Annotated in this window: 41 protein-coding genes and 4 tRNA genes (1 of these 45 running past the window's edge); 30 read left to right on the top strand and 15 right to left on the bottom strand. The window is 41.4% G+C overall.

Annotated features, from left to right (window positions below):
• Both AAW12_RS05895 and AAW12_RS05890 read right to left on the bottom strand, forming a co-directional pair.
• A protein-coding gene (locus AAW12_RS05895; protein ID WP_046672681.1) for a HEPN domain-containing protein crosses the window boundary here: on the bottom strand, positions 1-45 show its 5' portion. It extends 1,647 nt beyond the left edge of the window; only the first 45 of its 1,692 coding nucleotides appear in the window; it begins with the start codon at positions 43-45; its stop codon lies beyond the left edge, outside the window.
• A 45-nt stretch (positions 46-90) separates the two neighbouring features.
• Positions 91-1,374: a hypothetical protein gene (locus tag AAW12_RS05890; protein ID WP_046672680.1), complete on the bottom strand. Its 1,284-nt coding sequence runs from the start codon at positions 1,372-1,374 to the stop codon at positions 91-93.
• 186 nt (positions 1,375-1,560) lie between these two features.
• On the opposite strand from AAW12_RS05890, the gene AAW12_RS25345 reads away from it, so the two are divergent.
• The 3 genes from AAW12_RS25345 (at position 1,561) to AAW12_RS05875 (ending at position 3,823) form a co-directional block, all read left to right on the top strand.
• Positions 1,561-1,977 (top strand): hypothetical protein, encoded by a 417-nt coding sequence (locus AAW12_RS25345; protein WP_053003538.1) that lies wholly within the window; start codon positions 1,561-1,563, stop codon positions 1,975-1,977.
• A 26-nt stretch (positions 1,978-2,003) separates the two neighbouring features.
• The gene (locus tag AAW12_RS05880) at positions 2,004-2,384 is read left to right on the top strand and encodes a hypothetical protein (RefSeq protein WP_046672679.1); all 381 of its coding nucleotides are present in this window, start codon (positions 2,004-2,006) and stop codon (positions 2,382-2,384) included.
• A 218-nt stretch (positions 2,385-2,602) separates the two neighbouring features.
• The gene (locus AAW12_RS05875) at positions 2,603-3,823 is read left to right on the top strand and encodes a hypothetical protein (protein ID WP_046672678.1); all 1,221 of its coding nucleotides are present in this window, start codon (positions 2,603-2,605) and stop codon (positions 3,821-3,823) included.
• 179 nt (positions 3,824-4,002) lie between these two features.
• On the opposite strand, the gene lipB is transcribed toward AAW12_RS05875, so the two are convergent.
• From lipB to AAW12_RS26770, 8 genes are all read right to left on the bottom strand, one after another.
• Positions 4,003-4,698, bottom strand: a complete 696-nt coding sequence (lipB, locus tag AAW12_RS05870) for a lipoyl(octanoyl) transferase LipB (RefSeq protein ID WP_046672677.1) — start codon at positions 4,696-4,698, stop codon at positions 4,003-4,005.
• Positions 4,699-4,758: 60 nt separating this feature from the next.
• Positions 4,759-5,949, bottom strand: a complete 1,191-nt coding sequence (gene hflX / locus AAW12_RS05865; protein ID WP_046672676.1) for a GTPase HflX — start codon at positions 5,947-5,949, stop codon at positions 4,759-4,761.
• A 511-nt stretch (positions 5,950-6,460) separates the two neighbouring features.
• Complete coding sequence (recG, locus tag AAW12_RS05860; RefSeq protein ID WP_046672675.1) at positions 6,461-8,566, bottom strand: ATP-dependent DNA helicase RecG; 2,106 nt, start codon at positions 8,564-8,566, stop codon at positions 6,461-6,463.
• Between the two features lie 768 nt (positions 8,567-9,334).
• Positions 9,335-11,005, bottom strand: coding sequence for a RagB/SusD family nutrient uptake outer membrane protein (locus tag AAW12_RS05850; RefSeq protein WP_046672673.1), 1,671 nt, complete (start codon positions 11,003-11,005; stop codon positions 9,335-9,337).
• Positions 11,006-11,101: 96 nt separating this feature from the next.
• Positions 11,102-14,161 carry a SusC/RagA family TonB-linked outer membrane protein gene (locus AAW12_RS05845; RefSeq protein ID WP_046672672.1) on the bottom strand — a complete coding sequence of 1,020 codons (3,060 nt, stop codon included), beginning with the start codon at positions 14,159-14,161 and terminating at the stop codon, positions 11,102-11,104.
• A gap of 436 nt (positions 14,162-14,597) precedes the next feature.
• A complete protein-coding gene (locus AAW12_RS05840; RefSeq protein ID WP_046672671.1) occupies positions 14,598-15,521 on the bottom strand; it encodes an EamA family transporter in 924 nt (307 codons plus the stop codon).
• 3 nt (positions 15,522-15,524) lie between these two features.
• Positions 15,525-15,911 carry a RidA family protein gene (locus tag AAW12_RS05835; RefSeq protein ID WP_046672670.1) on the bottom strand — a complete coding sequence of 129 codons (387 nt, stop codon included), beginning with the start codon at positions 15,909-15,911 and terminating at the stop codon, positions 15,525-15,527.
• A 12-nt stretch (positions 15,912-15,923) separates the two neighbouring features.
• Positions 15,924-16,055 carry a DUF6728 family protein gene (locus AAW12_RS26770; protein ID WP_312128511.1) on the bottom strand — a complete coding sequence of 44 codons (132 nt, stop codon included), beginning with the start codon at positions 16,053-16,055 and terminating at the stop codon, positions 15,924-15,926.
• Positions 16,056-16,202: 147 nt separating this feature from the next.
• On the opposite strand from AAW12_RS26770, the gene nagA reads away from it, so the two are divergent.
• The 3 genes from nagA (at position 16,203) to AAW12_RS05820 (ending at position 19,764) form a co-directional block, all read left to right on the top strand.
• Entirely contained in the window at positions 16,203-17,309 is a 1,107-nt protein-coding gene (gene nagA, locus AAW12_RS05830; RefSeq protein WP_046672669.1) for an N-acetylglucosamine-6-phosphate deacetylase, read from the top strand.
• Between the two features lie 94 nt (positions 17,310-17,403).
• Positions 17,404-19,029 carry a glycoside hydrolase family 10 protein gene (locus AAW12_RS05825; RefSeq protein ID WP_046672668.1) on the top strand — a complete coding sequence of 542 codons (1,626 nt, stop codon included), beginning with the start codon at positions 17,404-17,406 and terminating at the stop codon, positions 19,027-19,029.
• Positions 19,030-19,209: 180 nt separating this feature from the next.
• A complete protein-coding gene (locus tag AAW12_RS05820) occupies positions 19,210-19,764 on the top strand; it encodes an acyl-CoA thioesterase (RefSeq protein WP_046672667.1) in 555 nt (184 codons plus the stop codon).
• 15 nt (positions 19,765-19,779) lie between these two features.
• Here the strand turns inward: AAW12_RS05820 and AAW12_RS05815 are convergent, their stop codons facing one another.
• Positions 19,780-20,427: a DUF6266 family protein gene (locus tag AAW12_RS05815; protein WP_046672666.1), complete on the bottom strand. Its 648-nt coding sequence runs from the start codon at positions 20,425-20,427 to the stop codon at positions 19,780-19,782.
• 595 nt (positions 20,428-21,022) lie between these two features.
• On the opposite strand from AAW12_RS05815, the gene AAW12_RS05810 reads away from it, so the two are divergent.
• The 17 genes from AAW12_RS05810 (at position 21,023) to AAW12_RS05735 (ending at position 44,295) form a co-directional block, all read left to right on the top strand.
• The gene (locus tag AAW12_RS05810; RefSeq protein ID WP_046672665.1) at positions 21,023-24,184 is read left to right on the top strand and encodes a SusC/RagA family TonB-linked outer membrane protein; all 3,162 of its coding nucleotides are present in this window, start codon (positions 21,023-21,025) and stop codon (positions 24,182-24,184) included.
• 12 nt (positions 24,185-24,196) lie between these two features.
• Positions 24,197-25,969: a SusD/RagB family nutrient-binding outer membrane lipoprotein gene (locus tag AAW12_RS05805; protein WP_046672664.1), complete on the top strand. Its 1,773-nt coding sequence runs from the start codon at positions 24,197-24,199 to the stop codon at positions 25,967-25,969.
• A 54-nt stretch (positions 25,970-26,023) separates the two neighbouring features.
• Positions 26,024-26,671 (top strand): N-acetylmuramoyl-L-alanine amidase, encoded by a 648-nt coding sequence (locus tag AAW12_RS05800; protein WP_046672663.1) that lies wholly within the window; start codon positions 26,024-26,026, stop codon positions 26,669-26,671.
• Positions 26,672-27,115: 444 nt separating this feature from the next.
• On the top strand, positions 27,116-28,360 hold the full coding sequence (locus AAW12_RS05795; protein ID WP_231585213.1) for an exo-beta-N-acetylmuramidase NamZ domain-containing protein: 1,245 nt from the start codon (positions 27,116-27,118) through the stop codon (positions 28,358-28,360).
• A 51-nt stretch (positions 28,361-28,411) separates the two neighbouring features.
• Positions 28,412-31,903, top strand: coding sequence for a SusC/RagA family TonB-linked outer membrane protein (locus tag AAW12_RS05790; protein WP_046672662.1), 3,492 nt, complete (start codon positions 28,412-28,414; stop codon positions 31,901-31,903).
• 13 nt (positions 31,904-31,916) lie between these two features.
• Positions 31,917-33,758: a RagB/SusD family nutrient uptake outer membrane protein gene (locus AAW12_RS05785; protein ID WP_046672661.1), complete on the top strand. Its 1,842-nt coding sequence runs from the start codon at positions 31,917-31,919 to the stop codon at positions 33,756-33,758.
• Positions 33,759-33,901: 143 nt separating this feature from the next.
• Positions 33,902-35,761, top strand: a complete 1,860-nt coding sequence (locus AAW12_RS05780) for a PQQ-binding-like beta-propeller repeat protein (RefSeq protein ID WP_046672660.1) — start codon at positions 33,902-33,904, stop codon at positions 35,759-35,761.
• A gap of 42 nt (positions 35,762-35,803) precedes the next feature.
• The gene (locus tag AAW12_RS05775) at positions 35,804-37,630 is read left to right on the top strand and encodes a glycoside hydrolase family 9 protein (protein ID WP_231585212.1); all 1,827 of its coding nucleotides are present in this window, start codon (positions 35,804-35,806) and stop codon (positions 37,628-37,630) included.
• Between the two features lie 50 nt (positions 37,631-37,680).
• Positions 37,681-38,325, top strand: coding sequence for a polysaccharide deacetylase family protein (locus AAW12_RS26615; protein WP_231585211.1), 645 nt, complete (start codon positions 37,681-37,683; stop codon positions 38,323-38,325).
• 22 nt (positions 38,326-38,347) lie between these two features.
• Positions 38,348-39,160 (top strand): N-acetylmuramic acid 6-phosphate etherase, encoded by an 813-nt coding sequence (gene murQ, locus AAW12_RS05770; protein WP_046672659.1) that lies wholly within the window; start codon positions 38,348-38,350, stop codon positions 39,158-39,160.
• 38 nt (positions 39,161-39,198) lie between these two features.
• On the top strand, positions 39,199-40,689 hold the full coding sequence (locus tag AAW12_RS05765; protein WP_046672658.1) for a sodium:solute symporter: 1,491 nt from the start codon (positions 39,199-39,201) through the stop codon (positions 40,687-40,689).
• Positions 40,690-40,807: 118 nt separating this feature from the next.
• Positions 40,808-41,623: a purine-nucleoside phosphorylase gene (locus tag AAW12_RS05760; RefSeq protein ID WP_046672657.1), complete on the top strand. Its 816-nt coding sequence runs from the start codon at positions 40,808-40,810 to the stop codon at positions 41,621-41,623.
• A 113-nt stretch (positions 41,624-41,736) separates the two neighbouring features.
• Positions 41,737-43,806, top strand: coding sequence for a putative porin (locus AAW12_RS05755; RefSeq protein ID WP_046672656.1), 2,070 nt, complete (start codon positions 41,737-41,739; stop codon positions 43,804-43,806).
• Between the two features lie 130 nt (positions 43,807-43,936).
• Positions 43,937-44,014: transfer RNA gene (locus tag AAW12_RS05750), tRNA-Val, on the top strand.
• Positions 44,015-44,023: 9 nt separating this feature from the next.
• A tRNA-Val gene (locus AAW12_RS05745) sits at positions 44,024-44,101 on the top strand.
• Positions 44,102-44,110: 9 nt separating this feature from the next.
• Positions 44,111-44,185 (top strand) — tRNA-Val (locus AAW12_RS05740).
• 35 nt (positions 44,186-44,220) lie between these two features.
• Positions 44,221-44,295 (top strand) — tRNA-Val (locus AAW12_RS05735).
• 117 nt (positions 44,296-44,412) lie between these two features.
• On the opposite strand, the gene AAW12_RS05730 is transcribed toward AAW12_RS05735, so the two are convergent.
• Complete coding sequence (locus AAW12_RS05730; protein ID WP_084823093.1) at positions 44,413-45,594, bottom strand: acyloxyacyl hydrolase; 1,182 nt, start codon at positions 45,592-45,594, stop codon at positions 44,413-44,415.
• Positions 45,595-45,853: 259 nt separating this feature from the next.
• Here AAW12_RS05730 and AAW12_RS05725 point away from each other — a divergent pair, with 259 nt between their 5' ends.
• Complete coding sequence (locus AAW12_RS05725) at positions 45,854-48,799, top strand: M16 family metallopeptidase (RefSeq protein WP_046672655.1); 2,946 nt, start codon at positions 45,854-45,856, stop codon at positions 48,797-48,799.
• Positions 48,800-49,004: 205 nt separating this feature from the next.
• On the opposite strand, the gene AAW12_RS05720 is transcribed toward AAW12_RS05725, so the two are convergent.
• Positions 49,005-49,526, bottom strand: coding sequence for an NADPH-dependent FMN reductase (locus AAW12_RS05720; protein WP_046672654.1), 522 nt, complete (start codon positions 49,524-49,526; stop codon positions 49,005-49,007).
• A gap of 227 nt (positions 49,527-49,753) precedes the next feature.
• Here AAW12_RS05720 and AAW12_RS05715 point away from each other — a divergent pair, with 227 nt between their 5' ends.
• The 5 genes from AAW12_RS05715 (at position 49,754) to lepB (ending at position 54,746) form a co-directional block, all read left to right on the top strand.
• Positions 49,754-50,551 (top strand): ParA family protein, encoded by a 798-nt coding sequence (locus tag AAW12_RS05715; protein ID WP_046672653.1) that lies wholly within the window; start codon positions 49,754-49,756, stop codon positions 50,549-50,551.
• A 1-nt stretch (position 50,552) separates the two neighbouring features.
• Complete coding sequence (locus tag AAW12_RS05710; protein WP_046672652.1) at positions 50,553-51,488, top strand: ParB/RepB/Spo0J family partition protein; 936 nt, start codon at positions 50,553-50,555, stop codon at positions 51,486-51,488.
• 1 nt (position 51,489) lies between these two features.
• Positions 51,490-52,212 carry a DUF5683 domain-containing protein gene (locus tag AAW12_RS05705; RefSeq protein WP_046672651.1) on the top strand — a complete coding sequence of 241 codons (723 nt, stop codon included), beginning with the start codon at positions 51,490-51,492 and terminating at the stop codon, positions 52,210-52,212.
• Positions 52,213-52,417: 205 nt separating this feature from the next.
• Positions 52,418-53,161: a 4-hydroxy-tetrahydrodipicolinate reductase gene (gene dapB, locus AAW12_RS05700; protein ID WP_046672650.1), complete on the top strand. Its 744-nt coding sequence runs from the start codon at positions 52,418-52,420 to the stop codon at positions 53,159-53,161.
• 16 nt (positions 53,162-53,177) lie between these two features.
• Positions 53,178-54,746 (top strand): signal peptidase I, encoded by a 1,569-nt coding sequence (gene lepB / locus AAW12_RS05695; RefSeq protein WP_084823092.1) that lies wholly within the window; start codon positions 53,178-53,180, stop codon positions 54,744-54,746.
• Between the two features lie 228 nt (positions 54,747-54,974).
• Here the strand turns inward: lepB and AAW12_RS05690 are convergent, their stop codons facing one another.
• Positions 54,975-55,691 carry a pyridoxine 5'-phosphate synthase gene (locus AAW12_RS05690; protein ID WP_046672649.1) on the bottom strand — a complete coding sequence of 239 codons (717 nt, stop codon included), beginning with the start codon at positions 55,689-55,691 and terminating at the stop codon, positions 54,975-54,977.
• A 60-nt stretch (positions 55,692-55,751) separates the two neighbouring features.
• On the opposite strand from AAW12_RS05690, the gene cdaA reads away from it, so the two are divergent.
• The gene (gene cdaA, locus AAW12_RS05685) at positions 55,752-56,546 is read left to right on the top strand and encodes a diadenylate cyclase CdaA (protein ID WP_046672648.1); all 795 of its coding nucleotides are present in this window, start codon (positions 55,752-55,754) and stop codon (positions 56,544-56,546) included.
• Positions 56,547-56,635: 89 nt separating this feature from the next.
• On the opposite strand, the gene AAW12_RS05680 is transcribed toward cdaA, so the two are convergent.
• Entirely contained in the window at positions 56,636-57,481 is an 846-nt protein-coding gene (locus AAW12_RS05680) for a DUF2911 domain-containing protein (protein WP_046672647.1), read from the bottom strand.
• Positions 57,482-57,671: the final 190 nt, after the last annotated feature.

Below are 57,671 nucleotides of genomic sequence, written 5' to 3'. Positions count from 1 at the left end.
AGCACGAAGGATTGCCTCGACAATAGGGTTAATATCGGTGTTCATAATAGGGGTTATTGATGTAAAATTGGTTTTTAGTTTCTCGTGTTTTTAGTGCTGGAAAGCAGTATCAAGTATTTCAATTTCATCTTTATAAGCAAGTAGGTACGCAAGTTCAATGATATTAATTAATCGATCATGGATACATAGTGTTTGATTCGAAAACTCTGCATTGGAGTAAGCTTCTTTAGACAATCCATATTCTAGCCAGTCGTATAAAATCTCATTCCATTCGATCTCTGCATGCTGATTGATCAGATTGGCAATAGAAAGAAACGAGTCCTCGAGTTGTTCAGTGCTTGTATAGTTTAAAGTGTATTTTTCCTCCTTATGTTTGATAAGGATAGAATGAGGGTAACGGAGGATTATTTGCTGTTTTGGATCTTGGACGGTACATGTTATTTTTCGAAGATCAGCTTCATTGCGAAACATCTCCAATAGAGAATATATGCAGGAATAAGTGAATAGCAACGTTGAACTACTATAATTACTGCCCGCAGACCAGGAGCAATTTTCTGTGATTGCTGCCCTGTGCCAATATTTAATGTATTCTCTCCAACCGTCAAGACAATTATGGATAAAGAACGACTGAATAGCTTCCATTGAAAAGGCTTGTGGAGCTAACCACAAAGGGATTTTAACTTGCTTTTTAGGATAAAAATCAGGGTTTTTCTTATGCTCTGTTATGGTGATATCGCTATCTTTTGAATCTCCGATTTGTTCAATGCGTTGATTCTTGGATTTAACTTTAAGATTCTCTTTGGAATCCTTTGTGCCTGGAAGAGTTCCACTTTCCCTGATTTTGTCAAGTGAAACTGCTAGTCTCTGAATGAGCTCCAAAATAGCTAATATTTCATCGGCCTGGTTACTCATGAATTCGTCGTCAGCATTACCGGTTTTTATCCATAGATCGTCCAATACCTCGTACCATTGGCGCAGGGTTTTATAAGAGAAAAAGCGAGCAATACTATCTGTTGAAGACTCAATTCCATTGTTTGTGTAAATGCCGTCAATAGTATACTTCCAATAATCTGCTTTTTTAGAAAAAAAGAATAGCGGATTCTCTATAATTTGGATGTTGCATTTTTTGAAAATGATGTAAGCAATTTCGACCTGTTGTATGAGTTCCTTGATGTAATAATTGTTGATACATGTGGGACTTGCCATTTGGTGATTCGTGGCGATATTGATCAAGAGGTTTACATCCCTGAGCCAATAGTCGATTCTTGTACCATTTACGAAAAAATCCTCGAGATATTTCATCGGATCGTCGATGTATTCTTGGCTTAAATAGCGAAAATGTTTCGCTTTTAGTTTCTTTTGCGTATTTTTCATCAGATTATATGTTTTAAAGTTGATGAAACTGCTGCTAGGGCTCATTACGATCTGTGCACTGATCTATAGCCTTGTTGGTTTCATTTGTTAGTTTTTGGTGAATGATGTGTTTATAATTATCAATAGTTAAGCTAATTTAAACACTAATTTTCAATTAATCAAATTTTATATTGATAATTATTGATTATGAGTTCTTTTTTAACGAGAATTAAAGTTATTGCAGATAGAGAAGGACTGAGCGTGACAGCCTTTGAAACTGCCGTTGGAGCGAGTAGAGGCGTATTTACACGTGCCTTAACCAACAATACAGATGTACAGGCGAAATGGTTAGTTAGTATTGTTGAAAAATATCCTGCATATTCTTCCGAATGGTTGTTAAAAGGCGAAGGTGAGATGCTAAAGCCCGTTCTTGCTCAGGAAGAAGAAAAGGAGGGTTATGTGACAAATGAAATTGAGGGCGTTAGTAATGCCGTTGTCAACTCCTTAAGACAGGTTATATCGTCACAAAATATCACAATTAAATCTCAGGAGAAGACAATTATTTCGTTGGAGCGATTATTGTCGATTCAAGAGCAAGAAATAAAATCGTTAAGAAATAAATAAACAGCCAACATTTAAAAAAGCTATAAGTGAATGTAAAGGAACGTGTGCTGCTGATCGCTGAAACCAAAGGCATCAGTAAAACCGAATTTTTCAAAGATGTGCAACTTTCCTATGCAAACTTTAAGGGAGGGCAGAAAAATACTGCACTCAGTTCAGATGCTATGGTGGCTATACTGTCCAAACATCCTGACATTAGTCCAGCCTGGTTGCTCATGGGTGAAGGGACTATGATGCGAAAGGATGAGAAGGGGACGCTCGGTGCGCAACCAGCCGAAACAGCTCCTGCCACTGCCGAAGGCCTCGGAATTTATAAGCAGCTGGTTAATGCCTTAGAGCAAACGGTCAAGGCACAGGAAAAAACAATCCTCTCATTGGAAGGACAGGTGAGTTTACTGCAGCGCAAATAGCCACACTGCGTAGTTTAGAAACCAAACAATCTCCTGCCCAAAAAAATACCTGATTCCGGTGATTTCATTGGCCTCCTTTTTGTTTTAATTTCGTTATTGCAACGGTGCGTGTTTGACCGGTAGCCAGGAAAAGTTTCTATTGCATTTATAGATGTCTCGTGCCCTGCTTTTGATCGCAATGGAGCGACCAATAGTCATGTATTCAAAGAATTAATTTTATGCCAAAAAAAGGATTACTCATACTCTGCTTTTTTGTTAGTTGGTTTGTGCATCACGCAGTAGCACAGCCAGCGGGTCAACGGCCACTTTATACCTCAACATGGGGGCACCTTTTCCGTGAAGCAGGAAATAATAAAGACCTCTTGGGAGTTTTTCCGACAGAGGCACCAGTGTATCTGTTGGACTCCACCAATACGCAGTACAAAGTGCAGGTGAGTAATGGGGATATCGGTTTTATCGACCGTCAGCCGTTGAAAAGTGCTATGGATGGGAAAAGGTCTGCCGGAGAACCGCAACAATATTTCTATCGCGGAACCGAAGGCGCTCAATGCCCACATTTCTATGTACAGGTCTCGCAATTGCGCGTGCGTAAGGCACCCAATACCACAAGTACCGCTGTGCGTAGGACGGGGCTCAATGAAATGGTATGTATCGATTATGTGCCGCTCTACACAGATGGATGGGTCTACATCGGAGACCACTTCCATGAAAATCCGGAGTACATTCAGATGAAATTTTTGGGTGCTGAGTTAAGCTATGACAAGGTCCTTAAAGAATATTTGGCTGTCAAAGGGAAGAACCAGGAGGAAGAACTGATACAGGCAGGCCGTCTACGTGAAATCGGCTGGACGAAGTATTCTAAGTTAAAACAGGCGCTTACCTATTGGAAGGAATCTTACGACAAAGCGGGAAAAGTGGACCCCAAGGTTGATATCGATTTTGAACTGTTATTGGCCGATAAATTTCAACATGAGTTCCAGTCCGAGGTGTACGCAAAGAAACTGAAGGCCTTAAACTTCCATTTCGAATGGAAAGGAGTGTCTTTATTTGATGGTAAAATCACAGATGGACAAATGAAGCAACTGGCGCTGCAGCGGGTTACCGAAATCCCCGATATGCCCGAATGTGGCTGGGAGCCGCGGTATTATTATAAAACACCGAATATGATCGTTGCCTTTGAAGAAAATTATAAAGGCAAAGTGGTCGGAACCTTGTATAAGCTATTTTTTAGTGCGGGTGAAGCTATTGTGTTGGGTAACCAGCGGATGGATGCCAATTATGCAGAAAGAGACTTTGTAAACCACTTTGGTGAACTGCTTTCGGCAGACTGGATTTCAACGCCACATACTTTCTATATTCAAAATGGCGATGCAGGATTATTTATTTTCAGATTTGTTGATGGAAGACTGGCCAGCTATGAGTGTATGTATTATTGTTGATATTCGGAAATAGCGTCGGGGTCGCGTAAAGACCTCCAAGTGCCTGAAAATGTCCCTCGTTTGTGTCTTTAGTAGGGGGATTAACCAGGAGGAACAGGGATGCTCAAAAAAGTAAGGCCCTTTGAAAGGAGATTAAATTCCGCTTTCAAAGGGCCTTTGTATGTTATTGAAAACTTAAATTACACTATTTGCATTTCAAAGAGTTGGGCAATATGGCCTTTAAGTTTCCCTTTCACGTCTTCCATATCAACTTCTTTGCCAAGCTCCCGTTTTAAAGACGTTACATCCTTATCGTCAATGCCGCAAGGAATGATGTTGCCGAAATAATCAAGATCTGTATTGACATTGAATGCAAAGCCATGCATGGTCACCCAGCGTGAAGCACGCACGCCCATTGCACAGATCTTGCGTGCAGTTGGTTTATCCGGTTCTATCCATACTCCCGTAAACCCGGGATATCTCCCTGCTTCGATACCATAATCCGCACAGGTCAATATGATAGCTTCTTCCAGTGTACGCAGATACAAATGGATATCCGTAAAGAAGTTGTCGAGATCCAGTATCGGATAACCGACAATCTGTCCTGGACCATGATAGGTAATGTCGCCACCACGGTTGATCTTGTAGAATTTGGCCTCTTTCTCTTCCAGTCCTTTCTCATCCAGTAATAGGTATTCCTCGTGCCCGCTTTTCCCTAAGGTGTAAACATGGGGATGTGCTGTGAAGATCAAGTAATTTGGGGTATTTGTTGCTGTTGCATTGACTCTGTTGTCATGTTTGATGTCCAATACGCCCTTAAAGATGGATTCTTGTCTGTCCCAGGCTTCCTGATAATCGACAAGGCCCCAATCTTGAAACTGTACCTCTTTGTTCATTTCGTATTTTATTAAACTGTGAACGGACATAAGGTCCGTTCACGGCATTGTTTGTCAAAATTAATACAATAAGTTATTGTAAGGGTAGCGTTCATTGTGCATTTTCACAATAATATCGTAAAGTTTTTGTTTGAACTCTTCGATATTCGTTTTATTCGTTGCTGATAGAAAGATTGCTGGATCAGAATTTTTTGCCATCCAGGAATTACGAAAATCATCCAACGTGACCTCGATTTCCTCACCGTCGTGTCCTTCTTCGACGGCCGGTTTATAAAGGTCAATTTTGTTGAACACTGTAATCACCGGTTTGTCAAGTGCTTTAAGGTCCTTCAATGTTTCGTTTACTGCCTGGATATGATCCTCAAAATTCGGATGCGAAATGTCGACCACATGGATCAGGACATCGGCTTCCCGAACCTCATCCAATGTGGATTTGAAACATTCCACCAGGTGGTGTGGCAGTTTGCGGATAAAACCAACGGTGTCTGAAAGCAAAAAAGGAAGGTTGTCGATCACAACTTTACGTACCGTCGTATCCAATGTTGCGAAAAGTTTATTCTCGATCAGTACATCAGACTTGGAGATCATATTCATGATCGTTGATTTTCCGACATTGGTGTAACCTACCAAAGCTACACGGATCATCTCGCCACGGTTTTTTCGTTGTGTCTCGTTTTGCTTGTCGATTGCTTTTAGGCGTTCTTTGAACAGGGAAATCTTGTCCAGGATGATCCGTCTATCGGTCTCGATCTGTGACTCACCCGGACCACGCATACCAATACCCCCGCGCTGACGTTCCAAGTGGGTCCACATACGGGTCAGACGTGGTAATAGATATTGCAGCTGTGCCAATTCAACCTGTGTCTTTGCCTGAGCAGTTTTGGCATGTCGGGCAAAGATGTCCAGGATAAGGTTGGAGCGGTCCAATATCTTGCGTTTCAATTCTTTCTCAATATTACGCAGCTGCGAAGGTGAAAGCTCATCGTCGAAAACAACGATGTCAATTTCCTCCGCTTCAACGTATGCTTTTATTTCTTCCAGCTTTCCACTGCCGACAAATGTAGCGCGATCTGGGAAGCCCAGTTTCTGTGTAAACATGCCTTTGGTCTCGCCACCGGCAGTCTGTACCAAAAATTCAAGTTCCTCCAAATATTCCTTTGCTTTTGTCTCCGTCACACTTGGCGTGATCACACTCACCAAGACGGCTGTTTCGGGTTTTATTGCTGTATCGTGTATTTTAATTCTGGCCATTTTGTACTATTAAGTCTTTCAAGTGAAGTAGGGAGGTCATTAAGCTTTGCAATGTATGCTATTGCCTACCTCTTGTTATACGTTCACTTTTTAAATTATTTTCAATGAGCTTGTAAGCCCGGTTTTTGTTTGAAAAGGTAAATTTAAGAATTTATGCGTTTGTACACCACACAAGACTGATGCCGATTATGACATAATTCTCCATTAACCAATAAATTTCCTGTGATTTGCTTACCAGGGCAACTCAAAATATGTAAGCGTTCGGTCGCCATCTTTTGCCTAGTAAAAGAAGGGATATTTTTCTATATCATGTTCATAATGATGCAAAAGTAAATAAATTTGGTTTTATATACAAAAAAGATAAATTGTCTTCAAGAGCTAATTAACAACAATTCGTATCCTATTTATGTTGACGAGCGGCCTTTAGATTCCACTGTGCTCTGTTTATTCACTTAAACACGTTGTTGATTTATTTGCTGGCCCCGTTTTTTATTTCGAAAATGACATGCGATTAAGAAATCTTATCCCAGGCAATGCCATCTGATTTTCTGGCGAGGAAGCTTCGGAGCAAATGATTCTTTTCGCTTTGTAGCGTTGGATCTTCTTTGAAGATAGCAATGACCGTGTTGCGGCATTCGGTAAGCAATGCCTGATCGGTAGCCAGGTTCGCCATCTTGAGATCAAGAACACCAGACTGCTGTGTGCCGGATATATCGCCCGGCCCACGGAGCTGCAGATCCACTTCTGCAATTTCAAAGCCGTCATTGGTACGTACCATGGTATCCAGCCTTAATCGTCCTTCTTTGCTCAGCTTATTGCCCGACATCAGGATACAAAAAGATTGTTCAGCACCACGGCCTACACGGCCGCGCAATTGGTGCAGCTGGGATAATCCAAAACGTTCGGAATTTTCGATGACCATCACCGATGCATTCGGAACATTGACGCCGACCTCGATAACGGTGGTGGCAACCATAATCTGCGTTTCATGTTTGACAAAGCGTTGCATCTCAAAATCTTTATCTTTTACAGGCATTTTGCCGTGAACGATACTGATCTTGTATTGTGGTAATGGAAATTCACGCTGTAAGTTCTCCAAACCTGCTTCAAGGTAGATCAGGTCCAGTTTTTCGCTCTCCTTGATGAGGGGATATACCACGTAGACCTGTCTGCCCTTGGCGATCTCCTCGCGCATAAAACCAAACATCCGTAAACGGGAGCTTTCAAAAAAGTGAACAGTCTTAATCGGTTTACGACCAGCAGGTAATTCGTCTATCACGGAAATGTCCAAGTCACCGTACATGGTCATGGCTAATGTCCGTGGAATTGGCGTCGCTGTCATGACCAACATGTGTGGTGGGATGACATTCTTGCGCCAGAGTTTGGCCCGTTGTTCCACGCCAAAGCGGTGTTGTTCGTCAATAACAACGAAGCCCAGGTTCTTGAACTGTACCTTATCCTCGATCAGGGCGTGGGTGCCAATTAAAATATCTAAGCTGCCATCTTCCAGTGCCTGGTGGATCAAACGGCGTTCCTTTGTGCTCGTGGATCCTGTAAGTAGCTTGATATTGACGATGTCATCGCCCACGAGCTGCTTTAGTCCATGATAATGCTGTGTCGCCAGGATTTCTGTAGGAGCCATCATACAGGCCTGAAATCCATTGTCGACAGCAAGCAGCATGCTCATAAGGGCAACAACTGTTTTCCCGGAACCTACATCGCCCTGTACCAGGCGGTTCATCTGTGCACCTGTATTGGTATCTATGCGGATTTCCTTTACAACGCGTTTCTGCGCTCCTGTTAAAGGAAATGGAAGGCGCTCGTTAAAGAACGTGTTGAATTTTTCACCGACTTTATTGAACCGCTGGCCTCTAAATTTCTGTGTGTTGAGCTGCTTGTTGTTGAGCAGCTTCAGCTGAATAAAAAATAGCTCTTCAAATTTGATGCGTTTGATGGCCTGGTTCAGCTCCTTGTGATCGCTTGGAAAATGGATGGAAGCGAAAGCCTGTTGCCTGGAAATGAGACCATGTTTAGCAAGCACATCCTGGGGAAGCGATTCGTCAATACTACGGAATACGGTTTCCAATGCAGTCTGTTGTAAGCGTTGGATTCCCTTGGTATCCAGATTAAACTTTTTGAGTTTTTCTGTCGATGAATAAACCGGCTGTAAGCTCATATTGCCGATCTGTTTTACCTGCGGGTTATACAGATCCATTTCGGGATGGGTAATGGATAATTGTCCATTGAATTCGCTCGGTTTGCCATAAATAATATATGCGGAACCGACTTTCAAAGATTTCTGAAGCCATGGGATGGACTGAAACCAGACCAGTTCCATGGAGCCGGTTTCATCTTTGAATGAGCCGACAAGCCGTTTCGTTCTTTTCTCGCCCACGAGCTGTAAAGAAACCAGGCGGCCCAAGACCTGTGCGGCCATCATATCGGGATGAAGTTTCCGGATTTTATGGAACTCCGTACGGTCGATATAACGGAAAGGGTACTGTGTCAATAGATCACCAATGGTAAATACCTGTAGCTCCTTTTTGAGTACATCTGCCTTTTGTGGGCCTACACCTTTGAGGTATTCTATGGGGGTAATTAAACTTAATTCAGCCATTCTTCTTGAATGGCTAAATTACGAAAAATTTAATTTTTAAGATTTATATACTTCTACAAATGGTTTGCCATCCTTGCATTGAACTGGTCTGGCCATATTTGGACAGCCGCCTTGACAATTCGTTTTCTCCAGACGGAGCTTGTTTTCCATGAGACGATTGTAGAGCTCAATTTTTTCTATCATCTCGGTTGATCGGATGGTTTTGTGGACTGCAATCCTCTCCATACAGCAGCCTGAGCGTAGAAAATGACTGGTCCAATCGTTTGGATTTGAGCAGGTCACGTCTTTATAGAACTCCTTTAGTTCCTTGTACCTTTTGGGCAGTTCGGCATTGGTTTCCTCAAGTGATAGTTCGTAGGCAAAGCGAAGTGCCGCTTTACCATTATGACAGATTTTTCCCAGGGGTGGATTGACAGGCGTTGGGTTTCGTACATCAATATGCCATCACGTTCGGCGGCTTTATTAAGCTCATTTTGAAGCTGATCCAGCTCCAGCTGCAATTTTTCGAATTGGTTTTTCAGCGATGAATGTACCAGGTAATAAGTATAATATGGACGCTGTATAATTTCAAACTCTTCGATATTTGTGCAGGGAACAGACTGAAGCAGCTTGGTGAGTTCCTGCGCTTTTGTATTGACTGTCTCATTCCAATATTCGTATGATTTGGAGCTGAGCTTGCGTTGGATAGGGTATAAAAATTATATAAGAACGGGGCTATCCAAGTTTTGAATAGCCCCGTTTGAGAATTTATTCCGGATGATCTCTCGATTAGAAATTACCCTTATTTACATCCCACCAAAGTCTGGTACCGCCGTTGTCAGGTCCGCCCAACAAGGAGATTGCAGATTGTACTTCAGCTGCATTTGTATTGTATTCATTTTGTGGGAACGGTAAACGACGAATCTGTATTTTCGTGTCGATCAGTCCACCGCTATTGTTGACCACAACAGGGAATAGACGCGGATATCCTGTACGGCGGAATTCACTCCAGGCCTCTTGTCCTTCAGGGAAGATCGCCAACCATTTTTGCGTAATGATACGTTCCAATTTTTCTTCGTTGGTAGCGCCCTCATTCCATTTGATGGTCAGTGCGCTAGGTGAAGCTGCGTTATTCTTCGCGTTGAAAGGATCCTCGTAAGCTGCTGCCTTACTTGTATTATCATTGAGATAAGTGCTTAATCCAGCTGATACACCCCATTGTGTAAAGGACGTTTCCACTCCTTTTTCATAAAGTGATTGCGCTGTTCCCCCAGCATTGTTCCAACCTCTCAATGCTGCTTCGGCACGGAGGAAGTAAACCTCAGCAGCAGTCATTAATATCGGTGCTGTTGTCGCTACGAAAGTTGGCGTTGTACCTTCGGTATTCAAAGCTGATAGCTTTTGGTATTTATCCTTTTCGATGCCGTCTGCTCCTGTACGGATTCCGATATATTTTCCCGCGAAAGCTGTTGTTGTTGCGTCTTTAATGACGGGAGACATATACTTAGAGATACGAGGGTCGTTCAATCCTGTCATATAAGACGAAAGTGTCGCATTGATACGCGTGTCAGCCCAATTTTTGGAAATAAACCAAAGTGGGTTGCTGTAGGTTCCGTCTGCTGGTACAGTGATCTTGAAGTTTTCGCTATTACTTTCCAATACACCGCCATTTGCTGGATCCAATGCTTTTTCAGCTTGTGTTTTCGCTAAAGTTGCATCGATTTTAACCAAACGCATCGCTAAGCGAAGACGTAATGAATTGGCAATTTTCAACCAATTTTTAAATCTGACCTGATTATCTGTATTCGGAAATACAAGATCGATCTGGTCTATTTTAGCAGCCATTGGGCTATCCGCTTTGTATGATTTCAATGCTGTTACAGCCTCATCGAGCTCTTTGAAGAAAGCAGCATATACATCGGATTGTTTGTCGTATGGAACAGTATTGGAGGTGCCTACTTTGCTATATGGAATAGGACCATAGATATCTGTCACCCGGCTGGCAGCTTCTACTTTGATCACCAATGCCGAACCCCATAATGCAGGGTAAGTCTCTGCAAGTCCATTGCTTTTTAGCTTTTCAATAGATTTGATAACATTCAAATAGAGTACTTTAAATGGTTCTCCATTCCATCCGTTTACCATGGCGTAATTCAGGTTGTTCTGCCCGCTATTAAACGGAGTAGGAGACATGAAGAAACCTGAAAATACATCCGCATTTAAATTCTGTTGTACCTGATAGGAATTGGGATCGCCCGCGCCCGAGAAATTGTAAATAGACATCTGTGCATTTCGCAAGAAAATGACAAGATCTTGGCCATCACCTTTTAAATCCTCATCCGTAACGCCAATGTTATTTTTGTTATAGTCCTCAAAATTCTTGGTACAACTACTTAAGGTGCCGCCAAGCATTAAAAAAGCGAGTGAGAACTTGGATATGTTTTTTATGTTAAATTTCATCTTTTAATCGTTTGTATTTTAAGACTATATAAAATATCCTCGTCATTTTTACCGATATATGTGTTTTTTAACGAGGGATATTTCATTGTTGGTCGTTTAGAAAGTCGCATTTAGTGTAAGACCATAGTTACGTGTTGCCGGCATCATAAAGATATCCACACCACTTAAGGAATTACCCGTAGACATCGTTACTTCAGGATCGAATGGAGCCTTTTTCGAAATATAGAATAGGTTTCTTCCTACAGCATTTACGCGAAGTTTTTTGAAGAAACTGTCTTTAATATTGAAGTCATAACCGAAAGTCAATTCACGCAACCGCACGACCGTTCCGTCGTAAATATATTGGCTGCTAACCGGACCCATACCAGCCGTGGAAGTGTACCATTTTTCGGCGTCCACTGTTGTTACGGCTTTACCGCTTGGTGTAACCCCATTGATGCTAACACCGCCATTGGCACGGGCGTCGCCACTCGCTTTCGAGACACCGTAACCGTCAAGCAACGCTTGTGTCACGGACATCACTTCGTAGTCAAATTTACCATCGATCAGGAAGCTTAAGTTGAAATTTTTATAATTGAAACTGTTGTTCCAGCCCATTTGCCAAATTGGGTTTGAATTCCCAAGTTTGGTATAGGTGTTGTTTTTCTGCGGAATACCGTCCTCAGAAATAAGAATCCTTCCTTGGCCGTCACGTATAAAATCTTGACCATAGATGTCTCCGAAAGAACCACCAACTTGCAATTTAGAAGCAAAATTATTACGTCCCTCACCTGTTAGGGTAAATTCAGAAATACCGTCAGCAAGTTTTACAATTTTGTTTTTATTGTACGTAAAGTTGAGGCTGGTTGTCCATTTGAAGTCATCATTTTTGATCGCATCCAATGATACCAATGCTTCTACCCCTTGATTTTGAATGTCTCCGGCATTAACTGCATACATGTTGTTGAGGGATGCATTTCCAGCTGCAATTTTGAAAAACTGATTGGTGGTGTTTGTTTTGTAATAAGTAACATCCACATTCAAACGGTTATTCCACATGCGCCATTCCGTACCGATCTCCAAGGAAGCCGTTTTTTCTGGTTTTAATTCCTTCAAAAAGGCAATATCATTCACCGTTAGTACCGCATATGGGTCTACCCGGTTGGTAAGCAAGGTGGTGTAAGGCGGAAGATCATTTCCGACTTTTGCGTATGAACCCCGAATTTTGGCCATATTTACAAATTCAGGTAGATTAAGCTTGTCGTTCAAAACGATACCCAAACCGACCGACGGATAAGCGTATGGGTTTTGCGGTGTATAGGCCAATGTGCTCGACCAATCCCAACGTGAAGTCAGATCCAAATAAATCCAGTTGTCATAGGCTAAGTTAGCCGATGCAAATACCGATTGCAATTGTCTTCGGTTTGCAGACAATGTCGAAGTGACCGGAGTTGTCGTATTTTGGATAAAGAACTGATTGGGAACTTTGAGTCCATCTTTACCGCTGGTAAAATCTGTACCTTCTGTTTTCCAGTCGGTGATACTCGTTCCAACCAATCCTGTGATTTGTAATTTATCGCCAATATTAAAGTTCATGTTGGCCGTTAAATCACCGTATTGTTGGGTGATCGTGGTATTGGTATAGCTATAAGCTCCATTTTCACGCGCTAAAATGTGCTGCGTGCCTGCATAAGCTTTCCGGTCCCATACTTCGCTGGTACGGTCTACACTACCGCGGGCCTGCACGCTGATCCAAGGTGCAATTTTGTATTTCGCACTACCATTCAAGAGCAAACGATTACGTGTTGAACGTGTAGAATTACGGTTCATAATCCACCAAGGATTTTGTTGGGTAGTTTCGTCATCCGAAAGTGTAAACCAGTTTTGATCGTAAAGATTACGGCCTGTGTTGAACGTTTCGAAATTTTTATAATCCGCAATATTTAAGCTGCGAGGTAATAGGTAGGTTCCAACCAATGGATTATAATAGAAACCTGAAGTAGGTGCATTATCTAATTTTTGGGTAATGTAATTGGCACTTCCTTCAACGGTCAACTTATTATCAAAGAATGAAGCACTTTCCTTGAGATTGAAGTTGTGACGCATCAGGTCATTTTCTGGAAGTATACCTTTTGCAAGGGTATTTGCATAAGAAAAATACGTTTGGTTTTTCTCGTTACCACCTGACAAGGTCAATGAATTGGTGAAGTTGCTACCCGTACGGAAAAATTCACCTAGATTATCATAGTTGGCACCATTGGTTTTGTCGCCCCAGCTAAATACACTGGTGTTACTGTTTTTGCCACCCGAACCTTGACCATATTGGCTTTGGAATTTTGGTGTCGATACAGCCTGTTCGATCTGTGCACTTGAGGAGAAGTTGATCGTTGTGCGGCCTTGTTTACCTGATTTCGTTGTTACCAAGATAACGCCGTTGGCCGCTTGGCTACCATATAATGCCGCCGCAGATGCTCCTTTTAATACGGAGATATTTTCGATGTCTTCTGGGTTGATCAATGAAATAGGATCGCCACCATCACGTTGTCCGCCGAAAACGTTGTCTGGCTGGCTTGCTAATGTCTGATTGTTGATTGGAACACCATCGACAACATACAGCACTTGATTGTTACCGGAAGCCGATTTGTTACCACGCAAAATAACTTTTGCTGAACCACCTGGTCCAGAAGAGCTGGAAGCAATGTTAACACCTGCAACTTTACCGTTTAAATTATTCGCCAAGTTGGTGCTTTTAACTTTGTTTAATTCGTCACCACTGACCTGTTGTGTAGAGTATGTTAATGATTTTTGTGCACGGCTAATACCCAAAGCAGTAACGACCACACTTTCCAGTTGCTGTGTCTGTTCGTCCAGACTTACCGTCACTGTCGTTTCGCCGGGACCAAGTGTTACCGTTTTGTTTTCATAGCCGACCGTACTGATGTTTAATATGCGGTTTTTGTCATCGACATTGATCTGGAATGCACCTTTAACATCCGTAGAACTTGCGTTGGAAGTGCCCAATACTTTGATCGTGGCACCTGGAATAGGAGCTTTGGTTTTAGCGTCTACAACCGTTCCCTTTACTTGGCTGGTTTGCGCGTGCAATAAAGATGCTGAAAAAAGTATTGTTGGAACAATACCTAACACCCTTAATGTAGAGTATAATTTGTTATTCATATAGTATATGTGTTATATTCAGTTTTTTATATACATATTTTCATAACGGTGAAATTTTAATGAAATGGGCTAATTCCATTTAGCATTTTGGTTAGAAGAGAAGATATTGAATAATCGGGGGGCAAAATAAGTGATTATTTGTAATAGTGTGTTTGCTATTCAATACCTGTTATAAGAAAAAAGAGCGGTATGATTTCCCTTAATAAAGATCTAATTTACTATAGTTGAGCAAAAATCAAAAATTTTATGAAACAAAAATGATACACTTTAACTGTTTTTAGTGTTTAATATTTTGATAATCAGTGTATTTTGTGTTTTGTCATTTTTTTTGTCGGATTTTAGCTGGTTGGTGGATATGAATAAAATAATTGTTTTCTGCTAGAAACTGGCCATTCCATGTGGATGAAGTTTCCTATTGCATTGTTAATCATTGTGCTTAACCGCGTAATGGCCTTGCAAAAACCTGTTTGATGTTTGCAGCATTAAATAGCATGATCGCAACCAATATAATTCCGTAAGCGACATATTTGATTGGAGAAACGGGTTCTCCGAAATAGGTTGCAGCCAAAGTAAAAGCGATCAGTGGATTAATATAGAGCAGAACGCCAGTCGTTGTTGATGAAATGCCAATGAGTGCATACATGCTCAGGAATAGGGGGATAATCGTGAATAGCGATGCGATAAGAACTATGGTGCCCCAAAATATGGGGTCTGTAGGAATTGCATGATGATTATAGATTAGTTTGGGGATCACAAATAATGCACATATACTGAGTTGGACCGCCAATTGATTGAGTTTATCGAAACCCGTAGATACCCGTTGTACGATCAGATAAAAAGCGTAACAGGTGGCAATAGTGATAGCCCATAGGACATCATGAAGCGAGCCATTTGCAAGGAGGCTTACGCTGCCAAAGGCAATAAAAAGCGCTGTTTTTTGCCAGTTCGTTAGCTTCTCCTTGAGCATGAGATAGGCACCCGCCGCCGTGATCAGGGGGCAGGTCAGGTAAGCCAATGCCGCAGACTGAATGCTAATATGGTTGACCGCATAGATATAAGTAAACCAGTTGCCAAAGATTAACGCCGAAGCGAGGAAGGTAAGACAAATTTGACGGATCTTGCCCACTCGAGGTAGAAGCTGAAACTTAAGAATATCAGCTTTAAAGGTTTTTCTTCGAAACAGCAGCAGGTATATCCAAAGGACTAGAAGTGCAGTTATTATTCTAAAATAGAGAATATCCTCCGCCGGATAGCCGCGTATCCAGCGTACAGGGATAGACATAAATCCCCAGATAAAAGGGGCCAAAAAAGCCGCGAAAAGATATTTTCCGCGGCTTGCTGTTTCGTTGTTATTTTCCACGGATTAATCTTTCCAGGCAATGACCGAAATTTCGACATTTACGTTCTTAGGAAGGGTTTTTACCGCAACACACTCACGCGCTGGTTGCGCTTCCTTAAAATATTCGGCATAGACTTCATTGACTAAGGCAAAATTACCCATATCACTTAAGAAAATCGAAGCTTTGACAACATCTTCAAAAGTATATCCCGCATTGGTCAAGATAGCTTCTACATTTTTTAGTACCTGATGCGCTTCGTCTTTCACACCCGATGAAATTAATTCCATTGTTTCGGGAACCAGAGGAATTTGTCCAGAGACATATAATGTATTACCGGCTTTGATTGCCTGGTTATATGGTCCTATTGCAGCAGGAGCTTTGTCGGTATTTAAAATTTCTTTTTTTGACATGGATAACAGTGTTTAGGATGTAAAAAATATTTTGTAGATCAGGCCCAATAAAAAGACAATAATGGCCGTTGCATTAATAATATGCATAGCTTTTATGCTGCCATTTGTGGGGCGATCGGCGTTACGCTTTCTAAAGAAGTACATGGAACTAAGTTACAACAGTAAATTAGAAAGTGAAAATGAAAAGATCAAAAACTTTGAACGGATTTCTTGTAGCCTACGAAACAAAATCTTATGCAAGTGACAGGTTTTTTTTGAATTTTGGTAACTTGGTAATGAAATAGAATTTATATGAATAAGATAGCATTAATTGGTGGCAAAATATACACTGGTGAGTCGATTTTGGAGCAAAGAGCATTGCTGATCAGCGAAGGTAAAATTGTAGCGATTGTCCATGATGATGAGGTGCCTGCAGATTATACCAGTTATCCAGTCGGCGGGTCTAATATTTGTGCTGGGCTGATTGACCTTCAATTGTATGGTGACGGATCGGACTTGTATTCTGCCGAACGTAGTGTAGCATCTTTGGAACGCATCGCTGAGGGTTTGGTCCGTAAAGGCACAACTTCTTTTATGATGACCTTAGCGACCAATACGATTCCCGTATTTAAGGATGCCATTCGGGTGGCAGAAGGCTTTCGGCACGATGCATTTTTAGGATTGCATCTGGAAGGTCCCTTTTTGAATCCTAAAAAACGGGGTGCGCATCCCGCGGAATTAATTATCGAGCCTACAAAGGAAAAGATCGACGATCTTTTGTCCGGAAATCAGGTTGTCAAGATGATGACCATTGCGCCAGAATGTATCGCTGATGATATCTTACAGCATTTGCAGGGCTATAATCTATTGCTCAGTGCCGGGCATAGTGATGCGACTTTTGAGGAAGGTACCCATGGCTATGATCTGGGGATTCCAACAAGTACCCACCTGTTTAATGCCATGTCGCCGTTACATCATCGCGAAGTCGGGTTAGTCGGCGCAATTTTTAATCATCCGACTGCACAAGCAAGTATTATTGTCGACGGACATCACGTAAGCTTTGAAGCCGTAAAAATTGCGAAACGTCAGATGGCCGAGCGGCTGTTTATGATTACAGATGCTGTAGCCGCCTGCGATAAAGACATATATCATCACGTATTGAACGATGGCTATTATTCCCTGCCTGATGGCACCATTTCAGGAGCGGCAATCTCCTTGCTTGAGGGGGTAAAAAACGCTGTGCAAAGGGTGGGTATACCGCTTGATGAAGCGATCCGAATGGCAACACGGTATCCCGCAAATCTTTTAAAAAGGACGGATATTGGAAACCTCAATCAGGGAAGCATAGCGAATATCATTGTCTTTAACGACGACTTCAGGCTGGAGCAGGTGATCTTCAAAGGAGAGTTCAAGCGTTGATCTATGTCGGAGAAGATTAACCGATTGGCCGTGATTGACTAATATTATATGTATCTTCGTTCGTTATTTTGAAAAAACACTATTCTATAGCTTGATGAAACGTTCCCTATTATTTTTAGCGACAGCACTTTTTGTTTTATCTTCTTGTTCATCCAAGAAAAATAAAAAACAGGAGCCTGTCAATACCACAACTACAAATGTCGAAATTGTAAAAAAAGATCCGCCTTCGGTACCCAAGCGCGAACGGGTGAAAAATACAATTGAAACAAAAGAACAGCCGGCTGCAGAAAAGAAGAAGGAAATTGTTGTCGATCTTCCGGTGTTACCGCGCGAGTTTCGCGCCGCTTGGGTGGCTTCTGTTGCCAATATCAATTGGCCGAGCAAAAATAACCTGAGTACCGCCGAGCAGCAACAGGAAGCAATTGGTATTTTGGATTTTTTGAAAAACAATAATTTTAATGCTGTTGTTTTTCAGGTGCGTCCATCAGCCGATGCATTTTATAAAAGTGATCTTGAACCCTGGTCTTATTTTTTGACAGGTACAGAAGGACAGGCGCCTTCCCCTTATTATGACCCGCTTGATTTTTGGGTTGAGCAGGCGCATAAACGAGGAATTGAGCTGCATGTTTGGTTGAACCCTTACCGTGCTCATCATACTGCTGGCGGTGCTGTTACTTCAGCTTCCATGGCACGTAAAATGCCTGAGTCGGTTGTCAAATTGAAGCAGGGCTATTATTGGTTTGATCCTTCCAAACAATCTACACAGGACCACGCAGCACGTGTGGTTATGGATATTGTCAAGCGTTATGATATCGATGGCGTACATTTCGATGATTATTTCTATCCTTACGCGGAATATAATGGTGGACAGGATTTCCCGGATTCGGATAGTTACAATGAATACAAACGTAATGGCGGGGATCTATCACGCGGAGACTTCCGCAGAAATAGTGTGAATACCTTTATCGAACGGATTTATAAGGATATTAAGAAAGAGAAGAATTTTGTAAAATTCGGTATCAGTCCTTTTGGTATCTGGAAACCGGGTTATCCGTCAGGAATCCAGGGATCTAGCCAGTATGATATGCTTTACGCAGATGCTAAATTATGGTTGAACAAAGGCTGGATAGACTATTTTGCTCCCCAGTTGTATTGGCCTATACAGCCAGCCAGACAAAGCTATACGGCTTTGTTAAAATGGTGGGAAAGTGAGAATACATTGGGACGCCACCTGTGGCCAGGTATCAATACAGTCGGCAGACGTGGTCCGGAATATGTTCAGGAAATTGTTAATCAAGTGGAGGCAGCACGTACGCTATTGCCTGATAACCGAGAAGGGGTGATCCACTGGAGTCTGGCAGGGCTTACCAAAAACCCGGCCATGACACAAGCTTTGGTGAATGGGCCTTATCAGGTGAAAGCATTGGTACCAACAAGTCCTTGGTTAAATGCAAATCCTTTGTTGAAACCTACTTTGCTGGTAACTCCACAGGGTGGTACTACTTTTGTGAAATGGCAGCACCAGCAAATTGATCAGGTTGCAAAATGGGTATTGTATCTCAACTACGGTGGCGTATGGCAATATGAAATATTGGAGCCTGGGGTTACAGGTAAGGACATCCCAACGACATTGAACAACAAAAAACTGCAGTATGTTGCGGTAAAGGCTGTTGACCGTTTGAGCAACGAAGGTCCTTATGCTGCAGAGAAGATAAAATAACGAGCTGTTGTTTCATCAACGCGTAAAAAAGGGATATCTGAATTTTGGATATCCCTTTTTTGTATCATTATCTATCGGTAATGGTCAGGACGAACCTTCTGTTGGCGCGTGTACGTCAGTCCATGTGATTCATTCAGGTTTTGTTTTGAATTGTAATCTATCCAAAGTAAATTTATAGGTATGGAAGAAATCTATAAAACGGTAAGCGAATCTGTGATTCGGATGTCACAGCTGATGTTGCCCTCCAATGCTAATTTTGGCGGTAAAATTCACGGCGGTTATATTTTATCTTTGATGGATCAGATCGCATTTGCTGTGGCATCTAAATTTTCTGCACATTATTGTGTGACGGCCTCCGTTGGCAAAGTTGATTTTTTGAAGCCTATTGAGGTGGGCGAATTGGTGACATTGATCGCTTCTGTGAATTATGTAGGTAACTCTTCTATGGAAGTCGGTATTCGGGTCGAAGCCATGAATATTCAGACGGGCGAAACCAAGCATTGTAATTCCTCTTATTTTACGATGGTGGCAAAAGATGAAACAGGCAAGCCCGCCCGGGTGCCAAGGTTAATATTGGAGACCGAAAAAGATGTATTTCGTTTCTACCGCTGTGTGGTGAAGATGGAAGTCGACAAAGAAAGAGACCGTGCTATTCATGATCTGGAGACAGATTCTGCGGAGCAGCAGGCCTATATCAAGCAGCATTTTGATGTGAAGATCAGTCTGAGCTCCTAGGCCTTCTTCCCTTTCTTACCATTCAAATGTCCCTAGATATTTACTGTCTGTGCATTCATCGCTTCCGTCTGTTTTGTAGAAAAATACATAGACATGATAGTTGCCGACGGTTTGCTGTCGGGATAGGATAGCTGTCTGTGTTTTATGCGTAAGAGGATTCATGCTTTCATTTGTGAAAGCGCACTCATCGGGATTGTATAGCAGCAAACGGCAATTACTCGAGCTGATGTTATGTTGTGATGCAGTATCTGCATCATATTCCCAGGTGAGTGTAAATGTTCCTGTCTCTTCATCTACCTGAAATGTATGGGTGGAAATGGGATTGGGGATTCCTTTACTCACGCGAAAGTTTTCAAAATTGATGACATAGCCAGTTGCCGTTTTTTCTACGGCATTATTGAGGTTGTAAGACATCGCATTGCCATATGCTTTCTTCTCGGGGTTATAATTTTTAAATCCGACCCGTATTAAATCTAGCATTGGGGAAATAAATTTTTGGATGAGGGAGAAACGCGACCTTGATTGAATTTGATCTGCAGAAGGTTTTTTTCTGCTTTTCTTAGGTAAGCCCCTTGCATAGGTTGTATTTCCATTGGTAACAAATACTACTGATCCTGCTTTGCCCGAAAGCGTGCCATTGGCACCGTTTTTAATGACTGCCATAATATTAAGTTAATTGCGATTGATTTTTCTTTAAGTTACAAAATAAATAGGTATTGATCAATAGTAGATTCAACCTTTTTTCGGATTTACAACGAATCTTAATCGGAATTTAGTCGGACTTTATTCGGTTCCAACCGAAGAAGCACCGAACGAGCACCGAACAAGTACCGAAGAAGCACCGAGTAATCTCCGAATACAATAGCTAATAATTAGTCTAAAATGGCGGTGTAAATCGAACATTCCTTTGCATAAGCACGCTGTTATGTGTTGGATGCTGCATGCTATTGGTGGTTTTGTTGTGCTAATGTTTGTTTTCTGTTATCAAATTCGGTGAAAAGGTCTTGCTAAATGCTTTTATAAGATGTTTTGGTTTTTATTTTGCTGTGCTGTGCGTTTTTGTATCTGTTTTTATAGGGATTAATGGTTTTTTTGCTGTCAGATTGTGCGTTAATGTGTTTATTGTTATTTCTTTTTCAAATAATTACGCATAAGCTTGCAAAAATAGGAAGCTTTTCATACTATTGTGTAGTAATTGATATAAACTTAGGGTTGGAACCGCCCGTTATGGAAAATTATTAACAACTAACTAAAAACCATGAATAAAAAATTTCTCTTATTCTGTTCAGGGGTGATGCTGTCAACCAGTTTATGGGCACAGACCAAAACTGTAACGGGTAAAGTGACGAATGCTTCTGATGGTGGTACAATGCCTAATGTAACCGTAAGCATCAAAGGTAAATCTGTCAGTACACAAACTAAGCCTGATGGAAGTTTCACCATCAATGCGGAGCCAGGCGATATTTTGATTTTCAGAGCCGTGGGTTCTCAGGAAAGACAACAACTGGTTGGGACAAATGCAACGATCAATGTTACGCTTTCTGGCAGTGAGGAGGCCCTTGAAGAGGTGGTTGTGACGGCTATGGGAATTAAGAAGGAAAAAAAGGCGCTTGGCTATGCTGTTCAGGATATAAAATCGGATGAGTTGATGAAGAATAAGACGGCTAACGTGGTCAATTCACTGGCAGGGAAGATTGCAGGGGTTAATGTAACACAGGCTTCGGGTTCTGCCGGTGCCGGAGCGCAGATTATTCTTCGCGGCGGAACTTCTCTTGAGCGCGACAACCAGCCCTTGTTTGTTGTAGACGGTGTGATCTACGATAACTCTACGGTTATTGGCGGAAATAGTGCCTTCGATGGCGCTCAAGCAACAGCAACCTCTAACAGTAACCGGGTGATGGATATTAATCCCGAAGATATCGACAATGTGTCGGTGTTGAAAGGTCCGGCTGCGGCAGCCTTATACGGGTCAAGAGCTGCTGCGGGAGCTATTATCATTACGACGAAAAAGGGACAAGAAGGGCGTACGGAGATTGGTTTTTCAAGTAGATTTTCAAATAACTGGGTGAATCGCTTGCCAGAGCAGCAAGGAAAATACAAACGTGGCTATTATAACAGTGCGGGTGTACTGGATGATTATACCACGCAATCCTGGGGTGAAAAATTTGGAAGTAATGATGTTGTTTATAACAACGTGAAAGATTTCTTCCAGCATTCGACGGTATTTGACAATACCGTTAATTTATCCGGCGGAAATAAAAATGGATCATTCTATCTGTCTGGTTCCCGCTTTGATCAAAAGGGTATCGTACCTAATACAAGCTTTGATAAAACCACGTTCCGCTTTAATGGGGATCAAAAATTTGGTAAACTGACGGTGGGCGCTAATGTGGGGTATTCGCTGGCAAATACAGATAAAACCCTAACTTCTGCGGGGTTATGGGGATCAGGTGGCACAGGAGCGATGGAGTCCCTGTACAGCTGGTCAAGAAGTGATAATATGAAGAAATACCTCAACGATGACGGGTCGAAGTATCGGATGTTTGAAGGCCGCCAGCCGCTAGAATCTGATGTCGAAAATCCATACTGGACAATCAATAAAAATATTTTGGGCGATAACACCGAGCGTATTACAGGTAGTATCAATGCAAGTATGCCCATCTTCGATTGGTGGAGCCTCACCTATCGTGTCGGGATGGATAGTTATCTGACTAAAAACTCAACTATTATCGGTGAAGGTGGTGCAATTAAGAAACCTTGGCAAAAAGGTATGATGTCGGAAAGTGATTTCAAATACAACTATTGGTCTTCCAACATCATGTCCAATTTCAATAAAAAGGTAGGTGATTTTGATTTAGGCGCTTTAGTGGGATTTTTCTCGGAACAAACCAAGACGACAACAAACCGCCGTATGGGCTATCATTTTGAGGTAGATAATTTTTACAGCTTCGAAAATATAGCGGCAGCGAATAAACAGTTCGCAGTAAACAATACAAAAAAACGTCTTTTTGGTTTGTACGGTGAGTTAAGAGCTTCGTATAAAAATATGTTGTTTTTGAATGTTACGGGAAGAAATGACTGGACCTCAACGTTACCAGTAGACAATAGGTCTTATTTTTATCCTTCTGTTGGTGGTAGCTTTGTGTTTACCGAACTCATGAAAGACAGTCGCCCAGACTGGTTGGATTTTGGAAAGCTGAGAGCTTCCTGGGCGCGCGTGGGTAAGGACGCAAATCCGTATGTAACCAATACCTACCTTTGGAAGCCTGTTGAATATTTAGGTGGAATTGTAGGCGCGGGAAATAACTGGCAGAAAGGTAATCCGTTTTTGAAACCTGAAACAACAGGTTCGTTTGAAGTCGGTGCTGAATTGCGCTTTTTTAAGGGGCGATTGGGCGTGGATTATGCCTACTATACCAATAATTCCTATAACCAGATTCTGTCTCCACGTTTAGGACAATCGACAGGATATATTTTCATCTCAGTCAACGGTGGCGATATCTACAATAAAGGAATGGAGTTGTCCTTAACTGGTAAGCCGATTGTGAAAAACGACTTTGTTTGGGAATCTACGTTAAACATGTCCAGAAACAAAGGGACAGTAGATAACTTGCTCGCAGGGGTCAATATTTTGTATGTCACAGACGTGCAGGTAGGGAATGCGAAAGCCGCATCCTTTAACGGAGGAAACTTTATGGGGATCTCAGGTTCGCAATGGACCCGTACACCTGATGGAAAAGTTGTTTTGGACGCTAATACGGGTATGCCAACAAGTGACAACCAGACGACATATAATATCGGAAACCGTGAGCCTAAGCTGACAGGTGGATTCAATAACAGCTTGACTTATAAAAATTTTAATCTGTCCTTCCTGTTTGATTTCCGTATAGGTGGCGATATCTATAATGGTACAGATTATGCAATGACGATTAATGGAATGAGCAAGCGAACCGAAGATCGTGATCAGCTGATTTTGGACGGAGCCATCCGTAACGGCGGAACAAACGACGCTCCGGTGTACGAAAACAAAACATTCACTTTCTTGGCCGACCAGATGTACACGATTAAAGGTGTGTCAACAAGCGGACGGAAGATTATCCAAGATTATTGGAGTGATTTCTACGCCCGTGAAAGTGCGAACTTTATGGTGAAAACAAACTGGTTGCGCTTGCGGAATATCTCGATGTCCTACAACTTTTCGGACGGTGTCCTGAAGAATGCCGGTGTTTCTAAAGTGGTAAAAGGTCTTACAGCTACTTTGACTGGTACTAATCTTTGGTTGTTGACCAACTACAAAGGGCTTGATCCGGAGGCCTCCGCTGCCGGATCTGGTGTAACGGGATCTAGTTCGGTAGGTATTGATTACAACGGTGTGCCAAGTACAGCCGGTGTTATGTTTGGTTTAAATTTTAGATTTTAAGATAGAAAAGTCATGAATAAATATAAGAGAATAGTCTCATTTCTGTTGGTTCTAACTTTATTTTCGTCCTGTAGTAAGAATTGGTTGGATATCAATATAGACCCGAATACGCCATCCAGCACCGTGGCTTCGGTTCAGAGTCGTTTGGCTTGGATACAGCATTATTACATGTATGCACAAGGGACAGCGGGGACACGGGCGGGGTTTGTGACACAGCAACTGACATTTGTCAACGGTACTGCATCAAACAGTATGATTGCTGGCTGGAACCCTGCGGCAGGTATGTCGACCACACCTTATCAGTTTTTCTTTGTCGGTGCAGGGGCAAATTTTAAGGATATGGAAGATAAGGCTACGGCCGATAAGGCTTATCATTATCTTGGTGCATTGCATGCTATCCGTGCCATGGGTTTTATGCTAATGACGGATTGGTATGGTGAGATGCCTTACACGGAGGCCTTGGGTACCATCATAACGCCAAAATTTGATGGTGGAAAAGTGATTTTCGAGGGTTGTCTTGCTGATATTGATAAGGCAATTGAATACTTTAATATGACACAGCCTGGCACTGCTGCCCCCTTGTCAGCCGGCGACAGCTGGAATGGTGGCGATGTAAGTAAGTGGCTGAAGATGTGTTATGGCTTAAAAGCGCGATGGTTGAATAACCTATCGAAAAAGAGCGCTTTGTACAAACCGGATGATGTATTGGCGGCGTTAAATAAGGCTGCCACTTCGGTGGGAGAAAGCACAGTGATAGCCCATATGGATGATGCGACTGATAATATCGGGGATATCCTATTTGCAGATCCTGTAAAAACCTCTATCGTTTTTAATAATGCGGGTATGAATACCAATACTTTGGTTACGAAATGGTATGAGAATTTATTAACCAATTTTGACAATAAAGGCATAGAGGATCCGCGGGCAGACAAATTATTGCCTTGGGCAGAATACGGTTATCCCAAAAAGATGATCCGTTCCAAGGGAGTAGATATGCAGTCTACTATCCGCATGAACTCCGGGCCTATAGCGTCCTCTTATAATGATAAAGATGTGGCTATTCAGAGTAATGGCCGTACGGTAAACCCACACTCCTGGTATATTAACAGTGCCAATACAGCACGTTGGGGAGATACCGTTTATGTATCCATTAAAAGTAGTTCCAAGGGATATGACAGCGATGTGTCAGATACCTATAGATGGAAAGATGGTACCGTGGCTGCTTCAGGTACATTTTATTCGCGTCCCGATGCGCCTACCCATCTGGTTGCATACCCCGAAATGTGCTTTATTAAAGCTGAGGTCTTATTTAATAAGGGAGATAAAGCAGGTGCGTTCAATGCCTATAAAGAGGGAATTAAAGCACATATTGACTTAATGAATATAAAGCTGGGTTCTTATGCAGACGCCAGTCCGAGCAAATCGCCAATGACCCAGGCCAAGATCGATAATTTTCTAAACAATGGCATTGGTACGGCGGGAGATATTACATTGGCTAAAATTATGACGCAAAAATTTATCGCACTTTCGTTTTCACAGCAAAACTGGAATGATATGCGTCGCTATGATTTTAGCAGTTCAGTCTATCCCGGTTGGTCAGTTCCCTATGAGTACACGGTGACCGCAGCAGCACAAACTAAAATACCGCAAGGAAAGCAGTTCAGAAGAGTACGTCAGGTTTCGCATGAGATCAACTACAATTCCGATAATTTAAAAGCATCTCATCCGAATGCGTTAAATGACGATATCTGGTCATTCCCGGTTTGGTGGGATACCAAAGAATAATTTTAAATTTGAAAGCCGCAACTGCGGCTTTCTTTATCTAGTTTGTTTTTTGTTATGAAATATTGTATTAATTTCCTTCTTCTTTTTATACCATTTGTGCTTTTTGCACAATCACCCAAAATTATTCAAAAACCGATTACCTGGGATAAGGACCGTATTCAACTTTCATTGGAGTACCTCAAAAATCGGCACGGTCTATCGCAGTCGACTCCGGTTATCCATCCTAAAATGGTGGTAGTGCATTGGACGGCGAATAACAGCGTGAAAGCGACCTTTAATACATTCAATCCTACGCGGCTTCCGGGTCGTCCGGAACTGACCAAGGCAAGTGCCTTGAATGTATCTTCGCAATTTGTCATCGATCGTGACGGTACGATTTATCAGTTTTTACCAGATTCTATTTTTGCACGGCATACCATAGGTCTCAACTATTGTGCAATAGGGATAGAAAATATAGGTAGTCGTCAGAATCCACTGACTGATGCACAATTGAAAGCCAATGAAGAGCTTATCCGTTACCTCAGTAAGAAATATCCCATCGAATTTGTTTTAGGTCACCATGAGTACCAACGTTTTAAGAAAACAAGCTGGTGGAAAGAAACTGATCCCAATTACATCACGGGTAAAGATGATCCGGGAGATAAATTTATGCATGAGCTAAGAAAGCAGCTTGTCGATCTGAAATTGAACCCCCTACCTTAAATCATGCCTAATCGAAGAATTTCGTTCTGCAGGTAAATTGCGTTTTCCTACAGGAATAAGTAATAAGTGTGCAATTGGTGATCGTTTTGCAATATATTTTGCTGGTTTGCTGTATTTTGCTGCATTGTTAATAAAATGTTAATTGTATTTGATTTGTTACGTGAGCGTGTGCTCTGCACACTTACTTATTTTTCTTTTTAATCGTCTGATTTATTGTAATCGACTGTATTTCAATTTATTGTAATGTATTTTTGCTTTCAGTCTCAACTAATATATTGCGGTTTAATTCCTGTTACAGAAGTAATTTGTAAGTGAATACTTACTTTCTTTTGCGTTTTTATGTTGCTTTAAGTTTTAAAAACGAAAAGTTCTACTTACTTTTATTCTGATTTTCAATTATTCGTGCATAAAACTGCAATTTGTGCATGATCTAAGAGTCTATTTATGATGAAAAATGCCTTATTAAAGCTATCCTTTTTAATTTCTGTTGTTGCTTGGGTTTCCTGTGGGAATTCGTTGAAGTCTACGCAAGCGAGCAAAACCGCAGTAAACAGCATGACCGGCCGGGTAACGAGCCAAGTTGTTATTCCGGGTGCAGATCAACTTACGCTGTATTTACCACAACTAAAAGGTAAGAAAGTGGGAATAATGGGAAATCAAACTTCCATTGTAGGGGCTGATAAAAAACATCTTGTCGATGTCTTGATCGATAATAAGGTTGATTTGAAGTTTGCCTTTGCGCCTGAACATGGTTTCCGCGGGAACGTTGAACGTGGTGAGAAGTTTGGGAATGATGTTGATCAAAAGACGGGTTTGCCGCTGTTTACATTATATGGAGGTAATAAGAAACAAGATTCTATCGTCAATTCCATTGATGTGATGATTTTCGACCTGCAGGACGTTGGGGCACGCTTTTATACATACATCACTTCTTTGCACCGTGTAATGGAATTATGTGCAAAGCATAATAAAAAATTAATTGTACTGGATCGTCCAAATCCAAATGGCGACCAGGTGGATGGACCTGTAAGGCATGATGATAAGTTTAAATCAGATGTTTCCTGGCATAAAATAGCCATGATCCATGGTTTAACAATCGGCGAGCTGGCGCAGATGATCAATGGAGAGCGGTGGCTTGAGCATGGCCGCCAGGCCGATGTAACGATTGTACAGGTCAAAAATTGGAATCATAACAGTAGGTATGAGCTGCCGGTCATCCCATCGCCAAGTCTGCCAAATTATCTTTCTGTTCGGTTGTACCTTTCATTATGTCTTTTTGAAGGTACGGATATTTCGGTAGGTCGGGGTACGGATTGGCCGTTCCAGGTATTAGGTTATACAAATCCGGTCTATGGCTCCTTTACTTTTACACCGGGCGAACGTCACGGTATGTCCAAACATGTGGAGGGCAAAGGAACAGTCAATTATGGTGTTGATTTGCGCGGTCTGGATGCTGATCATCAAAAATTTACCTTAAAATATCTGTTGGACTTTTATCAAAAGACACCTGATAAATCCACTTTCTTCGCGCGGCCTGAATTTTTTGATAAGCTTGCGGGGACAGACCAATTACGTAAGCAAATCCTTTCCGGACAATCTGAAGCTCAGATTCGTGCTTCTTGGTCTGAGGACTTGAAAGCCTATAAGCAAATGCGTAAAAAGTATCTGCTTTATACCGATTTCGAATAGCAATAACTAACAATATTAACTAGAATCATTTATTTTAAAACTCTATAATCAATGCGAAAATTTGTACTATTTTCTGTTGCTCTTGGATTGAGTTTTCCTTCTGAATCCTATTCTTTTGCAAAAAAAGAAGGTGCTTTGAATCGCGACAATTTAGCAAGCGCTTTTCTGAGTTCTTCTGCAAAAAATGCGTTTCAAAATACGGTGCAAGGTACTGTAAAGGATGGAAAAGGTCCAGTCTCTGGGGTAAGCGTGTCTGTGATTGGCGGTACTGCGTCAACTAAGACTGATGCTCAGGGGCATTTTAAAATTACAGCTGCCGTGGGGAGCAAGTTGCGTTTTTCGTCTGTAGGATACGTGACGAAGGAGGTTGCCGTTACTTCAGCTACGCTTGATGTAACATTAGCGGACGATAATCAAGCGTTGGACGAAGTGGTCGTTGTCGGTTACGGTACCCAGAAAAAAGGTAACCTAACTGGTGCGGTTTCATCGATCAATGTGAAGGAGAATCTACAGAGTCGTCCGATCGCCGATGTCGGCCGGGCAATTCAAGGGACGACGCCAGGATTTAGTGTTACTGTACCGAGTGGTGAGGTTGGATCTGATCCTACCATGCGTATTCGTGGTGCAATATCTTCCATTCAAGGGAATAGTAGTCCATTGATCTTGGTGGATAATGTGGAAATCCCGAGTATCCAATATGTAAATCCGGATGATGTTGAGTCGATCACTGTATTAAAAGATGCTGCCTCTTCGTCCATCTATGGTGCGAAAGCTGCTTTTGGTGTCGTATTGATTAAGACGAAAACAGGTGGAAGTGCGGAAAAGGTTACCGTAAATTATTCTAATAACTTCTCATTCCAAAATCCATATAAAAAGTTGGAAATGGGACGTGTTAATGCCTTGAAATATACCATTGACGCATTAGAAAGAGTTGGCGGAACCGAAACGGGTGCTTTCTATAAAGTAAATAGAGAAAGTTATGAACGCGCAGTGGAGTGGGATAAAAAATATGGATCTTCAATCGGGAAAGATGATCCAACGGTATATGGCAGAGACTGGTATGTAGATCCGGGGTCGCCGACGAAAAAGTACGGTGTTAGAACGTATGATCCATATGATTATATGGTGCGCGAGTGGGCTCCCACACAAACACATAACTTGTCTTTAAATGGTACCATTAAGAAGACACAATATACAGCTTCATTTGGTTCGTTAAACCAAAGCGGTATGTTAAAGGCAGGCGATTCGGATAAGTTTAAACGGTATAATGCTGCATTAAGACTGAATACCGAACTGAATAAATATGTGACTATTAGGGGTGGAGCGATGTTTGCACAACGGAACAAGATCTATCCTTATGCGACAAACTCAACAACGGCCGATCCATGGTTGTACATGTATCGCTGGAGCTCCCTTTATCCAATGGGCTATGACGAAAATAACAACCCAATCAGAAGTCCATGGAGTGAAAATGAGGCGGCAAACCAAGCTTCCATGCTTCGCAATTATATTAATTTAAGCGCTGGTGCTACAGTTAATATAATGAAGAATTGGAAAGTAGATGTAGACTATACATTTACCAATGAGGATTATAGCTGGCGTAAAAACGGGACGAGATATACAGCAGCCAATTCTTGGGTAGCAGCCAAACAACGGTTTGATGCACAAGGAAATCCAGTTTATGTCAATAAAGAAGGAGCTGTTGTCAATAAGGGAGATGCTGATGCAACTTTAGCTTATGATCTTTCCAATGATATGTATACAGCGAATGGTTCTGCGCAAGATCATATCTATATGCGTTCACAAAATGAACATAAGCATACTGTCAATGCATTTACAACGTATGAACTCGACTTGAATGATGATCATAACTTTAAATTTATCCTTGGTTTAAATAGAGTAACAAACGATGGTTCTTACCATTGGACACAGCGTGCTGATTTATTGGATATCACAAATCCTCAGTTTGATTTGGCTGTGGGCCAAATTACGGGTAGCGGTGGTGAGTATTGGGAATCTCAATTAGGGTATTTTGGCCGTGTGAACTATGCGTATAAGAATAAGTATCTATTTGAAGGTAATATCCGTTATGATGGTTCCTCCAAGTTTCCAACAGATTTGAAATGGCGATGGTTTCCATCTTTTTCAGCAGGCTGGGTAGTTTCAGAAGAAAAATTCATGGACTGGTCAAGGGCTACATTAAATCAGTTGAAGTTTAGAGGTTCATGGGGTGTTATCGGAAATCAAACGGTACCTTCTGATCTTTATGTTTCAAACATGGACGCGGGTCAGATTAATTACATCGTCAATGGCGCATTGTTGAATTCTGTGGGTACGCCAAAACTGAATTGGCCAAACGTTACGTGGGAAGATCTGGAAACCCTGGATTTCGGTGCGGATGCCAGATTCTTCAAGAATAAATTAGGTTTGACGTTTGACTGGTATCAGAAGAAGACCAAAAATATGTTTGCTCCTTTGGAAGGAACAACACTGACCTTGGGTTCTGCGGCGCCTTGGGGTAACTTCGGTACCTTGACGACCAAAGGCTTCGAATTGGCCATCGATTTTAATCACCGATTTGAGAATGGATTGGGTATTAATTTTAGGGCTAATTTGGATGACTCTAAATCTGTTTTTAGTGGCTATACGTCATTACGCACTACCGGTGTGAATTATAATGGTCGGGTATATGGTGATATTTGGGGGTATGAGACAGACCGTCTGTACCAATACAATGATTTTGTATTGGATGGAAATAACAATCCGCAGTTGGTAAAACCAAATGCAGATATGACCAAATATTATGGAAGTACAGATAACGTCTATCTCTTGAAAGAGGGGCCGAATGGTGAAAAGCCTGTCTATCAGCCACGATTCCAAAATTCAACTAATTTCTATTTTGGTCCTGGGGATGTTAAATTCAAAGATTTGAATGGTGACGGCGAGATCGATAATGGTGACGGTACGATCGATAATCCTGGCGATATGAAGATCATTGGTAATTCGACGCCTCGTTATCAGTATGGCTTTAGATTTGGTGCTGATTGGAAAGGCTTCGATGTTTCAGCATTTTTCCAAGGTGTGGGGCAACGTAAAGTTTGGGGAGCAGGATTCTTGGCGATTCCAGGATTTAACACTTCAGATGGAGCAATGCCTGCAAGCTTTGTAAACGATTACTGGACGAAAGATAATCAAGGAGCATTCTATCCGGCTGCATTCAACAACGGCGGTAGTGCGAATGTCAATAATATGCAAGTTCAGTCCCGCTATCTGTTGGATATGTCGTATTTGAGAATTAAGAACCTAACTGTGGGGTATACAATTCCTCAGCATATCGTGCAACGAGCTAAGATAAATAACTTACGTGTTTATGTTTCGTTGGAGAATTTCTTCACTTGGGATAAGCTTCGTGGCTTACCGATTGATCCGGAAGAGGTGGAAGGCTTCTCGATTTTTAATGAAACGAATTACAACGGTGGACGTACAGGTGTTGGAACACCAACATTTAAGAGTGCCTCATTTGGTGTTCAGTTAAACTTTTAAACGAATTTGACAGATGAAATTAAATAGAATAAAAATTGGATCTATCATGCTTTCCGCCATGTTATTGGGGGTAGGCTGTAGTAAGGATGTGCTGGATAGGCCTGATCAAACTAAAGTAATCGATGAAAACTTTTGGAGAAATGAAGCTGATGTTCGTTTGTATGCAAATGATTTTTATTTAAATTATTTTGTTGGCTATAATACTTTTTATGGTACGGCCTATGCTCCCTTAGTGGGATATAACTATGCAGATGACTTTACTTCTGAAGGAACGCAAGGTGGCTTTGAGTCAGTTGTTCCGACGAGTAGAGGTGCGAGTACGGTGACACCTGATATGTTGACGACCTACTCAGGGCCGACCTGGAATTTTTACTGGGTTAGAAAGGCTAATGTGATGTTGACCAGGATTGAAACAAAGGCCAAGTCAAAATTGTCAGAGGCTGAGTATAAGCACTGGACTGCAGTAGCTCGTTTTTTTAGAGGCTACGAATATAGTAGGTTAGTTTCTGTGTTTGGTGATGTGCCTTATTTTGATGTTGAAGTTGATCCGATGGATCAGGCTACAATGTATAAGGAACGTACCAAGCGCGGGGAGGTTATGGATAAAGTCTATACAGATTTTGAGTATGTGCTTGATAATATGCGTGCTGATGACGGAAAAGGTTATGTAAATAAATATGCAGCAGCGGCACTTATTTCTAACCTCATGTTGTTTGAAGGTTCCTGGGAAAAATACCATGGCTTGGATCAAGATCGTGCGAAAAAGTATCTCGCGCTTGCGGTTAAAGCGTCCGAAGTTGTCATGAATAGTGGGAAGTGGTCTTTTGGAAGTGATTTTAAAAGCCTGTTTGCATCTGAAGATCTTTCAAGCAATCCAGAGGTAATTTTCTTCAGAACTTATAATGATGCCTTGAAAGTAACGCACGCCGTAGGTTCTTACAGCAATGGTACTGAAGGGCAGAAGGGCGTTAACTTGGATTTGTTGAAATCTTTTATCTGTAACGATGGAAAGGTTTGGCAAAACTCAGCGCTTACAAATGCATCGGACTTTTCGATGAAATCTTTGGCGAGAACGAGAGACCCACAGTTTGAAGCTTCGTTGATGGATACCGTTAATACAGCTTCATCAACATTTGCTTACGGTCATAAATTTGCTGCTAGAGAAGCCTTGACGTATATTGGAAAAACTTATCCAGCAAAATGGAGTAGTAATACAAATACAAATGATGCTCCGATTGTGCGTCTTGGTGAGGTTGTGTTGAATTGGATTGAGGCAAGGCAGATTCTTGCGGAGTTTTTTGGTGGAGCAGCTGTTACCCAAGGTGATTTGGATAAATCAATCAATGCGGTACGGAATAGGCCGCTAGACGCAGATGCCATAGCTAAAGGGGTAAAGAAAACGGCACCTTTGACATTAAATTCCCTGCCGAACGATCCAAGCCGCGATGCGGATGTATCGCCGTTGATGTGGGAAATCAGACGTGAACGAAGAATGGAATTTGTATATGAGTATGCGCGATTGAATGATATCCGTCGCTGGAAAAAATTGGATTATATGAACTTTTCACGCAATGTCGATTATTCACTGGGTCCCTGGGTAAATATCAAAAAGGACCTTCCAAATCGTTTGACAAAAGCTTACGAAGGTGTTTTGAAAGTCCGTGACGCAGCAGGAAATACAATCACCTACAATGGTAAAAACGCCGATGCTATGGTGGGATATTACGTTGTTCCGAAATTTGCAAACAGGGTAAGTTTTACCGATCGGTCGTACTTGGCTCCTGTTGGACTGAATCAGATTCAACAATATGCAAATTTGGGCTATATCTTAACACAGACGCCAGGCTGGCAATAGATAGCATTGTATTAAAAGGCCTTTCTGAATTTCAGAAAGGCTTTTTAATACATAATGAATTTTGATTTACATGAAGATGCATAAAAATGCAATATCATTTCTGTTTTATGCATAAAAACGCTATTTTTAAGAAAACATTACGCATGAGGTTTCCAATTATCACCTTTTTTATTGCATTATCCTGCGTTTTTAACGTTGCGATAGCACAGCAGTCCTTCAAATTTGCCCACGTAACAGACACGCATGTCGGTGGTGCAACAGGTGAGGAGGATTTGCGACGTACTGTAAAGGACCTGAATACATTGAAAGATATTGATTTTGTTATAGTCTCCGGAGATATCACCGAGTTTGGTGCTGATCATGAGTTAAAGCTTGCGAAGCGAATCTTAGATAGTTTGCAGCTGCCTTGGTACGTGATTCCGGGAAATCACGATGGCAATTGGTCAGAAAATGGAGCCAACACGTTTCGCACCGTTTTTGGTGGCGAGACCTTTTTCTTTAAGCATAAAGGCTACGCATTCATTGGAACCAATTCAGGACCCAATATGCGCATGAGTCCTGGTCAAATTCCTCGGGAAAACCTGGTTTGGATGGATTCCATTTTTGCAGCGAATCCGGATAAACAGCTACCATTGATCTATATTAATCATTATCCACAGGATTCATCGTTAAATAACTGGTTTGATGCACTGAAAAGAGTTAAAACGCGGAATGTCCAATTGGCGCTTTGTGGGCATGGTCATGCCAATAAATTATACGATTGGGAAGGAATTCCGGGGGTGATGGGACGGTCTAATCTGCGTGCGAATAAAGCGATTGGGGGTTATAATATTGTGACCATCGCCGATAGCAAAGCCAGTTATCAAGAGCGTAATCCCGGTGTAGGAACGCAGGAGAAACCTTGGGTTGTTGTTCCAATGTTCGACCATCATTATGAAAATGAAACGATAAGCTACCCGAGACCAAGTTATGCTGTGAATGCAAAATATGCGGGCCAGGTTAAAGTCAATTGGACGTTTGAAGACGCCAGCGATATCGGGGCGGGACTAGCCGTTTACAAAAACAGCGTGATCACATCAAATACCGCGGGCGATATCTTTGCGCTTGACTTAAAAACTGGCAAAAAGCTATGGGCATACCGTACCGGTGGTAAAGTTTATTCTACGCCTGCTGTGTGGAAAGGGATTGTCGTGGCGGGATCATCGGATCATGCAATTTATGCGGTAGATGCCCGTAATGGCAAGTTGTTGTGGAAGGTGGAGACTGAGAAGGCGGTTTTGGGTTCCCCCTTGCTACATGATGGCGTAGCTTTTATCGGTGGCTCGGATGGTAAGTTTAGAGCGCTGGACATCAAGACGGGAGCTGTAAAGTGGAGTTTTGACCAGGTCAAAGGATTTGTATCGACGCTGCCAACGTATTATTTGGGGAATGTAATTTTTGGTTCCTGGAGCAATGGATTCTATGCTTTGGATGCCAAAACGGGTAAGCTTTCGTGGGAGTGGAATAATGGACAGGCCAATCGGATGTTTTCTGCTGCGGCATGCAATCCGGTGGGGGTAAACAATCGTGTTTTTGTAGTTGCACCGGATCGTTTTATGACAGCACTGGATGCGAAGAACGGTGCGGTCATCTGGCGGGAAAAGAAAGATACCATTCGGGTGCGCGAGTCTATGGGGTTGGCTGCAGATCATAAATTGGTTTATGTGAAGACGATGGATGGGGATCTTTTAGGTATTTCGGTTGCTGGTGATCGTATGGATGTTGCCTGGAAGTCCAAACTTAAATTGCCTTACGAATTGACACCTTCTGCAATTATATCCAATGGCAAGTTGGTCTTTGTGCCGAGTCATTCGGGTTTGCTATCTGGAGTTGACGCAAAAACAGGCGCGGTAGTATGGCAATATAAAATATCCAATGGAATGGTTAATCCCGTTGCACTAAATGGGAGAAATACCGTGATAGCGAGTACGATGGATGGCAAAATAGTTTCATTACAGTTTTAAGCAATCGATTGAAATGGTCTTTTTGAAAATAAATGCCTTGATATGATAAAAAAATGTCTAAACTTCTTAAATTTACGTCAAGCTTTTTTGCTTGTTTTTGCATGTTTTGTTTGTAACTTTGCGAAAGCACAGCAAAATGCTTGGATTAGAATAAACCAATTGGGCTATACTCCAGCGGGCAAGAAGGTCGCGGTATGGGGTGGGAAATCAATCAGGCAGCTTCGTTCTTTTGAAATTAAAAACGCACAAACGGGTAAAACAGTCTATGTACATCCTGTTGGAAAAGATTATGGGGCTTATGGTCCTTTTGTTCAGAGCTTTCGTTTTGATTTCTCTTCCATGCAGGATACAGGACGCTTTTTTGTTCAGGCCGGAGATGTGAAGTCTCCAACATTCCGAATCGCTCGGGACGTTTATAAAGGAGCGGCAGATTTTGTACTGCGTTATATGCGGCAACAACGGACATTGTTCAACCCTTTTCTTAACGATAGCTGCCATATACACGATGGCTTTGCGCTGTATGCAGGAAAGGTTGGCATTCCCGATAGCTCCCGTATCGATGCGGGGGGCGGTTGGCATGATGCTTCTGATTATTTGCAATATGCGACAACGTCAGCAAATGCGACATTTCATCTGTTAGCGGCTTACCGCGATTTTCCAAAGGTGTTTGGTGATCTAAAGCAAGCAAATGGTCTTGATGGAAAAAATGGTCGGGCCGATGTGCTCGATGAAGCAAAATGGGGCTTGGATTGGCTGTTGAAAATGCATCCCAAGGCCAACCAAATGTACAATCAGATTGGTGATGACCGGGATCATGCCAGCATGCGGATGCCAAAGGAAGATCCTTATTATGGTCGTGGATTTGAGAGACCGGTGTATTTTATCGATGGCGAGCCACAGCAGCGTGGCAAGTTTATGAACAATACAACCGGGACAAGCTCTACTGCTGGTAAATTTAGTAGTGCTTTTCGCCTGGGGGCGATGTTGTTTGACAAAGAGGATCGGAAATATGCAACGCTGCTTTCGAAGAAATCGGAAACAGCCTATGCTTATGCCAATATAAAACCAGGCGTGACACAGACAGTTTCTGTGAAATCGCCCTATATTTATGCCGAAGATAATTGGGTAGACGATATGCAGTTGGCCGCTGCAATGGGTTTTTCGATGACAAAAAAAGAAAAGTTTGCACGAGAAGCCTTACGCTACGCCCGGCAAGAAAAGATTACACCTTGGATGGTTAGCGATACTGCTGCACATTATCAGTGGTATCCTTTTATCAATCTTGGGCATTATGAGTTGGCAAAAGGATTAAAAGGACAAGATCGCGAGGAGATTGTTTCCTATTATAAACAGGGGATTGAGCAAGTCAATCGGAGAGCTGAGAAAAACGCTTTTTTTCGGGGAGTTCCCTTTATTTGGTGTAGCAACAACTTAACGGTATCCTTTGCGATCCAGTGTCTCTGGTATAAAGAATTGACGGGAGATGCACATTTTGATGAGCTAGCCCAAGCTAATTTTGACTGGTTATTCGGGGCGAACCCTTGGGGCACGAGTATGGTATATGGTCTTCCGGCTGGAGGCGATACACCTGTCGATCCGCATTCGGCGTTTACCTTTCTTGGAAAGCATCCGATCGACGGCGGGTTGGTTGATGGCCCTATTATGGCATCCACGTATCGCAATCTGATTGGTATCAAGTTGAATAATCCGGATAGCTATGCGGAGTTTCAAAGTGATCTGGCGGTCTATCATGACGACTACGGAGATTATAGTACGAATGAGCCGACAATGGATGGTACCGCTTCGTTGATTTATCTGTTGGCTTCAAAGGAGGGTAAGGCTATGGAGGAGCCTACCGGAAAAAAGTAACAAGGGATGTTTTTGGAGCTATTGTCCGGGGCGACTCGACAAAACGGCAGGTGGCTCTGGTGTTTACCGGTCATGATTTATCTGAGGGTACTGCTGAGGTATTAGCAAGTCTAAAGCATAATGGCGTTAAAGGCTCTTTTTTCCTGACAGGCGATTATCTCAGAACTCCAGGTTTTAAGCCGTATGTCCGTCAGATGTTAAGCGATGGCCATTGGATTTCGGGGCATTCGGATAAACATATTCTGGTGAGTGACTGGGGGAGTAGGGAGGTGCTTTTGGTCAAACGTGACTCTTTTGTCGCTGATCTTAAAGCAAACCTGAAAGCACTGGAAGGCGCGGGCGTCAAAAGAGAGCACTTGTCCTATTATATTCCTTCTTATGAATGGTATAATAGTGAAACAGTCGATTGGGCAAAAGCGGTTGGTCTGAATTCGGTTAATTATACACCAGGAATACGGACTGCGGCCGATTATACCTATCCTGAAATGGGGGCTCGTTATTTATCGTCGACAGCGATTCTCGACAATCTTTGGTCTCACGAAGCTCGATATGGGCTCAATGGATTTCTGATATTGATTCACATGGGAACCGATGATCGGCGGAAAGATAAGCTGTATCATCATTTGGATGATATCATTAGCATATTAAAGGGAAAAGGGTATCAACTTGTGGATGTGCCCGATTTATTGAAATAAAGAAATACAATATATACTAATAATGGTAAATACAACGGAGAAAGATTCGAATTATCAGGATTTGGACAAGATGTCTGTGCATGAGTTGTTGACAAATATCAATAATGAAGATAAATCTGTGCCACTTGCGGTAGAGCAAGCTATCCCTCAGATTGAGGCATTGGTCAAAGTCACTGTGGAGAAAATGAAGGCTGGTGGTCGAACTTTTTATATCGGCGCTGGCACAAGTGGCCGTTTGGGTGTGTTGGATGCTTCTGAATTACCTCCGACTTACGGCGTTCCATTTGAATGGATCATTGGGTTGATTGCCGGTGGTGATACTGCAATTAGAAAAGCAGTTGAATTTGCAGAAGATGATCTGGAGCAAGCCTGGAAAGATATGGAAGCGTATGATATTGATGAAAACGATGTTGTTATCGGCATTGCGGCTTCTGGAACCACCCCTTATGTTATCGGCGGATTGAAAACGGCAAACGAGAAAGGGCTTGTGACGGGATGTATTGTCTGTAACGGGGGCTCTCCGATTGCGGAAATAGCGCAGTATCCGGTTGAAGTTATTGTTGGGCCAGAATTTGTTACCGGGTCTACGCGAATGAAATCGGGTACAGCACAGAAACTTGTGTTAAATATGTTCAGTACCGCAGTGATGATCCAATTGGGTAGGGTAAAGGGGAACAAGATGGTCGATATGCAATTGTCAAACCATAAGCTGGTCGGTCGTGGTGTACGTATCATTATGGATCAGACCGGGGCGCTTGAAGAAGAAGCTGCGGCTTTACTTGAGCAATTTGGTAATGTGAGACAGGCAATCGAAGCTTATCAGGATACCCATTGAGCATAACCTATTAAAATCACCTATTTTAAAAACAAACTATGTCACCAGTAATATTATTATCCTTTATAATAATCTATTTTGCAGTTCTGCTTGCTGTAGCTCACTTTACCTCGAAGGGAGCTTCCGATAACTCTACCTTTTTTGTCGCAAACCGGAACTCTAAATGGTATATGGTCGCCTTTGGGATGATCGGTACCGCGCTCTCCGGCGTAACTTTTATCTCGGTTCCCGGCGCAGTCGGTGCGTCTGAATTTAGCTATTTTCAATTTGTTCTTGGGAACGCCGTTGGTTTTGTCATTATTGCCTATGTATTGCTTCCGCTCTATTATAGAATGAACTTGACTTCCATTTATACGTATTTGGAAGAACGTTTTGGGCACACCACGTACAAGACCGGTGCTGCTATTTTTTTGGTTTCCCGTACGATCGGTTCGGCGTTTCGTCTTTATCTGGTCGCAATCGTATTGCAGCATTTTATTTTTGATGCCTGGAATGTGCCTTTCGCGATTACGGTCGTTATATGTTTGGTGTTAATCTGGATGTATACAAATAAGGGCGGTTTAAAGACGATTATTGTGACAGATACCCTACAGACTACCTTTTTAGTGACCGCAGTAATTCTCTCTATCTATTTTATGGCCAAAGGATTAGATTTTGGTATCGTCGATACTTTCGAGGCTGTAAAAGAAAGTAGTTATTCGAAGATCTTTTTCTGGGATGATTTTGTCGGTAGTAAAGCTAATTTTTGGAAACAATTCTTGGGAGGGATTTTTGTGACCATTGCAATGACGGGGCTAGATCAGGATCTGATGCAGAAGAACTTATCGATGGGGACCATTAAAGAAGCTCAAAAGAATATGATTACTTTTACAAGTGTTTTTGTGGTCATCAATATTTTCTTTTTAGCTGTCGGTGCTTTGCTGTATATCTATGCGGCTAAAAATGGAATTGATGTGACTCAATTAGCAACACGCGATTATTTGTACCCGGAAATTGCATTAAACCACCTGGCTATTGTTCCTGCAATCATCTTTATGATGGGGTTGACCGCGGCTACTTTTGCAACGACGGATAGTGCGTTAACTGCCCTAACGACATCTTTCTGTGTGGACTTTCTAAATTTCAATAAAAAAGAAAATCCCAATGATCCAGCGCTGATCAAGCAGCGTAATTATGTGCATTTTGGTTTTTCCATTGTGATGCTATTGGTTATTCTGGTCTTTAAGCTGATCAATGATGACTCGGTCGTCAATGCAATCTTTACTGCGGCGAGTTATACTTACGGGCCTTTATTGGGTTTATTCGTTTTCGGAATATTCACAAAATATGCCGTGCGGGATAAGGCTGTACCTTATATCTGTGTGCTTTCGCCTACTGTCTTATTTTTGCTGAAAACCTATGTTATTGAGGTGTATACACCGTATGTTATCGGATTGGACTTGATCATTATTAATGGTTTTATCACGTTTTTAATGCTTTTGATCAGTTCTCCAGGTAAAGCAAATGAAAAAGCGTTATCTCATCACTAGTATTTTTCAGCTATAAAAAATTTCTCCATTGGTGAGAAGATGTAAATACAAGTATTGATTTTGATTTGTACGTACAGAAAAATTAAGTTAAGTTTGATATACTTAGTTTTCTGTACGTATGTATCATAGCATAAATGAGACTACGGAATTTATCCGTAGAAAAATTGGAGATTTTACTCCAGAATTCGGTATCATCCTAGGTACTGGTTTAGGTAAGTTGGTTGATGAAATTGAAGTCAAGTATCAGCTAATGTATTCCAATATACCAAATTTCCCTATTTCAACTGTTGAATTTCATTCTGGTAAGCTCATTTTTGGAAAACTGAGTGGCCGCAATGTGGTCGCTATGCAGGGGCGGTTGCATTATTATGAAGGTTACGATATGCAGCAGATTACATTTCCGATCCGTATCATGAAAGTTTTAGGGGTACAAAAATTGTTTGTTTCCAATGCCGCAGGGTCCTTAAATCCTGAGGTAAAAAAAGGTGATCTTGGTATTATTGAAGACCATATCAATTTATTGCCCGATAACCCACTTCGCGGGCAAAATCTATCCGAGTTTGGTTCTCGATTTCCCGATATGAGTGAGGCTTATAACCGAGAAATGATCGTACAGGCTCTTGAGATCGCAGCAAAGCATGATATTAATGCACGAAAAGTTGTTTATGTTTCCTCTGCAGGTCCAAATCTGGAAACAAAAGCGGAATATCGCTATATGCGTCTGATCGGTGGCGATGTGGTCGGTATGAGTACCGTTCCAGAAGTAATTGTCGCTAATCATATGGCGCTTCCGGTATTTGCGATTTCTGTTGTTACGGATGAAGGTTTTCACGAGGATCTTAAACCCGTTTCCTTGCAGGAAATTGTCAGTGTTGCGGAGAAAGCGGAACCTAAAATGACGTTAATTTTGAAAGAATTAATAGCTTTGCAATAAATTGTCTTTTCATGTATCATCTTTGATGGCGAAAGTTGATGGATTGGTGGATATTTGAGAGTAATTTGTTCATTCAGGTGAATTTAGCTTTTTTGGTTTTTATATAATTTTAGATGAAGTTGATCGTACGCATACTTGCCGCATGGTGTGTTTTATTTGTTTATTCCATGGATGTTATTGCCCAGAGCAAGGAAGAGTGGAGTAGTGCATTGGATTCGGCTAGGGCAAAGGAAGATGGGAAGAAAGATTCTGTGATTCTTTCGGCAAAATATATCCGGTATGCCACGCTGGATATGTTGAAAAAAGGCACTTATACACGTCAAATTGATACGTCACATCATAATTATCAATATTATAATCCGCAGAATTTACCCTGGAATCCCAGCGTGAACCTTGGGGCTTATGGTCTTGCTACACGGGATCTATTGTTCCAACCTAAAAAGACCATTGGCTTTCAGTCTGGTTTTACAGCATTGGAACGTTATTTATTGAACCCCGATTCGATCCAATATTTTAGGGCCCGGGCGAGGTACTCCGAACTGTCGGCTGTGGGATTCTTTTTTAATGACCAAGTCTTTAGGGCACGGGTAGCACAGAATATCAATTCTCAGTGGAATATGAATGTCGATTTCCATTCGACCAAAACGGATGGATTTTATCTTGGGCAGAATTATTCGGATTTAAAGGCTTCAGTTGCGTCTTGGTATGAATCGAAAAATAACCGGTATAATTTGTTGATCAATGCAGTATTTAATCGTTTGGATGCCATGGAGAATGGTTCTATTACGGAGGATCTTCCATTTGCACCCGGAAACAGGCAGTCTCCGGACCGGTTTATACCGAAATTCAATGATCCGAGTAAAACAAATGTACCGCGATCCAAATGGTGGGATAACTCATTGTTTCTACGTCAATCGCTTTATTTAGGGCGATTGGATACAATCGATAAAGGCAAGCCGACCATGCAGATCCATCCGACCAATAGCATGGCGCATAATACGCGCATAAGAAGACAGACCTATAATTTCTTCAAGAACATGGATGACCAAAATGCGGCATTGCCTTACAATAATAAGGCATTGGCGCTGAACAGTGATAAGACGCTGATCACGAATGTTTCCAATGAATTTGAATATAACTTTTTTCTCAGAGGAAAGTCGGTCTTTAAGAATGAGGCGAAACTAAATTTGGCTTTTCAGCACGACATGAACTGGGTGGAGCAGCATCAGTTGGACTCCATGCGCTATTATAACAATACTTCAGCTTATCCACAGCCGCTGAAGAAATTGCCGGATAGCACCGCATTTGATCGCTTTTATCAAAATGGAATCGTGAAAGGTGAATTAGGGTATAAGTTTTCAGATCGTCTTGATTTTAGTTTAAAAGCGAATCAGATTGTATTTGGTCACAACTTTGGGGATTTCTTGTATGAAGCTAAAGCGGATATCTCCATGGGGGATAAAATTGGAAAGGTGACCCTGTCGGCTTATTCACAGAATAAATCGCCAGAGATGGTTTTCGAGAATTTAAATTATACCTACGGAAAATGGAATGATTTAGATCTTAAAAAGATGAAAATTCAGAACCTCGGTTTTCAATATGCCAATCCGATGCTTGGTTTCCATGGCAAGGTAGAGTATTTTCTGATGAACAATTATACCTATTTCGAGGAGTTGTCGAATCCACAGAACGATCCTAAAAAGGATAAATGGATTGTTCCGGCACAATTGGACAAAGCGAATTTGTTGAAGGTAAGTGTTGGACAAAAATTTAAATTAAACCATTTTACCCTCGATAATCTCGTGGTCTATCAAAAGACAGATCAACAGAACACACTGGCTGTTCCGGAGCTGTATACTTGGCATAGTTTGTATTACAGTAACCTGTTTTATAAAGTTATTGATTATAGTATCGGTCTGGATGCAAAGTTCAATACACCTTATGCCAATCCGAATTATTCAATTGGGACAGGACAGTTTTACAATGCTTACAAACAGATTGAGTTTTCGACCTATCCAATCATGGATGTATGGATTACAGCGAATATACAACGGGTAAATATGTTTTTGAGTTATAATTTTTTAAATCAGAACTTCTATCCGCATGGATACTATACAGTCCGACGTTATCCGATGAATAGTGCTAATTTTAGATTTGGTATTTCTTGGAAGTTCTATGATTAAAAATTATTTCGGTGTTTTTTAGCTTGTTGTGATGTTGGAGGCATAAAATCTTATAAAATAATTTTGAGAATAGAATTTTTAAGCTATATTTGCACACGCAATTAGGGAACGGCGTTCTTTAAAAAAGTATGGAGGCTTAGCTCAGCTGGTTCAGAGCATCTGCCTTACAAGCAGAGGGTCACAGGTTCGAATCCTGTAGCCTCCACCATACAAAGTCGGAGAATTAGCTCAGCTGGTTCAGAGCATCTGCCTTACAAGCAGAGGGTCACTGGTTCGAATCCAGTATTCTCCACCAATCCAAAACGGAGGCTTAGCTCAGCTGGTTCAGAGCATCTGCCTTACAAGCAGAGGGTCACAGGTTCGAATCCTGTAGCCTCCACAAAAGCATCATCAATTGGTGCTTTTTTTTCGTTAGGGGGTTTAGCTCAGCTGGTTTAGAGCACTACCTCGACAAGGTAGGGGTCACTGGTTCGAACCCAGTAATCCCCACGATAAAAAAAGCGTTCTTCATGAACGCTTTTTTTATGGACTAAATTCGCTGTAAATTTGAAAGTCCCCGATCCGGTATTCAATCTATCTCGGGCATCTTTCGCATTTATGTTCTTACTATTTCCGTTTCTTACCTAGTTTAATTCCGTAACCTGTTGTCCATTCAATAAAATCAGCTTTGCCACCATGGGCTTTAATGGAAACGCCGGCAAAGAAATCTTTGTACACTTTATATCGTACACCTGCTCTTAAATATACAGGCATGCTCTCGCCATTAAATTCGTTGCGATGAAGGTAAACTCCAACATTTCCGTTGATATAAAGGCGTGAGTTTAACACATGATCAATGTAGAAAGCTGGGCCGTAAGAAAATAAGGCGGAGAATTTCCCGGCTTTGTCGCCAGCAACCTTCTCGTCGTTCCCACTGGCCGAATAAAATGCATCAAACCCAGCGCCAAGCCGCCATTTGTAGCCGAAATGCTTGCTGTAGTATGCACCTAACATAGATTTAAAATATTGGCCATCGTGTTCGCGATCAATCTGTTTGAAGCCAAAGGCATAGTTGAAATGGAGTTCCTCTGTTTTCTCCATTTGTGGAACACTACTTTTTCTAAAATCAAAGGGCTTGTCGGTTGGTGTATAGGAAACAGATAGGCTCAAGGGGATGAGGTTTATCCCTGTGTTCGGTAATGCCAGAGCGCCATTGCTGAAGTGATGAAAGGCTGCGCCGGCCCCAACCTGAAAATGTTTGTTTAGTCGATAGTTGGCCTGAAGTCCAAAATCAATAAAAACATTGTTTTTACTGCCTATAAGTAAGTTGAAAGGATTATCCTCCTCGTTATAGGGGTTGAATCTGCCGGAAAGACCGAGCGCAATGCGATAATTGAAATTCCAGCGCGAGTTTACTTTTGGTCGAATGGGGATGGCGACAAAGCCATAGGCTGCGAAAGGTCGGCCGAGGTGTTCCTGGCCGAAGGTACTGCTATAGATTCCGATGCCATAAATCGGATAGTTGTATATTTCATTGTAAATGCTCTTTAATGAGTCTTGAAACTGGGTTTGAAAACCGACTCTAAAATTCAGTCCACTATAGTACGAGTCAGCAAGGGTTTCTTTGGAGCGCTCATTGAATTTGAGTTCGCCCCCGCTTTCATGTTCAAGTTGAAATATAAGTCTCTTCTTGGCTGGACTGAGGCTTTGTAAGGTGTCTTTCGGATTTTCTATTCGGGGTGTGACCTGTGCTGTGGCACGAAAGGAGAGTAGTGCCAGGGCCACAAAAGCAAGTATTCTTGATCTCATGAAATAAAACGTTAGCGTTTTTTAAAATTTTTGCAAAAATAAGAATGATATATCATTGTAACAATAGTATTTAAACAGTAGGGAAAATCAAGTTGCAAGAAATGCCATTTTTTAGCTACGCCCGTTGGTCTGTGATAGGTGAAATTCGACCATATAACCATCAGGATGTCAAATGGGTAAATAATTGTTGTTTATGTCTGTAATGTATTGCATATAAAAAGCAATTTATCTAAGTTTGAGGTGAAAAGAAAAAGGATATATGATTAAAAACCTATTTAAAATTACTGCTGTTACGTTTGCACTAACAACAGCAGGGGGTGCTTTGTTTGCCCAAAACGCCAAGTTTGATTGGAAAGAAGCATCTGAAGGGGGATACACTTACAAGTATGTAACGAACGACCCTACTCATTCGCGGTTTTACAAGCTGAAAAATGGCTTAACGGTGATTTTGAGTCCGACCAAAAAAGAACCACGTATCCAAACTTACATTGCGACAAAAGCGGGGAGCAAAACAGACCCGAAAGATCACACCGGTTTGGCCCATTATCTGGAGCATATGCTGTTTAAAGGAACCGATAAATTTGGTTCTAAAGACTGGGCAAAGGAAAAACCGTTGTTAGATCAGATTGATGCGCTCTATGAGAAATACAATGGTACAACAGATGAAACCGAACGGAAAGCAATCTATAAGGAAATCGATAAAGTATCTGGAGAAGCCGCGAAATATGCTATCGCGAATGAGTACGATAAATTGATGGCATCGATGGGGGCGGAAGGTACCAATGCTTTCACTTCATTTGAGCAGACTGTTTATCAGGAACAAATTCCAAGTAATGTAGTGGATAAGTATCTGGCGGTACAAGCTGAACGGTTTAGATATCCGGTATTGCGTCTGTTCCATACCGAGCTTGAAGCTGTTTATGAGGAGAAAAATATTAGCTTAGATAAAGATAACCGTAAGGCTGTAGAATCGATGTTCTCCGCAGCTTTCCCGAATAATAATTATGGAAAGCAGACGACAATTGGTACTGTAGAGCACCTTAAAAATCCATCTTTGAAAGCGATTCGTGAATATTTTCATACCTATTATGTCCCTAACAATATGGGGGTCATTATGTCCGGTGATTTTGATCCTACAGAGGTGGTGAAAAAGGTGGATAAGGCCTTTGCTTTTATGCAGGCGAAAGAAATTCCGGCCTACACGTTTGATGCGGAGAAACCAATTTTAACTCCTGTTGTCCGCGAGGTTAAAGGTCCAGATGCTGAATTTATGTTAATGGGATTCCGTTTTCCTGGCGCTGCAACAAAGGATGCCCGTATGCTCAATCTGATGAGTCAGATCTTGACAAATGGTTCTGCCGGTCTGATTGATCTGGATTTAGTGAAGAATCAAAAATTATTAGGTGCAGGTGCTTTTCCGTATGTGTTAAAAGACTATTCTCTGCTTCTGTTGCAGGGTAATCCTGGTCAGGGACAGAGCTTGGAACAGGTGCAACAGCTGCTGTTGCAAGAATTGGCAAAATTGAGAAAAGGAGAGTTTTCGGATGAGCTGATTACGGCGATTGTGAACAACGCTAAGAAAGACGAAATCAAACAAAATGAAAGTTATGGTGACCGTGCTGAATCATTGATGGATGCCTTTACTTCAGGTCAGGATTGGGCTTCTGTTGTGGGCTATTCGGATGAATTGAATAAAATCACCAAGCAAGATGTGGTAGATTTTGCTAACAAATACTTAAATGACAATAATTACGTCGTTGTTTATAAACGTAAGGGGGTTGATAGCAATGTTGTTAAAGTTGTTAAACCTGAGATTACCCCTGTAACGGTCAATCGTGACGATCAGTCGGAGTTTTTGAAGCGCGTAGAAGCAATGCCAGAGGATAAAATCCAGCCGGTATGGGTAGATTATAACAAAGATATTCAGAAAGCTACTGCAAACGGTTTACCAGTACTTGCTGTAAAGAACTCAGATAATGAGCTGTTTTCGCTGTCTTATCGTTTTGATGTGGGAAAATGGAGCAATAAATTACTTTCATTGGCTGCGGGTTATCTAGAATTTTTGGGTACAAAAGATAAATCCAGTGAGCAGTTTAGCAAGGATTTTTATCAATTGGCGTCTGATTTTTCAGTGTCTGCAGGAAATGAGGAAACCATGGTGTCGATTTCGGGTTTGAATTCAAACTTTACGGCTACACAGAACTTGATTCAGGATTTGTTGCGTAATTGTGTTGCTGATCAGGAGGCTTTCAAAATGTATATTGCCCGTCTTAAAAAGGCTAGAGCAAATGCGAAAGAAAACAAGGGAGCGATCATGGAAGGCCTAAAATCTTATGCTAAATACGGCGCTAAAAATCCGTTTAATAATGTGTTTACAGATGCGGAATTGGATGCTTTAAAAGCGGAGGATTTGGTGAAGGCATTGCACGATTTGGCTAATATGAAACATACGATGCTTTATTTTGGTCCATTGACGGCTACGGAATTTGTAGCAAAAGCGAAGCCTTTAAAACAAGGTGCCGGAGAGTACGTCCAAGCGAAAAAAGGGTTGGTGTTTGCGGAGTTGCCTACAAGCCAGAATCAGGTTCTTTTTGCTAATTTCGATATGAAGCAAGCTGAAGTATTTTGGTATAGAAGTTCAGGTGTATACAGCAGTGCGCTAACGCCAACGGTTTCTCTGTTTAATAATTACTTTGGCGGCGGCATGGGAAGTATCGTTTTCCAGACTATCCGTGAATCGAAAGCATTAGCCTATTCAACTTATGCCTATTATGGACAGCCTTATAAAAAAGAAAACCATTATACCGTTGGAGCCTATGTTGGGACGCAGGCTGATAAGTTTAACGATGCGATTAAAGGCATGAATGAGCTATTGGATGTGTTGCCTGAAAGTGCCAAAGGGTTGGATATTGCGAAAGTAAGTTTGGAAAAATCAATAGCGAGCGAGCGTGTATTAAATGCTTCTATTTTAGGTAGTTATTTAGCTGCTCAGCGTTTGGGGAATGCAACTGATATTCGTAAAGTTGTCTATGAGCAAGCGCCAAAATTAACTTATGGTGATCTAAGCACTTTCCATAAGAAAGAGATGAGTCAAAAACCCTATGTTTACTGTATTGTGGCAAAAGAAGAAAGTCTTAAGCCGGAAGACCTTGCGAAACTGGGTGAGGTGAAAAAGCTGGATCTTAAAGAGATCTTCGGCTATTAGATCCTGGATTGCTTGTCTTAAGAATTAGATTAGCGTATGATACGAAAGAAGCCTCCGGTGTTTGCCGGAGGCTTCTTTCGTATCAGGTTTTGTGAGCCCTTTGTTTTTTTATTCTTGTTTCACGCTACGGAATCCTTGTTTCACTGTTCGCGAGTAGGATTAGTTTTAAGGTGAATTCGCTATCATGGCTACTAAAACTAGCGTATTAAAACCGGATAATCTCCTCAATCTGTTCGTTGATAAATTGCAGCGTATCTTCTTTGAATAACTGTCCATCATCATTCAGTTCGTTCTGAACATTGGGTAGAAAGATCTTAAGGGGAAGCACGTGCATTCTTAAGTAATGGCAAATACCAGTCAGATGATCGATGCCGCGGAGGTTGCCGTAGCGACCTGAGGATAATCCAACCAATGCAACTTTCTTGTGATAAAAACTAATCGGAAATGTACAGCAGTCAATGAACAGTTTCAGTGCTCCTGGAATACTTCCATTGTATTCGGGAGCGATGAAAATAAATAGCTCAGCTTTACTGACCATTTCTTGGATGGGTTCAAATGCGGTACTTCTTTTTCCGTAAAGATCTGTTTCTAAAATGTTTGCTGGTAGATCTTCCAACGAAAAGATGTTACTTTCAATTGACTTACGATCAAGTAATTGCTGGTAGCATTTTGCTATTTTTAACGTCTTACTATTGGGACGGTTTGTTCCGGATATTATTAAAATCATTGTGTTGTTGATACTTATAAAAAGCGCATTTTCAAAGTGGATACATATCTTGATTTTTTGTATCTTAGCATCCTGAGGATATGTGCTTTCGATCAATCAAAAGTACGAAATATGCTGAATTAGTTCTGTTAATTTGAATCGCAGATTAAAATTTGGGCAAATTGATCTTCAGAAACGTGAAATGTAGTATAAAATGACATTTTAATTAAGAAAGGTTTTCATTCAAGATGGGAAAAGTAATCGCAATCGCAAATCAAAAGGGTGGGGTCGGAAAAACCACAACGTCAATTAATTTGGCGGCTAGTTTGGCGGTTTTAGAATATAAAACATTGTTGGTAGATGCAGATCCTCAAGCAAACTCTACTTCTGGGATTGGTTTTGACCCACGTACAATCAGCGCAAGTGTTTACGAATGTTTAGTGAATGATTTGGATCCTCATGAGGCTATTCAATCAACAGAAACACCAAATTTGGATCTTTTACCGGCTCATATTGATTTGGTTGGGGCAGAAATTGAGATGATCAATATGCACGAAAGGGAATACAAGATGAAAAAAATCTTGGATCAGGTAAAACAGGATTATGATTTTATTATCATCGATTGTTCGCCTTCTTTAGGCTTAATAACAATTAATGCATTATCTGCTTCGGATTCAGTCATCATTCCAGTACAATGCGAATACTTTGCCTTGGAAGGACTTGGAAAGTTATTGAACACAATTAAAATTGTTCAAAACCGTTTAAATACGAGTTTGGAGATCGAAGGAATTTTGTTGACCATGTATGATGTCCGTTTAAGATTGTCAAATCAGGTGGTCGAGGAGGTGAAAACACATTTCACAGATTTAGTTTTTGATACGATTATTCAGCGAAATACCCGTTTGAGCGAAGCTCCAAGCTTTGGAATTTCTGTTATCATGCATGATGCGTCCTGTAAAGGGGCGATCAACTATTTAAATTTGGCGCGAGAGATTTTACAGAAAAACGGGCATCTTAATGAAATGAATAAAACAGTAACCGCATAATATGGCAGCACATCAGCGTAAAACAGGACTGGGAAGAGGCTTAGGTGCGCTATTAAACGATAGTGTAGAAGTTCCTGCTAAAAGTAATCAGCAAGTGGAAGAGGCTCCTCTAGTTACACCAACTGCTGTAACAGCAACAAAAGAGAATGGCAGTATCAGCCATGTTCGTGTAGAAGAAATATCTGTCAACCCTTTTCAGCCGCGTACAGAATTTGACCCGGTTGCTCTACAGGAGTTATCGGAATCCATTAGTTTACAGGGGTTAATTCAGCCGATTACAGTACGTAAAATTTCGGACGGCAATTATCAATTGATTTCTGGGGAGCGACGCCTCCGCGCTTCACGCCTGGCAGGTATTACCGAAATTCCAGCGTATATCCGTACAGCCAACGATCAGCAGATGCTGGAAATGGCCCTGATTGAGAATATTCAGCGGGAGAACTTAAATGCGATTGAAGTTGCCTTGAGTTTTCAGCGCATGATTGAGGAATGTAATCTAAAACAGGAAGAATTGGGTGAGCGTGTTAGTAAAAACCGTTCTACTGTTACAAATTACCTTCGTTTATTAAAACTCCCACCTGTCATCCAAGCAGCAATACGTGATGGGGCTTTGACTATGGGACATGCTCGTGCCTTGATCAACATTCCAGAGGTTGATAAGCAACTTTATATCTTTAAACTGATTATCGATCAAGGTCTATCTGTTCGTAAGGCTGAGGAATTGGTTCGTGAGTTACAAAAAGGCGGTAAGAAAAAAGCTGGAAAAGATAAAGCTCCGATGTCTTTTCAATTGCAGAAAATTGAAGATGATCTGGCGTCGAAATTTTCTTCTCGGGTCAAATTGAATCTGAAAAGCACAAAAGGAAAGGGTGCTATTGAGATCCCTTTTGAATCGGAGGATGATTTGAGTCGCATTCTTGAATTGTTAGATTGGTAATATGGCCAAGTTAATAAGCTTGATATTTGCGGTGTTTGCACTGTCGGTGGTACATGGACAGACTGTGGATACAATTCCTAAGAAACAATTGGCACCCGTCAAAATAGATAGCATAAAGCAAAAATCGGTACAGGATACCGTAAAGAAGGAATCTCGGAAGGAACGTAAAAAACGGGAGAAGGAGGAGGCGAAGGCGAAAGAGAAGGTTGTGTTTAAAGATTCTACCCGGTTGGCTATTGAAGCAAAAAATAAACAAGCATGGAAGCGCTCTTTAGTACTTCCAGGCTGGGGACAGTATACAAATGGCGGAGTTTGGTGGATAAAAGTACCTGCAATCTATGGTGGCTTAATAACAACCGTACTTGTTTTTGACTTCAATAACCGTTATTATAAGGAATTACTGGGGGTATTACAAGACAAAGCTCTTGGTAGGCCAATTGATCCTTATTACATCGGAATCTCCGACCAATCTATCATCCGGGCAAAAGATAATGCGCGGCGAAATCGAGATCTTATGGTGCTACTTACGTTAGGTGTTTATGGTCTGAATGTCGCAGAGGCTTATATTGACTCGATGCTTAAATATCGTTGGAGTATTGGGGATGATAAACCCAAAAAGACTGCTTTCTTAATTGGACCTACTTTAATGGATGCAAGTCTCGCGTCGGGAACTTATTCGTTTAAACCTACGGTCGGACTTAAATTGACAATGAAATTTAATTAAACTACCGGATTTCAAAGGTTATATTTCGATTCCATTTGTTTATTCATGAGTTTATTCCTTATTTAAGGCATTCCTATAACCCCAGCAAAGTTAAGACAATATAAGGCTTGCTCAGTTTATTTTTCATGAGGGTTATGGTTTTAAACATGGGTATTTCATTGAAATTTTTTAATTTTAAAAATAAACTATACTTTTTTCTAAATATATGAACATCATTCTCTTGGGATATGGCAAAATGGGGCAGATTATCGAACGATATGCACTAAAAAGAGGCCATCAAATTTTTTTAGTTGTCGATGAACATAATCGTCCTAACCTGACTGCTGATGATATTAAAGGTGCTGATGTCGCAATTGACTTTAGTGTACCTTCTGCAGCACTGGATAATATGAATCTTTGCCTTGAAGCAGGGGTGCCTATTGTAGTAGGAACAACTGGCTGGTATGATCACTTGGAGGATGTTAAGGCGAAGTGTTTGGATGCTGATGGTTCTATTTTGTATGGCTCCAACTTCTCTATCGGAGTGAATGTATTCTTCCATATCAATAGAATGTTGGCGAAGGCATTGCAACCTTATAAACAATATGATGTTCAGGTAGAGGAAATACACCACATTCACAAGTTGGATGCACCAAGTGGTACAGCAATTACGATTGCTGAGGGCATATTGGACAATAGCGATGTGAAAACCAATTGGGTAAATACTGTTGTTGGTGAACAGGATGAGATTATTCCAAAACCGCAGGAACTTTTAATAGAAAGTCATCGAATTGAAGAAGTTCCAGGAACACATACCGTGCTTTATAGTTCTGAGGTTGATCAAATAGAGTTTAAGCATACTGCACATAGCCGGGATGGATTTGCTTTAGGGGCTGTAGTTGCTGCTGAATGGTTGAATGGCAAAAGAGGTTTCTATCAAGTCACGGAAATTTTTGATTTTAATAAATAGTACTAATTAGTAGATTATGGGCTTAATTATATTTGCGGTTTTAACAGCAATATCGGGATATGGATTGTGGCAATTGTTTGTTAAAGCTGGCAGAAATGGCTGGGAAGCGATCGTGCCTTTTTATAGCCAGTATATTCAGGCAAAATTGACGGGAAGACCTACATGGTGGGTAATTTTATTGCTCGTGCCAATTGTCAATGTCTTTGTTTTCTATAATCTTTACCTTGATTTTATCCATTGTTTTGGAAAACGCCGTTTTTGGGAAAATGCAGCTGCAGTTTTGGTCCCTTTTATTGTTCTGCCAATGTGGGCAAAGGACAATAATGTGCGTTTTTTGAACGGCTTATATGCTAAAAATTTAAAGGCCGCAAGCCAAGAAGGTATTGAACTGACTGAGGAGAAACGTGCCGAAATTGCACTTGAATCTTACAAAGATTATAAAATTAAATATCCGTATAAGAAATCCATGGTGCGCGAATGGGCAGATGCCATTGTATTTGCAACTGTCGCAGCGTCGCTTATTCGTGGTTTTCTGATTGAGGCTTATATGATTCCTACCGGATCGATGGAGCGGACCTTATTGATCGGAGATTTCCTATTTGTCAGCAAGTTAAATTATGGACCACGGGTTCCTAACACGCCGATTGCATTTCCTTTTGCACATCATACGATGCCCATCACTGGAGGGAAAGCATATTCTGAATTGATTGAATTACCCTATAAACGTTTGCCAGGATTTCAAAAGATTGAACGTAATGATGTCGTTGTTTTCAATTTTCCTGCAGGTGACACTGTCGCGCTTGAGAACCAAAATGCAAGTTATTACGATCTTGTTCGGGCTTATGGCTGGCAGACTGTCAATTCGCAGTTTACGATTCAGGCAAGACCTATTGATAAAAGGGAGAACTATATTAAACGTTGCGTCGGATTGCCGGGCGATAAAATTTCTATGAAGGATGCCAAACTCTTTGTGAACGACCAACCGGGGTTTGATCCGCCAGAAAGCCAGTTGGATTATCTCGTATTAACGGACGGTACACCATTAAATATGGACCGATTAAGAGAGCTGAGAATTGAAGCGGTGGGTGGTGATCAGCAACCTGGTGTTTATCAATTGTTCATGACAAAAGATGAATTAGCTATAGTAAAATCATGGTCGAATGTCAAAGAAATCAGAAGAAGTCCCGTTGGTGAAGGTGCTTATCCGTACGATCCACAATACAAATGGGATTTTGACAATTTTGGACCGATTTTAATCCCGAAAAAAGGATGGACAGTGGCATTAAATGCACAGACTCTGCCCATTTATGAAAGAGCTATCCGTGTTTATGAAAACAATAAGTTAGAAAAACGTTCGGATGGGATCTATATCAATGATGTGAAAGCAGACCATTATACGTTTAAAATGGACTATTTTTGGATGATGGGTGACAATCGCCATAATTCGCTCGACTCAAGAGGTTGGGGATTTGTTCCCGAAGATCATGTGGTCGGAAAGGCTTTATTTACTTGGATGAGCTGGGATGAGATTGGTACAGGGCTTTCGAAAATTCGCTGGAACCGTATCTTTAAAGGAATTCATTAGCAACTGCAAGTTGAGCAATAACACCGCTATTTGGGGTGCAATAAAAAAGGGCTTTCGTTGAGAAAGCCCTTTTTTATGAACCTGTGTTTTCTCTCGGCAAGAGAAAACCTTTGTGATCTCGTTTGCAGCTGCTGGTGACAGCGAAATTACGAAGGTTTTAATGAATATTTTTGCAGTTTCTCAACCACAAGGGTGCTGCCTGATGAACGCTATTCCCTGAATGTTGCACTACTTCAAACAAGCGAGGTAACGTTTGATCGTTTCCTCTAACCCTAAGTATAGTGCATCGGATATAAGCGCATGGCCTATGCTGACTTCCAGGAGTTCGGGGATATGTTGGTTGAAATATTGCAGATTGTTGAGATCTAAGTCATGGCCCGCATTTAGACCTAATCCAACTTCACGTGCTTTTAATGCAGCTTTGAAATAGGGTTTTATCGCAAGTTCTTTATCGAAGCCATACTCCGTAGCAAATCCTTCTGTATAGAGCTCAATGCGATCTGTTCCTGTTTCGGCCGCGGCCTCTACCATTTCTTCGACCGGATCAACAAAGATGGAGACACGTATACCAGCATCTTTGAACAATTTGCACATATCTTGTAAGTAGGCTTTGTTTTTAATGGTATCCCAGCCATGGTTAGAGGTTAATTGTCCTTCGGTATCGGGTACTAAGGTTACTTGTGCTGGTTTATTGGCCAATACTAGGTCAATAAACTTCTGTTCTTGGCAATTCCCTTCAATATTGAGTTCGGTCTGGATTTCTGCTTTTAGATCAAAAACATCCTGATATCGAATATGTCTTTCATCAGGTCGTGGATGCACAGTGATACCTTGAGCGCCAAAACGTTCACAGGCTAATGCCGCAGATACTAGATTGGGGTTATTGCCACCTCTAGAATTTCTGAGCGTTGCGATTTTATTGATATTTACTGAAAGTCTAGTCATTTTCCTGTATGTTATGATGTAAAAATACAAATAATATCTATTTTTTTTTAACTTGCATATATGGATGGAATCGACTATAGCCTGTTTAGCGGCTTTCGCCTATTGGACGTTATTGATATCATATTGGTAGCGATTATTATCTACTATATCTATAGTTTGATTAGAGGGACCATTGCTGTTAATATCCTGATTGGCGTAGCACTATTTTATGGCGTTTATATTGTCGTCAAACAGATGCATATGCGCTTGCTGACCGAAATATTTGGCGGTTTTATATCTGTCGGGTCCATTGCATTGATTGTCGTGTTCCAACAGGAAATCAGGCGGTTCTTACTGCACGTGGGAAAGAATATATCCATGAAACGGAAGAAAGTTTTTTGGTCGTTTATCGGGAATAAGAAGGCAATACAGAAAGATTTGACGGAGGACCTAAAACCCGTTATCGAAGCCTGTAGAAGCATGTCGCGTACACGGACGGGAGCTCTATTAGTTTTCTCAAAGTATTTTGACGAGGAATATTATCAGAGCAGCGGGGAGTATATTGATGCCCATATCTCCAAGCGCTTGATTGAAAGTATATTTCATAAAAATAGCCCATTGCATGATGGTGCAGTCGTTATTGTTGATTTTAAGATTATGACAGCATCTTGTGTGCTTCCATTGTCAGATAGTGAGGATTTACCGCTGCAATTCGGACTACGGCATCGTGCTGCAATTGGAGTGACGGAAATCTCGGATGCGATTGCTGTTATTGTCTCTGAAGAGACTGGTGAGATATCTTTTGCGAAGGATGGAAACGTCAATATGAACGTTTCACCAGAAGAACTTGAGCAATTGCTAAAAGACGAGTTATAAAATAAAAAGCTGAGCTATAAAAAAGGCTTTAAATGCCAATGCCCCCCAAAAGTTAGACACTTTCTGGGGGCATTTTTAGATAGAGATACCTATTTCTTTGCAGCGTTGATCACTTGTGTATTTAATTTGATGTATTCACCATTTTTATCTGCTGTGGCAACTTCAAGACCTTTGGTTGCTGTTTCTATCGCACCTTTTTTATCTCCAGCTTTTAATTGCGCTTTTGCTTTCCAATATAGGACGTGAGCGGCTTTGGGTTGAGCTTTAGCAGCTTCGTCAAACCAGCTTAGTGCTTTATTTAGATCTAAATTATTACTGAAGTAATATTGGGCTGCAGCAAAATAAGGTTTTTTCTCACCCTTCATAGCCTCGTCAATAGAAGCTAATATTTTAGCTTGTTGATTGACTTTGAGATCAACCTTTACGGACGTTTTTTCCCAAGCCAGATTCAATACAGCACCTGTAGGTGTAACATTATCAAAAGAAATGGTAAATGTCTCCACTGGATTTGCTAAGGTCTGCGGTTTAACATTGAAGCGTAAGGCATCTTCAGTTTGTTTATAGGTATAGGCACCCCATTGTTTGGTGTTTTTACTGATGATGATGGTCCACTCTGATTTGTTCGGGATTGTGAAAAGAGCGTAGGTTCCAGCAGAAAGCTTATGGCCATTCAACTCAACGTCACCTTCAAAGGTTAATGTGGTATTGGTATTTGCTCCTGTACGCCATACTTCATTATAAGGAACAAGATCGCCAAAGATCTTACGGCCGTTCATGCTAGGTCTGCTGTAATTAAGGGTTACGTTTTCAATACCCAATCCTTGTGTAACTGTCTGTGAGCTACTTGCTGCAGGTAGCTTTAGCTGAGCAAAAGATTCGTTGGCCGTAAACATCATTGTTGCGGCAATGGCAATTGCAAAAAGATTCTTTTTCATCTGTATTATTGTTTGTTTGTTGTTGTATGCTTAATCCTGTGGTTCAACGTGCTGTTGATATGTATTTGATCATGTTTTCTACTCTCCTGTTGAAAACAGAAAATCTGATTATAGCTTGGCTGTAGTATTTAATGGCTCTTACAGCATCTATATCCTAAAAGTAGGAAGAATTTTAAGAAAAAAAGGCATC

The sequence above is a fragment of the Sphingobacterium sp. Ag1 genome (assembly GCF_000988325.1).
Classification (GTDB): domain Bacteria; phylum Bacteroidota; class Bacteroidia; order Sphingobacteriales; family Sphingobacteriaceae; genus Sphingobacterium.
This window is presented reverse-complemented; position numbering and strand designations above follow the sequence as displayed.

What these genes read in the sequence shown, in the direction of transcription:
- AAW12_RS05890 (WP_046672680.1), bottom strand. Translation starts at nt 1,374, where the DNA reads ATGAAAAATACGCAAAAGAAACTAAAAGCGAAACATTTTCGCTATTTA.
- AAW12_RS25345 (WP_053003538.1), top strand. Translation starts at nt 1,561, where the DNA reads ATGAGTTCTTTTTTAACGAGAATTAAAGTTATTGCAGATAGAGAAGGA.
- AAW12_RS05875 (WP_046672678.1), top strand. Translation starts at nt 2,603, where the DNA reads ATGCCAAAAAAAGGATTACTCATACTCTGCTTTTTTGTTAGTTGGTTT.
- lipB (WP_046672677.1), bottom strand. Translation starts at nt 4,698, where the DNA reads ATGAACAAAGAGGTACAGTTTCAAGATTGGGGCCTTGTCGATTATCAG.
- hflX (WP_046672676.1), bottom strand. Translation starts at nt 5,949, where the DNA reads ATGGCCAGAATTAAAATACACGATACAGCAATAAAACCCGAAACAGCC.
- recG (WP_046672675.1), bottom strand. Translation starts at nt 8,566, where the DNA reads ATGGCTGAATTAAGTTTAATTACCCCCATAGAATACCTCAAAGGTGTA.
- AAW12_RS05850 (WP_046672673.1), bottom strand. Translation starts at nt 11,005, where the DNA reads ATGAAATTTAACATAAAAAACATATCCAAGTTCTCACTCGCTTTTTTA.
- AAW12_RS05845 (WP_046672672.1), bottom strand. Translation starts at nt 14,161, where the DNA reads ATGAATAACAAATTATACTCTACATTAAGGGTGTTAGGTATTGTTCCA.
- AAW12_RS05835 (WP_046672670.1), bottom strand. Translation starts at nt 15,911, where the DNA reads ATGTCAAAAAAAGAAATTTTAAATACCGACAAAGCTCCTGCTGCAATA.
- AAW12_RS26770 (WP_312128511.1), bottom strand. Translation starts at nt 16,055, where the DNA reads ATGTACTTCTTTAGAAAGCGTAACGCCGATCGCCCCACAAATGGCAGC.
- nagA (WP_046672669.1), top strand. Translation starts at nt 16,203, where the DNA reads ATGAATAAGATAGCATTAATTGGTGGCAAAATATACACTGGTGAGTCG.
- AAW12_RS05825 (WP_046672668.1), top strand. Translation starts at nt 17,404, where the DNA reads ATGAAACGTTCCCTATTATTTTTAGCGACAGCACTTTTTGTTTTATCT.
- AAW12_RS05820 (WP_046672667.1), top strand. Translation starts at nt 19,210, where the DNA reads ATGGAAGAAATCTATAAAACGGTAAGCGAATCTGTGATTCGGATGTCA.
- AAW12_RS05815 (WP_046672666.1), bottom strand. Translation starts at nt 20,427, where the DNA reads ATGGCAGTCATTAAAAACGGTGCCAATGGCACGCTTTCGGGCAAAGCA.
- AAW12_RS05810 (WP_046672665.1), top strand. Translation starts at nt 21,023, where the DNA reads ATGAATAAAAAATTTCTCTTATTCTGTTCAGGGGTGATGCTGTCAACC.
- AAW12_RS05805 (WP_046672664.1), top strand. Translation starts at nt 24,197, where the DNA reads ATGAATAAATATAAGAGAATAGTCTCATTTCTGTTGGTTCTAACTTTA.
- AAW12_RS05800 (WP_046672663.1), top strand. Translation starts at nt 26,024, where the DNA reads ATGAAATATTGTATTAATTTCCTTCTTCTTTTTATACCATTTGTGCTT.
- AAW12_RS05795 (WP_231585213.1), top strand. Translation starts at nt 27,116, where the DNA reads ATGATGAAAAATGCCTTATTAAAGCTATCCTTTTTAATTTCTGTTGTT.
- AAW12_RS05790 (WP_046672662.1), top strand. Translation starts at nt 28,412, where the DNA reads ATGCGAAAATTTGTACTATTTTCTGTTGCTCTTGGATTGAGTTTTCCT.
- AAW12_RS05785 (WP_046672661.1), top strand. Translation starts at nt 31,917, where the DNA reads ATGAAATTAAATAGAATAAAAATTGGATCTATCATGCTTTCCGCCATG.
- AAW12_RS05780 (WP_046672660.1), top strand. Translation starts at nt 33,902, where the DNA reads ATGAGGTTTCCAATTATCACCTTTTTTATTGCATTATCCTGCGTTTTT.
- AAW12_RS05775 (WP_231585212.1), top strand. Translation starts at nt 35,804, where the DNA reads ATGATAAAAAAATGTCTAAACTTCTTAAATTTACGTCAAGCTTTTTTG.
- murQ (WP_046672659.1), top strand. Translation starts at nt 38,348, where the DNA reads ATGGTAAATACAACGGAGAAAGATTCGAATTATCAGGATTTGGACAAG.
- AAW12_RS05765 (WP_046672658.1), top strand. Translation starts at nt 39,199, where the DNA reads ATGTCACCAGTAATATTATTATCCTTTATAATAATCTATTTTGCAGTT.
- AAW12_RS05760 (WP_046672657.1), top strand. Translation starts at nt 40,808, where the DNA reads ATGTATCATAGCATAAATGAGACTACGGAATTTATCCGTAGAAAAATT.
- AAW12_RS05755 (WP_046672656.1), top strand. Translation starts at nt 41,737, where the DNA reads ATGAAGTTGATCGTACGCATACTTGCCGCATGGTGTGTTTTATTTGTT.
- AAW12_RS05730 (WP_084823093.1), bottom strand. Translation starts at nt 45,594, where the DNA reads ATGAGATCAAGAATACTTGCTTTTGTGGCCCTGGCACTACTCTCCTTT.
- AAW12_RS05725 (WP_046672655.1), top strand. Translation starts at nt 45,854, where the DNA reads ATGATTAAAAACCTATTTAAAATTACTGCTGTTACGTTTGCACTAACA.
- AAW12_RS05720 (WP_046672654.1), bottom strand. Translation starts at nt 49,526, where the DNA reads ATGATTTTAATAATATCCGGAACAAACCGTCCCAATAGTAAGACGTTA.
- AAW12_RS05715 (WP_046672653.1), top strand. Translation starts at nt 49,754, where the DNA reads ATGGGAAAAGTAATCGCAATCGCAAATCAAAAGGGTGGGGTCGGAAAA.
- AAW12_RS05710 (WP_046672652.1), top strand. Translation starts at nt 50,553, where the DNA reads ATGGCAGCACATCAGCGTAAAACAGGACTGGGAAGAGGCTTAGGTGCG.
- AAW12_RS05705 (WP_046672651.1), top strand. Translation starts at nt 51,490, where the DNA reads ATGGCCAAGTTAATAAGCTTGATATTTGCGGTGTTTGCACTGTCGGTG.
- dapB (WP_046672650.1), top strand. Translation starts at nt 52,418, where the DNA reads ATGAACATCATTCTCTTGGGATATGGCAAAATGGGGCAGATTATCGAA.
- lepB (WP_084823092.1), top strand. Translation starts at nt 53,178, where the DNA reads ATGGGCTTAATTATATTTGCGGTTTTAACAGCAATATCGGGATATGGA.
- AAW12_RS05690 (WP_046672649.1), bottom strand. Translation starts at nt 55,691, where the DNA reads ATGACTAGACTTTCAGTAAATATCAATAAAATCGCAACGCTCAGAAAT.
- cdaA (WP_046672648.1), top strand. Translation starts at nt 55,752, where the DNA reads ATGGATGGAATCGACTATAGCCTGTTTAGCGGCTTTCGCCTATTGGAC.
- AAW12_RS05680 (WP_046672647.1), bottom strand. Translation starts at nt 57,481, where the DNA reads ATGAAAAAGAATCTTTTTGCAATTGCCATTGCCGCAACAATGATGTTT.